The sequence below is a fragment of the Pseudomonas sp. NFPP25 genome (genome assembly GCF_900116505.1).
In the GTDB taxonomy this organism is placed as follows: Bacteria; Pseudomonadota; Gammaproteobacteria; order Pseudomonadales; family Pseudomonadaceae; genus Aquipseudomonas; species Aquipseudomonas protegens.
Genome location: NZ_FPBG01000001.1, coordinates 396,458 through 452,396 on the forward strand (window position 1 = coordinate 396,458; position 55,939 = coordinate 452,396).

Below are 55,939 nucleotides of genomic sequence, written 5' to 3' on the forward strand. Positions count from 1 at the left end.
CATCGGCCAGGGCCGGGGTCGGGTTGACCAGCACCTTGATCTGGCTCTTGTCTTGCAACAGCGCCTGGAAGCCTTGCTCCACCGCCTGTTCCAGGGCCAGGCAGCGGGTGACCGCCCGGCTCAGGTCCAGGCGCCCGCTGGCCAGCAGCTGGATCAGTTCGGGGTAGACGTGGCGGTAGCCGACGCTGCCGAGCAGGCGCAACTCGTTGTTCACCAGGTGGAAGGCATCGAACTGCACGTCGCCCATCAAGCCCACCAGCACCGCTTCGCCGCCCTTGCGCAGGCAGTGCAGGGCATGGCTCAGGGTCTGCTGGCTGCCGGCGGCCTCAAAGGCGCTGTCGATACCACCGGCGCTCAGCTGCCGCAGGCGTGCCTGCAGTTGCGGGTCGGCGCCGTCCAGGGCCTCAGAGGCGCCGAACTCCAGGGCCAGGCGCCGGCGCTCGGGGTCCAGGTCCACGGCGTAGATCCGTTCCACCCCTCGCAACCGTGCCAGTAGCACCAGCAGCAGGCCGATGGGCCCCAGGCCGAACACCGCGCAACTGTCGCCGGCCATCAGGCTGCTCTGGTTCAAGGCGTGGTAGGCCACCGCTGCCGGCTCCAGCACGGCCGCCTGCTTGAAGCTGACGCTGTCCGGCAGCAGGTGCAGCATGTAGGCCGGTACCACCGCCTGTTCGGCAAAGCCGCCGTCGCCCATCAGGCCGATAAAGCCCATGGATTCACAGAGGTTGTACTGGCCCATCTGGCAGTACGAGCACTCGCCGCAGCGGTATTCGGGTTCCACCGCCACCCGCTGGCCCAATAGCCGTGCATCCACGCCCGGGCCCAAGGCTACTACCTGGCCGCAGAACTCGTGGCCCAGGGTCAGCGGTGCCCGGCAACCGGACAGCGGGTGAGCCACCTGCTGAGGTATGGAGTGAGGGCCGTCGGCGTACTCATGCAGGTCGCTGCCGCAGATGCCGCAGTAGGCGACTTGCAGCAACACCTCGCCGGGGCCGGGCTGGCGCGGTTCCAGCTGAGTCAGGCGCAGGTCGCGGGCGGCATGCCATTGCAGTGCTTTGATCATGGGTTTCCTTCCAGGCTCGGGCTGGGTGCAGGGTTGGGGCCGGGGTGCCGGCGTTGTTGGCGGGCCAGTACCGCTGGGGCGGTTTCCTTGAGGAACAGGGCCAGCACGGCGGCCAGCAATGCGCCGCCGCAGGACATCCACATGACGATCGACAGGCCGAAGCGGTCGGCGGCGAAGCCGGCAATGGTCGGAGCGATGAAGCCGCCCACCAACTCGCCGATGCCCATGATCATGCCCAGGGCCGTGGCCATGACTTCGCGGGGCACGGTTTCCGCGGGGATGGTGGCCATGAACAGGGTGAAGCAGCCCAGGCCGGTGTAGGTCAGCAGCATCAGCACCCCGAGCATCCAGGGCGACGAGGCGTAGAGCAGGGCGATGGGACAGCAAGCGGCAATCAGCGAGAACAGCACCAGGGTCGGGCGCCGGCCGAGGCGATCGGAGATTGCCGGCACGCCGAAGCCCCAGAGCACCCAGGCGCCTCCCAGGCAGCTCATCACCGTGCCCATGCTGGCCGGGCTGTAGTCGCGAACCTTGACCAGGAAGGTCGGGGTGAAGGAAATCAGGATGATGAACCAGGTCAGGAACACGCAGCTGATGAGGGTGCAGAGCACGATGTTGCGGCTCTTGAGCAGGGCCAGGCGATGGCTGCCACCCGGGCTGGACGGGGTGTGCGCTCGCGGTTCGTGTCGCGGTGGGTCGGGCTGCACGTAGCGCCAGATCAGCAGGGCGATCAGTAGCCCGGGAATCAGCGAAATGATGAAGGCGTGGCGCCAGCCGTAGGCTTCGGCCAGGGCGATCAGCACCGGCGGGCCGATCACCGCGCCCAACAGGCCCGCCGCCGACCCTTGCAGCAGGCCCATGTTCAGGCCCCGGCGATGGGGCGAGGAGGCTTCCACCATCAGCGACTGGGAGAGCGGCAGGATCGGCCCCTCGGCCAGCCCCATGATGGCGCGGAACAGCAAAAGGCTGAGAAAGCCGGTGACCAGCCCGGACAGCGCCGAGCACAGGGAAAACAGGATCACCGCGACGATCAGCAACGGCTTGCGCACGCCCCGGCGGTCCGACCAGGCACCCACCAGGGCCCCGGACACCGCCCAGGCCAGGGCCAGGATCGACGACAGCATGCCCAGGTGGCTGTTGCTCAGTTGCAACTCGTCAGCCATGAAGGGGAACAGGAAGGACAGCGCCAGACGATCGAAAAAGACGAAACCGAAGGTCAGGAACAGCACCCCCAGCAAGGTGTTCTCGTAACCGGCCTTGTTGTTTTTATAAGCCATGGTGGTTCTCCGAAGGAGGCGTGGGCAGCGCAGGTCAGCGGAACAGGGTGTCGATATGGGCGGCGCCCAGGCCGATCTTTTCGTAGTGGGCGCGGCACATGGCGATGTAGGAGTGCACGTCGAAGTAGCCGTCGGGCTCGCCCTGTTCGTCGAGCCAGATCAGCGGGCCCTTGACGATGAAGAACACCCGCATCGGCTGCTCATGCTCATAGGCCACCAGGGTGTGGCCTTCGCCCGGGGTCTCGTAGACGAAGTCCCCGGCGGTGGCGGTCCACTCGTGCTCCAGGTAGCCCCATTTGCCGGACAGGGTGTAGGCGAAGACTTCGTGGGGGTGGTAGTGGCGGTTCACCAGCCCGGCGCTGCGGGCCAGGAGAATGTCGCACCAGCGGTTTTCGCTGGGGGAGATCCACAGTGGCCGTGAGGACACGGTCTCGGTGAAGGGCACGTACAGGCTCAGGTCGTCGCTGGCGGCGTCGGGCAGGTAGACCTCCGGCTTGGCGTCGGGCTTGAAGCAGTTGGCGATCGGTTGCAGGTCTTTCCAGAATTCACGGTGGGCGGCTTCGGGCATGGTGGGCCTCGGTTGTTGTTATGGGAGGAGCCTGGGCAGCCGGGCAGGGCGGCCATGGGGGTACGGCGCAGACTTTAGGTCGGGAGCGGGGCAAGGGTTTGCACGGATCGGACTGGTTGTTTGTCTGTTTCGGACGGCTTTTTTCCTACGGCCGATAGAGAGCCGATGACGCACTCAAAGCGACCGGGCCCCACTGCGTTTCAAGTTGACAGGCTATATAGTTCAGATGTTAATGAATGGCCGCAGCCCGCAGTGCCTGCGGCCCCAGGTGTCCGGACACTGCCTTGCCGTCCGGGGAACATCCCGCCGCCATGAGAAGAACAACAATGTCTCCATGCGCCTTGCTCGAAACCCGGCATGCCAGCACCCAGGCCGTCGACCTGGACCAACGCCTGGCCTTCTGGGAGGACTACAACGCCAGCACCCTGGTGGGGCTCAAGTGCAACTCCTACGCCGAGGGCGGTTTCGCCGCCAGCCAGGACAACCTGCAATTGAGCGCCATGCGCCTGGCCCGCATCGTCGGCAACGAACACGTGGTGGAGCGCGACACCTCGATGATCCGCGGCGTTCCCAAGGAGTCGATCTTCGTGTCCCTGGTCACCGGCAGCGGCTCGTTCTTCTACCAGGATGGCGCCTGCCAGGTGCTGGAGCCGGGGGAGCTGGTGGTCTACCGCACCGACAAGCCCTATCTGTTCGGCTTTTCCGGGGCCATGCGCCAGTTCATCTTCGACATTCCCCAGCAGCAGTTCGCCGAACGCTGCCTGAAACGCTTCGACCGGCCTTTGCGGATCAGCGTCGAAAGCGGGGTCCAGCGCCTGTTGCTGCGCACCCTGGGCGAACGTACCCGGGGCTTTTTCCAGCAACCCCTGTGCGCCGAGGCCGAGGCTTATCAGGAGCAGGCCTTCGAGCTTCTGGCCAGCATCATTGCCGGGCATGTGGGGGAACGGCCAATCAACGCCCTGAGCGCCTCCTACCTGCTGGCGGCCAAGCAATGCATCCATGAACAGCTGGCCGACCCGACCCTGAGCTGCGAGCGGGTGGCGGCCCAGACCGGCATTTCCACCCGGCACCTGGCCCGGCTGTTCGCCCTGGAAGAAACGCTACCCAGCCGCTTCATCCTGGAAAAACGCCTGCAACAGGCCCGTCAACTGCTGTGCAGCAGCCAGGGAGCGGGCCTGGATATCAGCGAGATCGCCTACCGGCACGGCTTTGCCAGCCAGGCGCATTTTGCCCGGGCCTTCAAGAGCCGCTTCCAGCAAACTCCCAGTGAGGCACGCGCCCTGGGGTTAGCCGCAACCCTGGCAAGCCCGGCAGCCGAAAGCGTCGGTCACGCCTGTGGCGACAATCTCCGGGGCCTGGAGCAAGGCAACTGACCCACCCGGGCCACACTGTTGCAGCAAGTAGCCCAGGGGAGCGGGGGAAGGATGGCCGGTTGGGCAGAGCGGCGTTCCGCTGGCTGGAGCCCGGGCTCCGGGGAACGCCGTTGGTGGATGCCGCCGCTCGGGTGGCGGGGCTTGCCCGTTCCGGCACCAGAGCGGGGGTCAGCGCCCGGCAGCCTCCATGGCTTGGGCTTGAAGGTCGAGCAACTGGCGTTGAAAGGTCACGAATGGCTCCTTGGGCTGTTGCAGGCGTACGAACTCCAGCATCGGGTCGGCGACGGCGGTGCGGATTCCCGACAGCGCCTCCAGGGTGGCCAGCCCGCAAAACGGTACGTAGGCCTCGGAGTAGCCGCCTTCATGCACCAGCACCAGGCGCCCTCGGCACAGGCGCTCGGCAGCATCCTTCAGGCACTGGGTCATCTCGCGGAACGAGTCACTGTGCAGCAGCATCCGCGCCAGGGGGTCCACGGCGTTGGCGTCATAGCCACAGGCGACAATGATCAGTTCCGGCTCGAAGCGCTCCAGGGCCGGTATCACGATGCGCTGCATGGCGTACAGGTAGGCGTCGTGGCCACTGCCCGGCAGCAGCGGGATATTGATGTTGCAGCCCAGGCCGGCGCCGCGCCCGCGGTCCTGTTCACCGCCATAGCCCGGAGGGAAGCAACCGTCCTGGTGCAGGGACAGGGTCAGCACGTCGGCCCGCTCCTCGAAGATCGACTGGGTGCCGTTGCCGTGGTGCACGTCCCAGTCGATGACCGCTACCTTGCCCAGTCCATGACGGGCCTTGGCGGCCTCGATGGCGATGGCGATGTTGGCCAGGAAACAGAAGCCCATGGCCTGGTCGCGGGTGCAGTGGTGTCCCGGTGGACGGGACAGGGAATAGGCGTTATCGGCTTCGCCGCTGAGCACGGCGTCCACGGCGGCCATGGCCAGCCCGGCGGACAGCTGGGCGATTTCATAGCTGCCCGGGCCCACCGGCGCCTCGTCGCCGAGGTGACCGCCACCAGCGTCGCTCAAGGCCTTGAAACGCTGCAGGTAGGCAGCACTGTGGACCCGCAGCAGGTCGTCTTCGGTGGCCGCTGCGGCGCTGCGCAGGTGCAACTGTCGGGTCAGGCCGGAGACATCCATCAGGCTTTTCAAACGGCGTTTGGTTTCCGGTGATTCGGCGTGCCCGGCGGCGGCTGGCGGCTGTACCCAGCCCCCCACCGGCAGGGTCAGGACGTGGGGGCCGCCGCTATGCCACAGGCTGAGTTCGTCGAAGAAAAACGCGCTTTTACAGGTCATGGTGATATCCATTTTTCAGGGTGGAATTTACAACGCGACAGCGGCTGGCCCAGGCCCTCGGTGCCAGGGGCACCAGGGCACCGAGAGCGTTAGCGTGCAGGCCGGCAACTGAGTACCAGGGCCATGGACAGCAGGGTGATTGCGGCGCCCGCCAGCAGCAGCCCGCGGAAGCCGCCGCTGCCTTCGATCAGCCGCCCGGCGATGGTCGGGCCTATGGCCAGGCCGGCGCTGATCACCAGGTTGGAGGCGTTCATCAGGCGGCCGCTGCGGTCCATTTCGGCCATGCGCGCGAGGATCAGCGGCAGGATGAAGGTCCAGGTGAACTTGAACACCAGCGCCGCCAGGGCAAAACGCGCCAGTTGCGGCTGGCCCAGAAGCAGCAGCACCGAGCCGGCCATCAGGCCGTAGCCCAGCAGGAGCAGGGCGCTACGGGGCAGGCGATCGCCGAACAGGGTGGCGCACAGGGCGCCGGCAATGCCCATCAGGGTGGCGATGGCCAGCACGTCGCCGCTGGTCTGTGCCGAAAGGCCGGACTGGCCACCGATGGCGCCGATGAAGGTCCAGACCCCGCTGAGGCTGATGTAGAAGGTCAGGATGCCGAGAATCCCCAGGGTGGCCTTGGCCCTGGAAACCGGCGGGGCCTTGGCTTCATGGCTGGCGGACTTCGCCGCGCCCGCTGGAAAGCTGCGAGCCAGGGGCAGGCACAGCAGCATCAGCAGCGCCATGATCAGGTAGCAGGCACCCAGGCCGAAGCGCTCGAAGAGCATGGGCAGCAGGCTCAGGCCGATGGCCCCCAGCACCAGCTGGCCCATCACCCAGAAGCCGTAGGCGCGACTGGGGTTGGGGCTGGCGGCGGCGCTGGCCAGGCAGATGATCATCAGCGAGCCGCCGGCCAGGGCACTGCACGAGCGTGCGATCAGCAGCAGCGAATAGTCGTTGGCGAGCATCGACAGCAGGTTGGCGAGAATGAACAGCAGGGCGCTGCACAGCGCCGCGCGGCGCCAGTCGATGTGTTTCAGCCACCAGATGGCGGGCAGGGTGGCCAGGCTCATGGCCCCCAGCTCGGCGGAAAACAGGTCGCCGATCTGGGAGGGGCTCAGTTGCCACTGGCTGGCCAGTTGCGCGGCAATGGCCGGGGCCGTCAGCAGCACCGCGGGGGTGATGGCGGCGAACAGCACGATGGCCGCCTGGAGCCCGAGGGGCTGGCGGGTGATCGGCGGGTTCTGGCTCAAGGCGGGGTTCTGGGTGTTCATGGACAGGCTCCTAAGGCAAGGGGGTCAGAACACATGGACCAGGCGCAGCAGGGCGTCGGTGCCGGCAAAGCCGTTCTGGGTGGCGACGTTCTGCGACAGGCCGAACATCAGCTGGTTCTGCTTGTCCAGCCAGTGGCCGAGCTCGAACCCGACCTGGGTGTAGCGCTTGTGGGTGTCGTCGATGCGCCGGTCGTTGATCCGCAGTTCGCCGCCATCGGCGTGGATCAGGCGCAGGGCACCATAGGTGGCGGGGGTGAAGTCGTAAGAGGCGAAGGCCTGCAGGCGGTAGAGCGGGTCCTGCTTGAGGTCGCTGCCGAAGTAGTCGTCGTTGGTGCCATAGAGCTGGGCTTCCAGGTTGGCCTCCAGCACCCACTTTTCCCCCAGGCCCTGGGTGTAGTTGTAGACAAAGGTCGCGCCCCAGCGGTTGGCCCCGGGGGAGACGTCGGGGTTGCGCCCGTGGTACTCGCCCACGGGCAGCGTGATCAGGGTCAGCAGGCCGCTGTAGGTGCGGGTTTGCGGCTGGTTGATGAAGAACAGCGTGCCGCCCACCTGGGGGTCGCCAAAGCCGCTTTCGCCGGTGTGGCGTTCGGCGCCGGGCAGGCGCGCGTCGATATCGGCGAAGGGCACGATGAACTGCGGGGTACAGAGGGTGCCGCACAGGTCGCTGAAGAACACTTGGCGGTAGGCCATGGCATTGACTCGCAGCTCGGCCTTGCCCGTGCTGTCGGCCGGGCCGTGGAAATCACCGGCGCGGGTGGCGGGCAGGTACAGCACGCCCAGGCTGGTGCCCGCTGGGGCGGCGAAGAAGTCCCGGGCATTGAGGTCGGCGGCGTTCAGTGAAAGGCTGGCCAGGGTAGCCGTCAGGGCCAGGGTGATGCGGGGCACGGGCGTGGTCATGGGCGGTGCGTCTCTTGTTGGAGTTGTTGTTCGGCGAACGGCTCGCCGGCACACGGCAGGGGCTGGAAAAAGGGCAAAGGCTGCCCGTGGCCGTCACATTCGACGGCACTGATCAAGGGTGGTCAGGGGGCGGAATCAGCCGGGAGGGGCATGCAGCAACTGGGCGATGCGGGCCTTGTCCTTGACCCCGAGCTTGCTGTAGATGGCCCGAATGTGATGGCGCACGGTGTTGGGCGACATGCCCAGGTCCCGGGCCACTTCCTTGTAGGTCTTGCCTTCGCCGAAGCACTGGGCGACGGCATTTTCCCGTGGGCTGAGCCGGGGCAGCAGGTTGCGGCTGCGGGCCGCCAGGAGGCAGAGGTCGCCTACCGCCGAGGATTCCACCTGCAGGGACTTGCCTTCGAAGCCGCCGGGGTCCAGCGCCATGGGCAGTTGCGGGCCGCTCCACTGCGGCCATTCATGCAGCAGCAGGTCGACGAAGCCGCGTTCGGCGCATTGCAGCACGCCGCGCTGGTCGCACACGGCCAGGGCCAGGTTGCGCGGGCCGGTGAGTTTCTCGCGCATGGCCACCAGGGTGCGGATCTGGTTGGCCGACACTGCGGCCACCAGGTGCAGCATCAGGTTGTTCAGCAGGTGGCAGTCGCCCTGGTTGAAGCGCGGCGCTCCCGGGGCGCGGTACAGCGCCAGGTGATTGTTCAGGTGGGTGTGGGGGTCGATGTGCACCACGCACAGCAGTTCGCCGATGTTGTACTGGCGGCCCAGCCAGTTGAGGCCGGGACCGTTGTCCGGATCGGCCATGTCGACGATCACCGCCCGGCCCGGCACCTCGTGGACCCGGCTCACCGTGACATCGATGTGGCGGATCGATTGCCAGTCCGGCAGGTAGCTCGGTGGCAGGCGGTACAGGTAGCAGCTGTGTTCATCCGGCAGGCCATCCACCAGTGCGGCACGGCCCCACCAGGCGCTGTCGAAGGGCAGGAGCCTGCTGATGCGCGCCAGTGCATGCTGGTGCAGGTTTTCGATGTCCCTGTTCTGCGCCAGTTGCTGCAGTTCAAGGGTCAGTTCGCTGAAGGCCTGCAACAGGCTGGCCGGGGCACGCTCGGGGTGGTTCATGGGTCTGTACCTCTGTGCGACGTTGTTATTGTTTTCGTCACGGAAGGGGTTTGGGACCGGTACGTCAGGGGACGTGGGCAGGGCCTGGTTCGAGTATCGATGGCTTGGAAGAGCCGCGCCATCCTACAGATGCAGGAGGTGGCCCTTGGCCCGGATGCCGGCGGGCATCCAGGCGCGGGAAATGACGGCCAGGAGGGAAGGGTTCAGGCCGCCCGGCAAGGGTGGGCCAGGCGATGGAAGCAACGGCTGAAGTACACCAGTGAGTCGCCGTGCTCCAGCACGCCGATTTCATCCAGTTCCACCAGCATTACCGAGTGCGTGCCGATTTCCTGGACCTCGGTGATGCGCCCCTGCAGGCTGGCCAGGGCGCCCTCCAGCACCGGCAGGGCCTGCAGGCCGTCGCGCCAGCGGTGCAGGCCGAAGCGCTGGTCCATGGCCACGCCGGTCATGCCGGCAAAGTGCCGGGCCACTTCTTCGTGTTCGCCGCTGAGGACGTTGACGCACAACCGCCCGTTGCCCTTGAACACCGGGTTCAGGGCGCTGTTGCGGTTGACGCAGACCATCAGGGTCGGCGGGCTGTCGGTGACCGAGCAGACCGCCGTGGCGGTGATGCCGCAGCGGCCGGCGGGGCCGTTGCTGGTGATGACGTTGACCGCTGCGGTCATGTGCGCCATGGCGTTGCGAAAGGCGAGTTGCTTGGGATCGAGTACAGACATGACGAATTCCTCGTGGACGCAGGGCATTGCGCTGCAGGAGCCGGCTTGCCGACGAAGGGGCCTGGGGCCTTGTGGCGCTCTGGCGGGCGTTTTCGCTGGCAAGCCAGCGCCTGCACAAGCCCGCTCCTGCATGTGGCGTGGGCTATTGGCGGATGCGGTCCAGCATGTTGATGTCATCCGGGTTGCTCAGGTGCGGCACGGTCCAGCCGTCGAGGTCGTAGTCCCCCAGGCACTTGTCCACCAGGTCGGTCATGGCTTTCATCGAGCCGCTGGCCTGGGCGTGGCGCAGGCACTGCATGCGGATCTCGTCCTGGCTGCCGGCGTAGTTGATCTCGTACAACTCGTGGCGGCCGCCGAATTCGGTGCCGATGGCGTCCCACAGCAGCTTGAGGATCTTGATCCGCTCCTCGTGGCCCATGCCCCCGGAGCCCCGGCAGTAGGTACCGAGGTACTGGTTGAGCACCGGGTCCTTGAGGTCGCGGGAGCCGGAGGGCAGGTAGATCAGGCCGCTGGCCACCACCTGCTCGATGATCTTCTTGATGTCGGTGTAGGCCTGGGGCGCCAGGACCCGGTAAGCCTGCAGCGCCTGGGTACTGGGCAGGTAGACGCCGTTCATCCATTCACTGGCGTTGCCATGCATGGCGTCGGTCAGGGACCAGAACAGGTTGCGCCAGGCCACCACTTCGCCGACCTGGGCCTGGACCCCTCGGAACTCCAGGGAGCCGGTGCATTTCAGGGCCTTGACCAGCAACCCGGTGATGAAGTCGAGCTTGACCGCCAGCCGGGTACAGCCCTGCATCGGGAACAGGCGGCCGAACCCGCCCTGGGGGAACCATTGGCGGCAGCGCTCGAAATCGCGGTAGATCAGCACGTTTTCCCAGGGGATGAACACCTTGTCCATGATCAGGATCGCGTCGTTCTCGTCGAAGCGGCTGGACAACGGGTAGTCGAAGGGCGAGCCGGTCATGCCGGCCTGCAGTTCATAGGAAGGGCGGCAGATCAGCTTCATGCCCCGGGTGTTCATCGGTGCGATGAACATCAGGGCGAAATCGGTGTTGTCCCCCAGCAACTGGGCCGAGCCCTGGCCGACGAAGTTGTAGTGGGTCAGGGCCGAGTTGGTGGCCACCACCTTGGCGCCGCTGACGATGATCCCGCCTTCGACTTCCTCGTCCACCGAGATGAACACGTCCTTGACCTGATCCACCGGTTTGTCGCGGTCGATGGGTGGGTTGACGATGGCGTGGTTGAGGTAGAGGCAGGCTTCCTGGATGCGCTTGTACCAGGTGCGGGCGTTGTCTGCGAAGCGCCCGTAGAACTCCGGGTTGGCCCCCAGGGCGCTGCCGAAGGCGGCCTTGTAGTCGGGGCTGCGGCCCATCCAGCCATAGGTCAGGCGCGACCAGTCGGCGATGGCATCGCGCTGCTGGCGCAGTTCATCGGGGCTTTTCGCCGAACGGAAGAACTTGTGGGTGTAGCCGCCGTTGCCGGTGTCGGTGTCCCAGCACAGTTGCTCCTTGGTGGCCGGGTCGTGCAGGGCGTCGTACAGGCGGGCCATGGAGGCCGCGGAGTTGCGGAAGGCCGGGTGGGTGGTGACGTCCTTGACTCGGTCGCCATAGATGTAGATTTCACGGTCGTCGCGCAGGCTGGCCAGGTATTCGGCACCGGTCAGCGGGCGGTCGGTTGCGGCACGAAAGTCTTCAGGTTTCATATCCAGTCTCAGCGTTGTTTTTATTGACTGGGGCCATGATGGGCAGCCGCGGGAATGGACTAAATGGCTTTTCCGGCGAATGAATTGCACTTTTCATAGGGAGGCGGGTGGCCGGAGCCAGGGTCGAAAACGGTGGCTTAGGGGCGATGCTGTAGCGCTTTATCGATTCACTTCGCGTTGTGTTGTATCAGCAGTGATACACCGGTCACATTCAGAAATATTTTTAACAATCAGCCATATGAAAGCTCAAGTTCGGCCGATATCTCTGACAGGCCCGCGGACTTCCAACAGCGCGGCGCCCCACGTCGGCACAGCCCCTGATGCGCCGACGGCTCAACGGCATGGATGCCTGTCGCCCGTTCTCCCTCGAGAGTCGTCCTATGTCCTTGCGTAACCTGAATATCGCCCCTCGTGCTTTCCTCGGTTTTGCCTTCATTGCCTTGCTGGTCGTGGTGCTGGGGGTGTTTGCGGTCAATCGCATGGCGGTGATCCGCGAAGCCTCGATGGACATGGAAAGCAACCAGCTGCCCAGTGTCGGCTTTCTCGGCAACCTCACCGAGAACGTGCTGCGCCTGCGGATTCTTTCCTTCCGTGTGCTGGTGAACCGCGAGCCGGCAGGCTTGGCAGAAGCCCAGACGCGCATCGGCGTGCTGGTGGACAACGCCAGAAAGGCCCAGGCCAGCTATGCGGCCTTGCCGGCGGGGCCGCAGGAGGCTGCGCTGTACAAGACCTTCGCTACGACCCTGGACAACTACCTGCAGGCGCAGAACGAGATGCTCGAACTGTCGCGCCAGAACAAGCTGGATGAAATGCGCAGCCTGATCAATTCGCGGATCAAGGAAGGCACAGACCAGATGGGCGAGCAGTTGAACCAACTGATCGCGATCAACGCTGCTGATGCCAGGAGCGCTTCCAAGGCTGCCGGCGAGCACTACAGCAGCGCCATCGCCGGGATTGTGGCGGTGGCTGTGCTTGCCGCGCTGCTGACCATTGTTCTGGCGCTGTTGCTCACCCGCAGCATCGTCACCCCCCTGAACAAGGCCCTGAATGCCGCGCAGGTGATCGCCGGCGGCAACCTGCGCCAGGCCATCGAGGTCGATGGCAAGGACGAGCCGGCGCGGCTGTTGCAGGCCCTGGCCGAGATGCAGGCCAGCCTGCGCCGCACCATCGAGCAGATCGCCGGCTCGGCGACCCAGCTGGCCTCGGCCTCGGAAGAACTCAGCGCGGTCACTGAAGAGGCTTCCCGCGGCTTGCAGCAGCAGAACAACGAGATCGAACAGGCGGCCACCGCGGTCAACGAAATGACCGCCGCGGTGGAGGAGGTGGCACGCAACGCGGTGTCCACTTCCGAGGCTTCCCGGCAGTCGACCCAGGCCGCTCGCGAAGGTCGCGACCGGGTGGTGGAAACCGTGGACGCGATCCAGACCATGACCCACGACGTGCAGAGCACCTCGGTGATGATCGAAGGCCTGGCGACCCAGGGCCGGGATATCGGCAAGGTGCTGGACGTGATCCGCGCCATCGCCGAGCAGACCAACCTGCTGGCCCTCAACGCGGCCATCGAAGCGGCCCGTGCCGGCGAGGCCGGGCGCGGCTTTGCGGTGGTGGCCGATGAGGTGCGGGCCCTGGCCCATCGCACCGCCCAGTCGACCCAGGAAATCGAGAAGATGGTGGCCGGCATCCAGAACGGCACGGGCGACGCCGTGGAGTCGATGCAGCAGAGCAACCAGCGTACCCAGAGCACCCTGGAACTGGCCCGTGCCGCGGGCGTGGCCCTGGAGCAGATTGCCGAATCCATCAACCAGATCAACGAGCGCAACCTGGTGATCGCCAGCGCCTCGGAAGAGCAGGCGCAGGTGTCCCGCGAGGTGGACCGCAACCTGGTGAACATCCGCGACCTGGCCACCCAGTCGGCGGCCGGGGCCAACCAGACCAGCGCCGCCAGCCATGAGTTGTCGCGCCTGGCGGTGGACCTGAACGCTCTGGTGGCGCGTTTTGTGATCTAAGCGTCCAACGGCGCTGGCGCTCGCTCGACGAGTGCCGCGCCAGCACCTAGGGTTCTGGCTGAAGCATCTTTCATGGAGAAAGCGATGCGCTATTCAGCCCTGACCCAACGGATTGCCGGAGAAGGTTCCGCCGCCTGGGATATCCATTACCGAGCTTTGGCCTTGCGCGAGCAGGGGGGCGATGTGCTGTTGCTGACCATCGGCGATCCGGATTTCGACACCCCCCGGCCTGTGGTCCAGGCGGCCATCGATAGCCTGCTGGCCGGTGACACCCACTATTCGGATGTGCGCGGCAACCTGGCGTTGCGCAGTTGCATCGCCCGTTGCCACCACCAGCGCACCGGGCAGATCGTCGATGCCGAGCACGTGGTGGTGCTGCCGGGGGCGCAGTGTGCGGTGTTCTCCGTGGCCCAGTGCCTGCTCGACCCGGGGGACGAGGTGCTGGTGGCCGAGCCCATGTACGTCACCTACGAAGGGGTGTTCGGTGCCTGTGGCGCCACCGTGGTGCCGGTGCCGGTACGGGCCGAGCAGGGCTTTCGCCTGGACCCGCAGGAAGTGGCGGCGCGCATCAGCCCGCGGACCCGGGCCATGCTCATCAACAGCCCCAACAACCCCTCCGGGGCCAGCCTGTCCCTTGATGACTGGCAGGTCCTGGCGCGGTTGTGCATGGAGCATGACCTGTGGCTGGTTTCCGACGAGGTCTACGGCGACCTGATGTACGAAGGCCAGCACCTGAGCCCGGGCGGTCTGCCGCGAATGGGTGGGCGCACCGCCACCATCAACAGCCTGTCCAAGTCCCATGCCATGAGCGGCTGGCGGGTGGGCTGGGTGATCGCTCCGCCGGTGCTGGCCGGGCACCTGAGCAATCTGGCCCTGTGCATGCTCTACGGCCTGCCGGACTTCATCCAGAATGCGGCAGTGGTGGCGCTGACCCGCGAACTGCCGGAACTGCCACGGATGCGCGAGGAGTACCGCCAGCGCCGCGACCTGGTGTGCACGCTGCTCGGGCAGTGCCCGGGCTTGCGGCCAGTGCTGCCCGATGGCGGCATGTTCGTCATGGTCGACGTACGCCGCACCGGGCTGGGCGCCCAGGCGTTCGCCGAGCGACTGCTGGAGGGTTATGGGGTTTCGGTGCTGGCGGGCGAAGCCTTCGGCCCCAGCGTGGTCGGGCACATTCGCATTGCCCTGGTGCTGGACCGCGAACGGCTGGCCGAAGCCTGCCGCCGCATCGCCCAGTGCACCGCGCAACTCCTGGCCCTGTAGGAGCCGGCTTGCCGGCGAAGAGGCCCTTGAGTCTTCCATCGCCCTTGCCGACGCCTTCGCTGGCAAGCCAGCTCCTACAGAGGTGGGGCGCTTTCGGGGGTTAGAAGCGCAGGGTCGCGCCGGTGGTCAGCCAGCGATCGCGGTCTTCGGTCAGGTGCTGGCCAACGATCAGGTCCAGGTCCAGGTGCTGGCCCAGATGCAGGCGCGGGCCGGCCTGCCAGCCCTGTTCGCCGCCGCGTTGGCCGTAGCGCTCGGCAATCAGGGTCAGGCTCTGGGCCAGGTCGTACTCCAGCCCGCTGCCCCAGGCCCAGCGGTGGCTCTGGTCGCCGTCGTCATAGGCGTGGGCCCAGCCGGCATTCAGGTTCAGGCGCAGGCTGGCAACAGGGCTGAAGGTCAGTGGCAGGGCGAGGTCGCCACCGTCGAAGCTGTGGCTGCGGTTCAGGGCCCAGTGGGCGGAGCCGGCCAGGGCCAGTTGCAGGCCCAGGTCTTCACGGTCCAGCAGGGCCAGCTTGACCTGGGGGCTGAGCTGGGTTTCGCCCTGGCCGTCGGCCTGCTGGCGCTGCATCGCGGCCCCCAGTTGCACCCAGGGCAGTTGGCTGAAGGTGCAGGCCGGGGCCACCACGCTGGTGTGGCTGGAGCCCTGGTGGCGGGTGCTCTGGTACCAGACATCGACATTGCATTCCCCGGGAGCGTTGATGGCACCGTCATCCACCACGTAGGCGCCGCCGGCGGCCTGGGCCTTGGAGCACAGGGCCAGGGTGGCGGTCGCGCTGGCGGTGAGGGCGAGGAACAGCAGGTTGCGCTTGAGCATACGGCTTTTCGCGGCAGGCAGAGGGTGGCCAAAGGCGCTGGAACGCGAGGGGCGATGTGGAGTGTGCTTGGACATGGCGGATCTCGTTCTGGGTTGGGGCACCGGTGCATCTGGCGTGCGGGCCGGTGCAGAGGGTGGCGGCTTGGGAGGCTTACTGGTCGGCCATCGACAGAACCTGGATCTGCCGGGCCCGGGCCTGGGCCAGCAGTTCTTCGGTGTCTTCCCCTCCGGGCAGGGCGAGGACGATGTCGGGGCGGCTGTCGGCCAGCATGAAGGCGTTGCGCAGGCGTTCGGCGTGCTTGCCATGGCGTTGCCAGTTGGGCGGGTAGCGGACGATGTCGGCGCCGATGTCCCGGGCCCAGTCCTCGATATGGGCGCCGAGGAACTGGCTGCCGCCATGAATCACCACGCGGGTTTCATGCAGGCGCTGAAAGGCGTCGAGGACCTGGCGGCACCGGCGGTCGTCGGCGTAGTAGCGGCCGGCGCAGATCAGGACGCGCATGGGCTGTTCTCCTTTACCGGGCTGATGCTGGTCTCGCCGGGCAGCGGTTCGTTGAGGTAAGCGTGCTCGATGTCCCGTTCACCGGCGCGCTCCAGGGCCGGGTAGGCCAGGGCGGCGATGTGGTGGTGAACCCGCCGGTAGTCGCGCAGCAAGCGCTGGAAAATGTCCCCGGATTCGGCCCAGGCGCCACGGTCTTCGCGCAACTTGCGAAAGTGCTCGCGGCTGGCGGCGGCTTCCAGGCGCCGTACGTTTTCCTTGCGCGCCACCAGTTGGTGGGCGGTGGGCAGGTCTTCGCGCAGGAACACGGTGATGGCCAGGCTCAGGCTGTCCAGCAGTTCCTGGTGCAGCGGGTACAGGGTGCTCAGCTCGAACTCGGAAAACGGCTCGCCACGGCGCAAGCGCCGCGCGGCCAGGTGCGCTAGGCTGGTGGCGAGAATGTCCCCGGCGTGTTCCAGGTTGATCACCAGCAGCAGGATTTCCTGGGAGCGGTCGGCATCCTGGTCGCTGATGCCTTCCTTGCCGATATCCGCCAGGTAGGCGCGGATCGCCGCGCTGAGCAGGTCCAGGGACTGATCGATATGGCGCACCTGATCGGCATTGGCCTGGTTGGCGGTGCGAAACAGCTGCAGCACCCGGTCGAGCATGCCCGAGAGCATGTCGGCCATGCGCAAGGCTTCGCGGGCGGCGTTGGACAGGCCGATATTGGCCACTTCCAGGCCGGCTTCGTCCAGGTACAGCGGCATGCCCGGGTCGGTCACCGCGGCCGGGGCCGGCAGCAGCCGGGTCAGCAGCTTGGCCATTGGCCCGGTGAAACCGATGAACAGCAGCGCCAGCACCAGACTGAAGGCGGTGTGCAGGGCCACCACCAGCAGTGCCGGAGGCAGTTGCTCGATGACGTGCCACTGGCCCAGGGTGGCGATCCAGGGCATCAGCAGCGCCGCTCCCGACAGGCGTACCAGCAGGTTGCCCAGGGGCAGGCGCCGGGCCACGTTGCCGCTGGCGCTGAGCAGCGAGGGCAGGGTGCTGCCGAGGTTGACCCCCAGCACCAGGGCCATGCTGGTGGCCGGCGACAGCAGCCCAGTGCCGGCCAGCGAGGCGATCAGCAGCACCACGGCAACGCTGGAGTGGCACATCCAGGTCAGCAGCAGCGCCACCAGCAGGGCCAGCAGCAGGTCGCCGTCGAGGCTGGTCATCACCAGCTGGAACACCGGGGTGCCTTCCACCGCCCCCAGGGTCGCGCCGAGCATGCCCAGGGCCAGCAGCATCAGGCCCAGGCCGATCAGTGCGCAGCCGATGCTTTCAAAGCGCGAATCGTCCCGTAGGCGAAAGCACAGGAAGCCCGCCAGCAATGCCACAGGTGCCGCCAGCGAGAGGTCGAGGCTGAGCAGCTGGACCACCAGGGTTGAGCCGATATTGGCCCCCAGCATCACCGCCAGCGCCGGGGCCAGGCCCAGGGTGCCGGCGGCGGTGAAGGAGCTGGCCATCAGGCTCACCGCAGTGCTGCTTTGCACCACGCCGGTGATGCCGACGCCGCACAGCAGCGCCAGCCAGCGGTTGTTCAGGTGTTGCCCGAGCCAGTGCCGCAGCGGGCTGCCGAAGCCCCGCAGGAGTGAGCCGCAGATCATCTGCGAGCCCCACAGCAACAGCGCGATGGCGCCGGCCAGGTTGATCAGAAGAGTAGTGCCCGACATGAGTATTCTCCCGGGACTGTGACAGGTTTCAGGCAATCGCCAGGCGCAGCGAGGCGCGGGTGATGGCGGCGCTGAACCCCAGCAGGAAACGCATTTCAACGGCGCTCAGCAGGCCCCGCACATAGAGGCGGATGCTCAGGCGGGCGAGCAGCCTGGCGCAGGCGCACAGGCCGCAGACCAGCAAGGCCTTCAGGCCGCGTTGCAACAGCGAAAAAGCTTTGAAAAACATGGCGATGCTCCTTTCGGGCGAACAGCGTCGCCGTCGACAGGGCGCTGGCCGCGCCGACGGTGGCATCGTTGGTTTGCTGTATCTGGTGCGACCGCCGTGGGGCGGTCGCACCGGGCTCAGGCCCTTAGAACCACTGCTTGAAGCGGCGGATGTACAGGGTCTTCATGGTCTGGGCGACCACGCAGTAGCTGAGCAGGGTACCCACCAGCCAAGGGAAGTATTCCCATGGCAGCGGTACCAGGCCGACCATGCTGCCCAGAGGCGAGAAGGGCACATAGATACCCAGTGCCATCACCAGGCCCGTGGCGAGCATGACCGGCAGTGCCGCGGTGCTCTGGATGAACGGGATCTTGCGGGTGCGCAGCATGTGCACCACCAGGGTCTGGGAGAGCAGGCCTTCGATGAACCAGCCGGACTGGAACAGGGCGGCCATTTCCACGCTGTTGGCGGCAAACACGTACCACATCAGGGCAAAGGTGGTGATGTCGAAGATCGACGAGGTCGGCCCGATCCACAGCATGAAGCGCCCGATGTTCTTGGCGTCCCACTTGCGTGGCTTGCTCAGGTATTCCTTGTCCATCTTGTCCCACGGCAGGGCCAGCTGGGAGAAGTCGTACATCAGGTTCTGCAGCAGCAGGTGGATCGCCAGCATCGGCAGGAACGGAATGAAGGCACTGGCCACCAGCACCGAGAACACGTTGCCGAAGTTGGAGCTGGCGGTCATGTTCAGGTACTTCATGATGTTGCCGAAGGTCTCGCGACCCTTGATCACTCCTTCCTCCAGCACCATCAGGCTCTTTTCCAGGAGGATGATGTCCGCCGATTCCTTGGCGATGTCGGTGCCGCTGTCCACCGAGATGCCGACGTCGGCATCGCGCAGCGCCGGAGCGTCGTTGATGCCGTCGCCGAGAAAGCCCACGGTGTGGCCGTTGGCCTGCAATGCCTTGAGCACCCGGGACTTCTGCAGCGGGGTGAGCTTGGCAAATACCGTGCGCTCTTCCACCAGGCGCCCCAGCACTTCGTCGTCCATGCGCTCGATGTCACGACCCAGCAGCGGCTCGCCGACTTCCAGGCCGACCTCGCGGCAGATCTTCGCGGTGACGATGGCGTTGTCACCGGTCAGTACCTTCACGGTGACCCCGTTGTCGCGCAGGGCGGCAATCGCCGGGCCGGCGGTTTCCTTCGGCGGATCGAGGAAGGTCAGGAAGCCTTCGATCACCAGCTCGCGTTCGTCGCTGGCGCTGTACTGGTTCTTGATCTGGTCCCGGGCGATGTCACGGGTGCCCACCAGCAGCACGCGGAAACCGTCGCGGTTGTAGTCTTCGGCCAGTTGCAGCAACTCGGCACGCAGGGCAGCGTCGATGGTCTGGGTGACACCGTTCTTGCGGACCCGGGTGGCGGTTTCCAGCATTTCCTCCACCGCGCCCTTGCACACCAGCAGGTGGTGGCCGCGGGCATCGGCGAGGATGACCGACAGGCGGCGCCGGACGAAGTCGAACGGTAGCTCATCCACCTTGCGCCAGGCGGCAGGAGGGGTGAAGTGCGGGTTCTCCTCGGCGAAGCTGACCACTGCGCGGTCCATCAGGTTCTTCATGCCGCTCTGGTGGTAGCTGTTGAGCCAGGCCAGTTGCAGCACTTCATCGCAGCGGCTGCCGCTGATGTCGACGTGATGTTCGAGGATGATCCGGTCCTGGGTCAGGGTGCCGGTCTTGTCGGTGCAGAGCACGTCCATGGCACCGAAGTTCTGGATCGCGTTGAGGCGCTTGACCACCACCTTGCGCTTGGCCATGGCCGAGGCGCCCTTGGCCAGGTTGGCGCTGACGATCATCGGCAGCATTTCCGGGGTCAGGCCGACGGCCACTGCCAGGGCGAACATGAAGGCTTCGGCCCAGTCGCCCTTGGCGAATCCGTTGATCAGCAGAACGATGGGCACCATCACCAGCATGAAGCGGATCAGCAGCCAGCTGACGCTGTTGACCCCGCGGTCGAAGGCGGTCTGGGTGCGGGAGCCGACGATGGAGCGGGCCAGGGAACCGAAGTAGGTGCGCGAGCCGGTGGCCACGACCACGGCGGTGGCCGTGCCGCTGACCACGTTGGTGCCCATGAAGCAGATGTTCGGCAGGTCCAGCAGGTCTTGCTGATCGGCGGCCTGGGCGGTGGCGGACTTTTCCTGGACGGCGCCCAGGGTGTCGTACTTTTCAACCGGCAAGGCTTCGCCGGTGAGCACCGCCTGGCTGATGAACAGGTCGCGGGATTCGATCAGGCGGATATCGGCAGGGATCATGTCACCGGCGGACAGCTGGATGATGTCGCCCACCACCAGGTCGCGCATCGGCACTTCACGCACCCGGGCCTGCATGCCCATCTGCTCGCGGCGCAGTACGGCGGCGGTGGTCCGTACCATGGCCTTGAGCGCTTCGGCGGCCTTGGCCGAGCGGTGTTCCTGCCAGAAACGCATCAGGCCGCTGGCCAGCACCATCACCAGGACGATGATGACCCCGGTGAGATCGGTTTCTTCGCCGGCCTGCAGCGGCAGCCAGAAGTCGGTGAAGAAACTGATACCGGTCAGGGTCATCAGCACATAGATGAAGGGGTTGTTGAAAGCCTGGAGCAACTGCACCAGAGCGTGTGGCGGACGGTCGTGGGCGACCTCGTTGTGGCCGTCCCGTTGCAGGCGGCCCTCGGCATCCAGTTCAGTGAGGCCGGCGGTGGTGGAGTTGACGTTGGCCAGGGTGACGGCCAGGCCGTTCTGGGCTTCGCGGGCGGCACGCATCGACAGCTTGTTGCTGTCACTGGTGGCGCTGGTGTTGCGGGAAGTTGGGGTTTTTACAGTCATGGTCTGTGCTCCTGCCGCCTGCTTGCGGCACGACACAGCAACACTCAACTAATTAAAGGCGAGCGAAAACATGTCGAGCCGCAGGTTAGCGATCGATTTTGATCTTGGCGTTTTTCAGGTTTTAACGTTCGCTGCCCAAACAATGAAGTTGTATGGGCAGCGAACCTACTACTGGCCTCTTCCATAACTTTCTCCAGTAACTTTATTAACTGACAGGCACTAGCACGCCGCCGAACTTCAACTTTTAAAGTTCGTTTGCAAACAACGGAAAGTTACCGCTGGTTCAGGCTGAGCTGCGTGCCCCGAGGTACAGGCCGAAGATCAGTCCGGCCTGCTGCAGGAGCAGGGCAGCGCCCCGACTCTGCGGGTCCTGGCTATCGTCGAAGCTCCAGCGTTGCTGCAACTGCCCGGTCATCGGGCAGACGCGCCAATTGGCTCGCAGGGCGGTCGAGGGGGTGGGGGCGGCACGAGAAAACGGCGAGCGCGCCAGAACCTTGGGCTCACGGCACAGCTTGACCCGCATGGTAGCGGCGAAGGCGCGAACGCCTGGCATTACAGAGGAAGTGAAGTGCATAACATTTGCCTCGCGACCGGACTGGTTCCGGGGGAGGCAAGTTACGTTGGAGCGTCAAGCCCTAGCGCAGCTTACCCGACCGCGGAGTCGAGTCCCGTCATTTTCAGGGTTAAGTGCCTGGCTCTGCGCAGCGGCAGTGACCAGACAGCGTCTAGATACTGTGTCCATTGGCTTCTTTAGTGAGTTAAACAAAGGGCCGTAATTACCGGCCCGCGCAATTTACTCAGGAGGGGTGCTGGAGTCAAGGTTAAATTGCCCTGAATCATTGGTCAGTTACGAAGTTTCAGGTGAGGTTCAGCTAAGGGGGGGAATTAGCTGATGCGAGAGGCGGATATATATAAGTTTCATATAAAGAAAGTGCCCATGACAGATGGGGATGTCATGAGCACTGAATATAGCGACGAGGATTATCAGTGCAGCAAGTGCTGGGAGATATCCTTGTAGGTCGCGCTATCGGTGGCCGCCATCAACTGCCGGCCATCCTTGAGGGTGCCGATGAAGGTCACTTCGTTTTCCGTACCCGCCATCAGGTACCCGGCCAGGGCGCCCACCGGGCCCAACAGCATGGCGCCGGCAATGCCGTAGCCCAGGGCGTCCTTGTTGGTGATGGGGCTTTCGCTGGCGATCTCCAGTGTCTTGAAGGCCGATGCCTTGACCTCGACGCCGTTGCTGTTGAATACCGTCTTGAGCCTGAAGGTGCCGTGCCGGTACTCGCCGGCGCCTTGCAGGAAATCACCTGATAAAACCTCAATCTTTGCCATGTTGAATCATCCTTATCCAAGCATAACCAGACAGGCCATTGAGCTCTCCGCCAGGGGGAGCGTCAACGGGGTTGCGATGAAGGGTGCTACCGCCAGTCAGCAGCCCTCGTTCATTCAGCCTCGGCCAGGTCACCCCGGGCCATGCTGATCCAGATCAGGGCTGTGAAGGGTTGTAGCAGCCCACGGGGCACCGGCCGTCGGCTTCCGACCAGTGGCTGGCCGGGGCCGGGCGCTCAAGGTGGTGTTAAAAAATGTTAGATTGAAAAACTTCTTCACATAATCCGTTCATTGGTGGATGATCGTTCACAGCCAAAGCTCAACCTGATAACAGCAGCAACAGGATGGCCATGATGATCGATTCGCTCCTGCCTCTCTCGGCACCTGCCCACGGTGCCATGCACCTTCCGGGCTTGCCGTCTGGCGCTGCGCCTGTTGCTGCCTGTGTTGCATTTGCCGGACCTGCAATCCGGATTTCCCTGTCCTGCCCGGTTCTTGCCCGGCGCCTGTCTGGCGCGGCACAGTCCTGGTCTCTTTCTGGAGTCCCCCATGAATAACAACAATGTCGGTGTCATCGGTCTTGGCGCCATGGGCCTGGGCATCGCCCGGTCGTTGCTGCGCAGCGGTTTCAAGGTGCATGCCTGTGACGTCCGTGCTGCGGTCACCGAGCAGTTCGCCAGCGAAGGCGGCGTGGCTTGCGCCTCGGCGGCGCAACTGGCCGGTGAATGCGATGTGATTGTCACCGTGGTGGTCAATGCCGAGCAGACCGAAAGTGTGCTGTTCGGTGAGGGCGGGGCGGCAGCGGCACTGCGTCCCGGCAGCCTGGTGATCGGCTGCGCCACCGTGGCCCCGACCTACGCCGTGGACCTGGGCCAGCGCCTGGAGGCCCTGGGCCTTTTGTACCTGGATGCACCGATCTCCGGGGGCGCGGCCAAGGCTGCCGCCGGCGAGATGACCATGATGACCTCCGGCCCGGCCACCGCTTACGCCAGGGCCGAGGCGATTCTGGGGGGCATGGCCGGCAAGGTCTATCGCCTGGGGGATGCCCATGGCCTGGGCTCCAAGGTCAAGATCATCAACCAGTTGCTGGCCGGGGTGCACATTGCCGCCTCTGCCGAAGCCATGGCCCTGGGACTGCGCGAAGGGGTGGACGCCGATGCCCTGTATGAGGTGATCACCCACAGCGCGGGCAACTCCTGGATGTTCGAGAACCGCGTTCCGCATATCCTCAAGGCCGACTACACACCGCTGTCCGCGGTGGACATTTTCGTCAAGGACCTGGGGCTGGTGCTGGATACCGCCCGGGCCAGCAAATTCCCGCTGCCGCTGTCGGCCACCGCGCACCAGATGTTCATGCAGGCCTCCAGCGCCGGTTTTGGCCGCGAGGACGACTCGGCGGTGATCAAGATCTTCCCGGGCATCGACCTGCCCGTGGCCAAGCCCGATGCCGAGTGAGGAGCCCGTGATGACGATTTCCAATCCACGCCCGTTGCTGGGCTGCATCGCCGACGATTTCACCGGGGCCACGGACCTGGCCAACATGCTGGTTCGCGGTGGCATGCGCACTGTGCAGAGCATCGGCATTCCCAGCGCTGAAGTGGCTGCCGGGCTGGACGCCGACGCCGTGGTGATCGCGCTGAAGTCGCGTACCACTGCGGCCAGCGAAGCGGTGGCCGAATCCCTGGCCGCCCTGCAATGGCTGCGGGACCAGGGCTGCGAGCAGATCTTCTTCAAATACTGCTCGACCTTCGATTCCACCGCGGCGGGCAACATCGGTCAGGTCAGCGAGGCCTTGCTCGAGGCCCTGGGCAGCGATTTCACCCTGGCCTGCCCGGCGTTCCCGGAGAACGGCCGGACCATTTTCCGTGGCCACTTGTTCGTCCAGGACCAGTTGCTCAGCGAATCGGGCATGCAGCATCACCCGCTGACGCCGATGACCGATGCCAACCTGGTGCGGGTCCTGCAATCCCAGACCCGGCTGCCGGTAGGCCTGCTGCGCTACGACAGCATCGCCCAGGGCGTGGAGGCGGTGCGCAGCAGGATCGCCGAACTGCGCGGGCAGGGTGTTGCCCTGGCGATTGCCGACGCGCTGTCCGATGCCGACCTCTATACCCTCGGCGCCGCCTGCGCCGACCTGCCGCTGCTCACTGGCGGTTCCGGGCTGGCCCTGGGCCTGCCGGAAAACTTCCGTCGCGCCGGCAAGCTGCGCGACCTCGACGCTGCAAGCCTGCCCAAGGTAGCCGGTGGCGAAGTGGTGCTGGCCGGCAGTGCCTCCCTGGCCACCAATGCCCAGGTCGATGCCTGGCTGGAAGCCGAGCGCCCGGCATGGCGCATCGACCCGCTGGCCCTGGCGGCCGGCGAGGCGGTGGTGGAACAGGCCCTGGCCTTTGCCCGGGAGCAGCAGGGCACGGTGCTGATCTACGCCACCAGCACGCCGGAAGAGGTCAAGGCGGTGCAGCGTCAGCTCGGTGCCGAACGTGCCGGAGCGCTGGTGGAGAATGCCCTGGGCGAGATCGCCCGGGGCCTGCGCGACAGCGGCGTGCGGCGCTTTGTGGTGGCTGGCGGGGAAACCTCCGGCGCCGTGGTCAAGGCCCTGGACGTGCGCCTGCTGCAGATCGGCGCGCAGATCGATCCCGGGGTCCCGGCCACCGTCAGCAGTGGCGGCGAGCCCCTGGCCCTGGCGCTGAAGTCCGGCAACTTCGGTGGTCGCGACTTTTTCAGCAAGGCCCTGGGTCAACTGGCGGGAGGTCAGGCATGAGCCGGGAAAACGCTCTGCGCGAAGAAATCTGTGATGTCGGCCGCAGCCTCTATCAGCGCGGCTACACCGTGGGCAGCGCCGGCAACATCAGTGCGCGGCTCGATGATGGCTGGCTGATCACCCCCACCGATATCTGCCTGGGCCGGCTCGACCCTGCAGCCATCGCCAAGGTCAACCTGGCGGGGGAGTGGGTGAGTGGCGACAAACCGTCCAAGACCCTGGCCCTGCATCGCCAGGTGTATGACCGCAATCCCGGGGTGGGCGGGGTGGTGCATACCCATTCCACCCACCTGGTGGCCTTGACCCTGGCCGGGGTCTGGCGCGAGGACGACATCCTGCCGCCGCTGACCCCGTACCAGGTGATGAAGGTCGGGCATATCCCGCTGATCGGCTACCAGCGCCCGGGTTCGCCCAAGGTCGCCGAGCAGGTGGCGCAACTGGCCAACCAGGTGCGTGGGGTGATGCTCGAACGCCTGGGCCCGGTGGTCTGGGAAAGCAGTGTGTCCAAGGCCAGCTACGCCCTGGAAGAGCTGGAGGAAACCGCGCGCCTGTGGCTGATGAGCCAGCCGCGCCCGGCACCTCTGGATCAGGCCGCCCTGGATGAGCTGCGGGACGCTTTCGGCGCCACCTGGTAAGCCCGCGACACTGCCAGCGTTTCATGCACGCCAGTCCACGGAAGCCTTCATGAGGCTTTCGCGGGGAGCGGCTTGCCGTTGAAAAACAATAACAACAGGATTTCCCGAGATGAATGACTGCATTTGCTTTACGGGTTCCCGCACCACCAGCACCCCCTGCCAGCCACTGGGTGGAGGGCTTGTGCAATGAGCCCGCTGATTCTGATGATCACCGCCGGGGCCGGTATCGCCCTGTTGCTGTTCCTGGTGCTCAAGTACAAGTTCCAGCCCTTTGTCGCGCTGATGCTGGTAAGCATCCTGGTGGCGCTGGTGGCCGGAGTGAAACCGGCGGAGCTGGTGGCCACCATCGAGGGCGGCATGGGCAAGACCCTCGGCCACATCGCCATCATCATCGCCCTGGGCGCGATGATCGGCCGCATCATCGAGCTTTCCGGCGGCGCCGAGGCGCTGGCCAAGACCCTGATCGAGCGCTTCGGCAACCGGCGCACGCCCCTGGCACTGACCATGGCCGGATTCATCATCGGCGTGCCGGTGTTCTTCGAGGTCGGGGTGATCATCCTCATGCCCCTGGCCTATGGCGTGGCCCGCAGTGCGCGCAAGCCGCTGCTGGTGTTCGCCTTGCCGATGTGCGCCGCGCTGCTCACCGTGCACGCCTTCCTGCCGCCGCACCCTGGAGCGGTGGCCGCGGCCAGCCAGCTGGGCGCGGACCTGGGCCGGGTGCTGATGTTCGGCCTGCCGCTGACCGCGCTGCTGTGCTACGTGGGCTACCGCGTGGCGGGGCGCATGACCCGGCGCAACTACCCGATGACCGATGACATCCGCGCCGAAGTCTACGGCCCGCACGTCACCAATGAAGACCTCGCCGCCTGGAACAACGGTTCCGAGCAGCCTGCCAGCCCCCAGGCGGTGGCCGCTGTGGCGCACATGGGCCTGGAAGAATCCACCGGCAGCCTGGCGGCGAAACTGCCGCCGGCTCCGCCACCGGGGTTCGGCCTGATCGTCAGCCTGATCCTGCTGCCCATCGTGCTGATCCTGCTGGGCACCCTGGCTACTTCCTTGCTGCCCCTGGAGTCCACCCTGCGTGGGGTGCTGACCGTACTTGGCGCGCCGCTGGTGGCGCTGCTGCTGGACACCTTGCTGTGTGCCTGGCTGCTGGGCTCGCGCCGCGGCTGGAGCCGCAGCCAGGTCTCCGACGTGATCGGCTCAGCGCTGCCCGGGGTGGCCATGGTGATCCTGATCGCCGGGGCCGGGGGGGTGTTCGGCAAGGTGCTGGTGGATACCGGGATCGGCGCGGTGGTCTCCGACCTGCTGCGCACCACCGGCCTGCCGGTGCTGGCCCTGGGTTTTCTGCTGACCATGCTGCTGCGTGCGGTGCAGGGCTCCACTACCGTGGCCCTGGTGACCACCGCCGGGATCATCGCGCCGCTGATCGCCACCCTCAACCTGAGCCCCAACCACATGGCCCTGCTGTGCCTGGCCATGGGCGGTGGCGGGCTGGCCATGTCCCATATCAATGACGCCGGGTACTGGATCTTCACCAAGCTGGCCGGCCTCAACGTCGCGGACGGCCTGCGTACCTGGACCGTGATCACCACCTTGCTCGGCACCTTGGGGTTCTGTATTACCCTGCTGATCTGGCCATTTGTCTGACCCTTTGTCCCAGGAGTTCCCATGCCTCGTTTTGCTGCCAACCTCAGCATGCTCTACCCGGAACATGACTTTCTCGAACGTTTCGCCGCCGCGGCGGCCGACGGCTTCACGGCCGTGGAATATCTGTTTCCCTACGACTACAGCCCCCAGGAGCTGAAACAGCGCCTGGACGACCACGGCCTGCAACAGGCCTTGTTCAACGCTCCGCCCGGCGACTGGGCGGCGGGGGAGCGGGGCATCGTTTCCCTGCCCGGGCGCGAGCAGGAATTCCGCCAGGGTTTCGACAAGGCCCTGGAATACGCCGCGGTGCTGGGCAACTCGCGGGTCCACGTGATGGCCGGCCTGCTGCCGTCCGAGAACGATCGCCCGCGGCACCACGGCGTCTACCTGGAGAACCTGGCCCACGCCACGGCCCAGGCGGCCAAGGTCGGGGTCACGGTGCTGCTGGAGCCGATCAACACCCGGGACATGCCGGGGTTCTTCCTCAACCGCCAGGACCAGGCCCAGGCCATCTGCAAGGAAGTCGGCGCGGCCAACCTCAAGGTGCAGTTCGACTGCTATCACTGCCAGATCGTCGAAGGCGACCTGGCGGTGAAGCTGCGTCGGGACCTGGCGGGCATCGGCCATATCCAGATCGCCGGGGTGCCGGACCGCCACGAGCCGGACCTGGGCGAACTGAACTATCCCTACCTGTTCCAGCTGATGGACGACCTTGGCTACGACGGCTGGGTCGGTTGTGAATACCGCCCGCGCGGCAACACCTCCGCCGGCCTGCAGTGGCTGCGGGACTGGCAGGCGCGCTAAGGCTCGGCGGTGTAGCCGCCACTGCAGGTTGCGAAGCAAAAGGTATCTGGGGAGCGTCGCGCAAGGCCCTGGGGGGCCTTCGCGCATCGCTTTATGTAGCCGCTGCCGCAGGCTGCGAACGAGCCGCAGGCTCGCAGCGATTCCCTGGCCGTCGAGGCCCCTGCGGTGCCTTGCGCAGCCTGCGGCAGCGGCTATAGATGATACGTAGCGATAAACACAGGAGTTTTCCCATGCAGCGTTTTGCCTGCCGGGCCGCGCTCGGCCTGATTTTGTCCCTGGGCGGTATGTCCCTGGCCGCGGCCGCGAGCTTGCCGCCGGCCACCGAGGGGGATTGGGTGGCCCCGCAATTCACCTTCCACAACGGTGAGCAGCTGGCCAACCTGAAGCTGCACTACATCACCCTGGGGGACCCCAAGCACCCGGCGATCCTCTATCTGCATGGCACCTATCGGCCGGCCAGCGACCTGTTGAGCAAGGATTTTGGCGGTGAACTGTTCGGCCCCGGGCAACCCCTGGATGCCAGCAAGTACTACATCATCGCCACCGACGGCATCGGCGTCGGCCAGTCGAGCAAGCCTTCGGACGGCCTGCGGGCGCGGTTTCCCCAGTACAACTACGAGGACATGGTCCAGGCCCAGTACCGGCTGCTGACCGAAGGGCTGGGGGTCAAGCACCTGCGGCTGATCATCGGCAATTCCATGGGCGGCATGCAGGCCTGGATCTGGGGCCAGAAGTGGCCGCAGATGATGGACGCCCTGGTGCCCATGGCCTCCCAGCCGGGGGAAATGTCTTCGCGCAACTGGATGATGCGCCGCCTGCTGGTGGAGTCGATCAAGCAGGACCCGGCCTGGGAGCAGGGCAACTACCGGCAACAGCCGCCGTCGCTGCGCCTGGCCAACGCGCTGTTCGCCACCGGCACCAGCGGCGGCACCCTGGCCTATCAGGCCCTGGCGCCGACCCGGGCCCAGGCTGACCAGCTGGTGCAGGAGCGCCTCAAGGCCAGCCAGGGCGCCGATGCCAATGATTTCATCTACCAGTGGCAGTCCTCGGCGGACTACAACGCCATGCCGGGGCTGGGCAGGATCCAGGCGCCGGTGCTGGTGATCAACGCCGCGGACGACGAGCGCAACCCGCCGGAAACCGGCACCCTGCAAGCGGCGCTTAAACAGGTGAAAAATGCCCGCCTGCTGCTGATTCCCGCCAGCGCCGAAACCCGTGGCCACGGCACCACCGGCATGGCCCGGTTCTACGCCCGCGAACTGGGGCAGTTCATGGCCGACACCGAGAAAAACCGCTAGCGGCCACTGCGCGCTCTTGGTGGCGAGGGAGCAAGCCCCGGCTGGGCGGCGCGCCGCTCCAAACTCGGACGGCGCGGTGTTTCAGGGAGTGATGGGGGCAGGGATTGCGCCTGTTGCGCAGACGAGCGGAAGCAAGCTCCCTCGCCACAGGGGGCTATAGCTGGCTCAGGATTGTGCCGGCAGCAGCAGTTCCACACCGTGCTTGCGGATCCCGTCCGCTGCCGCAGGGGCCAGTGCGGCGTCGCTGATGATGATGTCGAACTGTTCCAGCCCGGCGATCTTGTACATGCTGAAGGTGCCGTACTTGGAGCTGCTGGCCACCAGCACCACCTGGGTCGCCGACTGCATCGCCACCTGCTTGACCTCGACCTTCAGCGCCGATGGCGTGGTGATGCCCCGGCGCAGGTCCCAGGAACTGGTGGAGATAAAGGCCACGTCGGTCACCACCTGGCGCAGGGTGGCCACCGCCAGCCCGCCGACACAGGAGTGGTTGGAGTGGTCCAATTGCCCGCCGGTATGGATCACCGTCACCTGGGGCGCGTCCATCAGGGCCTGGGCCACGCCGAAATCGTTGGTCACCACGGTCATCCCCGACAGCGCCTTGATGTAGGGCACGATTTCCAGGGTGCTGGTGCCGGCGTCCAGGTACACGGTCATGTCCGCGTGCAGCAGGCTCGCCGCCAGCTTGGCCATGGCCTGCTTCTGCGGCAGCTCCACCACAGCCTTGGACTGATGGCTGGGCTCGCTGTGCAACTGGCTGGCGATGCGCACCCCGCCGGTTACCGAGTGGGCGCGGCCTTCCTGCTCCAGCAGGGCGATATCCCGGCGCACGGTCATGTGCGAGCAGTCGAACATCTCCATCAACTGATGCACGCTGAGCACCTGGTGCTTGCGCAACTGGCGCAGGATCTGCTCGCGGCGCTGCTCGGGAATCATCGGTGCGCCGCTGTCACTGGCAAGGTCCTTGGGGGTAGGCATTGAAGCTCCGGTCTGGCGGGTCGGCAAAGGCAGGAATCGGCACGCCATAGTAGCGAAAGTAGCCGCCGCGGACGAGATTTAGTGCCGTGTGCAAGTCAGGAAAGCATGGCCATCGGTCAGGGGCAGAAGGGGCAATACAGATTGTCGAGAAAGTCCTGGCTGTCGATGTTGGCGTCCAGCACCTGCACCACCACCGGGCCATGGTGCCTGCATTCCAGGATCTGCCCGGCGCCGCTGCGGTTCGGCTGTTGCTCGCTGAATTCATTGCAGCCGCACCAGGGGCATTTGCGCACGGTTGCATCGTTCTGGCCGAGTATTGCCAGGTCCCAGCCGCAGCCGGTGCAATTGAGGCGATACAAAGGGCGGGCAGGGGTAAAGGTCGGCATAGGGGAACTCCAGGTCAGGGGCCTCAGCCCGGGGTCAACAGGCGCTTGAGCGAGCGGGTCAGCGGCTGGCGTGCCTTGCGGCTCTTGAACGGCCCCGGGATGTGCCGCAGGAAACTGCGCCAGGGGTAGCCACCGGGATTGCGCTCCGCGGAACCCAGGTAATCATGCAGGGCCAGGGCCGATTCGCGGTTGAAGGCCCAGAGCATCTGGCCTTTGTAGAGTACGGAAAAATAGGCTTCGCCTGGCCAGTTCAGATGGTGGCGCGCCGCGTAGTGGCAGTGCTCGCAGCGTACCGACCCCAGGTCCAGGCCGTGATCGCGGTACCAGTAGGCTGAACGCTGCCAGTGGCTGGGGCTGTAGCCATCGGGCAACGGACCCAGGCTCTGCATCGGGTCGCCATGCAGGCCGGGAAAGTACAGGGCGTAGTGGTGATAGTGGCCGCAGTTATCCTGCTCTTTCCAGTACTCCAGCAGCGGGTGGGCCTGGAAGAACGGCACATCGGCCTTGCGTTCGATGGGCCTGGCCACGACGAAGTCGAAGCAGGCCTGGCCTGCGCACTGCGGGCAACTGAGCGCCAACTGATGGGGCATGGGGCTCCAGGGGGCAAGGCTGGTCATGGGTGAATCAATCTACCTGTGGCGTGGCCTGGTCAATATGCCAGCGTTGCTTGAGCTGCTGCAGGCTGCCATCGCGCTTCATGCCGTCCAGGGCCTGCTGCCAGCGGGCCACCTGGGCCGCATCGACCTTGGGCGAAAAGGCGATGTAGGCGTCCTGGTGCATCAGTGGCATCTGGTAGCGCAACTGGTCGAGGGCCAAGCCCTCTTCGGCGGCGAAGGTGCTTACGCTCATGGTGTCGGCCACCACGTATTGCACGCGGCCGACCTGCAGCAGGCGGATCATGATTTCCGGGCTGTCGACGCCCCACAGGTTGTCCAGCCCCTGCTGTTTGAGGTAGCTGTAGACCAGCCATTTGCGCGGCACGGCAATCTGGCCCCGGGTCTGGTGCAGGTCGGTGACCGGCGTGCTGTCGCCATTGCGGGTATAGAGGGCGGTTTCGGTGCGCATCAACGGGCCTACCCACTGGTAGCGCGACTCGCGCTCAGCGGTGCGCAGTATGGTGAACACCGCCGTGTCGTCATCGCTTCCGGCATCGCGCAGGGCCCGCAGCATCGGCCGCAGCTGCACGTTCACCGTGTCTCCGCTGCGCTGCGCCAGGGCCTGCACCACATCGACACCAAACCCCACCATCCGCTCGCCCTGCTGGAAGTGCAGCGGCGGGTGGTTGTCGGTCAGCATGCGCAACTCGCCAGCGTGGGCCGCAAGGCTCAATAGCGGCAACAGTACCTGCAGCATCCATTTCATGCAGTGCCCTTGGAGTTTGAAAACGCAGAGCTTAGTACGACTGGTTGCCGCCTGTCGCGATAAAAGCTGCCGGCTCCGTGCCAGGCTTCAGAGGGGGTTGCCCGGGGGCTTTTTTCGTCGGGATATCGCTGAAAACACTCCACTGCAGTTATTCTTGCGCCGCCTTTTCAGAATGGAATCGACCCATGTTCGCTCCCCTTGTTCGTCCCTTGCGAGCCACTGGCTTGCTGTTCGCGGTCCTGGCCTGTTCCCAGGGCGTGCAGGCCAGCAGTTTCGACTGCGCCAAGGCCGCCAGCAGCAGTGAAAAGGCCCTGTGTGCCGACCCCTATACCGCCTCGCTGGACAGCCAGCTGGGCAAGGCCTGGAAGGCGACCCTGGCCAAGGCCAAGGACCCCAAGGCGCTGCGCCTGGACCAGCGTGAATGGCTCAAGGAGCGGGATCAGTGCGCAGCCGACCTGGGTTGCCTGCGCAGCAAATACCTGAGCCGCCTGGTCGCGTTGCGTTATGTGAATGTGCCGTTCGAGTGGCAGGGAACCTGGCAGCGGGTCTCGGTCAGCCCGTTCTACACCGGTGATCTGGTGATCCGGCGCACTGGCGAGGATCGCCTGAGCTTCGATCTGTCGGCCATGGGCGGCGCCAACTCCGGCTCGCTCGCGGGCAAGGCGCAGATCAAGGGCGGTGAGGCCAGCTACAGCGTCGAGGGCTGCAACCTGCGCTTCACGCAGCGCAACGGCCTGTTGCAGGTGAGCCAGGAGGGCGACTCCTTTGCCTGCGGCGCTGGTTCAGGGGTGTATTACGACGGGCTCTATGTGGCTTCCAAGCAAGCCCTGGAGAGCCATTACGACCTGCTGTCCACGGCGCTGGTGCGCACCGAGGAAGAAGACCGGCGCGCCCGGAAACTGCTGAAGAAGGACTATCAGACCCTGCTCGACAGTGGCTCGTCGTTCTCCGCGGATACCTCGGCCGAACTCAAGGGCGCCGAGGTCACCGATATGTGGCTGCCGGGCCTGGCCACCACCAACGCGGCGATTTTCGTGCGCGGTACCCAGGGCCAGTTGTGGGTCGCGCTGTTGGTGGTGGCAGGGCCCAAGGATGAAGTACGGGTGCGTTACTACACCACCGAGCCTGAGTGGAAGCACAGCCTGCCGGATGTGGTGCAGAGCTGGTATGAAGCGCGCAGCAAGGACAAGCAGCTGCCGCTGGACATGATGCCCTGAGCCGGCGCGGCGAGCGGCCAGGGGCAGGGCGCGCAAGAGATTTCGCCGGACGGACAGGCGACAGCATCGGCGCACCTGCTAGAGTCTCGCCCCGGGCTGTGCGCAATCGCGCTTGGCGGGCGCGCAACACCACCGCCGTGCCCCCTGGAACCGGGGCCTGACGGGCAAATTCCTCAGGTTGGTGACGCGAAGCGAATATGAGCGTCTACGACTAGTGCAAGTGACACTGCCGCCGCCGTCATCGGCGCCTGGCACTTTGAAATTGGGAGAGTATGTATGGTCATCAAACCCCGCGTTCGCGGCTTTATCTGTGTGACGACCCACCCGGTCGGCTGTGAAGCCAACGTCAAGCAACAGATCGATTACGTCACCCAGCAGGGCGCCATCGACGCAGGGCCGAAGAACGTACTGGTACTCGGCGCTTCCACCGGCTACGGCCTGGCAGCGCGGATCACCGCAGCGTTCGGCTGTGGCGCCAACACCCTCGGGGTGTTCTTCGAGCGCGGCAGCGTTGACGGCAAGCTGGGCACCGCCGGCTGGTACAACACCGCGGCGTTCCACAAGTTCGCCGAAGAAAAGGGCCTGTACGCCAAGAGCATCAACGGCGATGCCTTCTCCGATGCGGTCAAGGCCGAGACCATCGAGACCATCAAGCGCGACCTGGGCAAGATCGACCTGGTGGTCTACAGCCTGGCCGCACCGCGCCGCACCCACCCCAAGACCGGTGAAGTGCTGAGCTCGACCCTCAAGCCACTGGGCAAGTCCGTGACCCTGCGCGGTGTCGACACCGACAAGGAAATCGTCAAGGAAACCACCCTGCAGCCGGCGACCCAGGAAGAGATCGACGGCACCGTGGCGGTGATGGGCGGCGAAGACTGGCAGATGTGGATCGACGCGCTGCACGAAGCCGGTGTCCTGGCCGAAGGCGCCAAGACCACCGCCTTCACCTACCTGGGCGAGAAGCTGACCCACGACATCTACTGGAACGGTTCCATTGGCGAAGCCAAGAAGGACCTGGACCAGAAAGTCATCGGCATGCGCCAGCAACTGGCCGGCCTGGGCGGCGACGCCCGGGTGTCGGTGCTCAAGGCCGTGGTGACCCAGGCCAGCTCGGCGATCCCGATCATGCCGCTGTACCTGTCGCTGCTGTTCAAGGTGATGAAGGAGCAGGGCAGCCACGAAGGTTGCATCGAACAGGTCTACGGCCTGTACAAGGACAGCCTGTACAACAGCGAGCCGGTGATCGACCAGGAAGGCCGCCTGCGTGCCGACTACAAGGAACTGCAACCGGCGGTCCAGGACCGGGTCAAGCAGCTGTGGGACCAGGTGACCAGCGAGAACCTCTACGAGATGACCGATTTCGTCGGTTACAAGCAAGAGTTCCTGCGCCTGTTCGGTTTCGAGATCGAAGGTGTCGACTACGAAGCCGACGTCGATCCGGACGTGAAGATCAGCAACCTGATCCAGTTGTAATCCGCTCGTAGCATCAGCCAGCGCCCCTCCCTCGTGAGGGGCGCTGTCGTTTGCATCCCCCTATTTCCCGTAGGAGCCAGCTTGCTGGCGAAGAGGCCCGCAGGTCTTGTGCTGGTCTTGGAGACGCCTTCGCTGGCAAGCCAGCTCCTACGAGGGCGGGGCGGGGCAATTGCGCAAGATCGTTCAAGCCAGGGGCGCCGGCAGATGGCACAGTCAGCGTCCGTTACTTGTGTGCAGGGTTTTATGTCCAGCGTTCTCCTACCCCGTGCCGCGTTCATCCGTGGCGCCATCGCCATCATGCCGCTGTCCCTGGCCACCGCGCCCTGGGGGCTGCTGGCCGGTTCCATGGCCATCGAGGCCAATCTCACGCCGCTGCAGGGCCAGGGCCTGTCGAGCATCGTTTTCGCCGGTGCCGCGCAATTGGTGGCCATCGGCATGCTCAAGGGCGGGGCGGGGATCTTCTCGATCCTGCTCACCACCTTGCTGCTCACGTCCCAGCATTTGCTCTACGGCATGAGCATGCGCTCGGTGATTTCACCCTTGCCGGGCCGCTGGCGGGTGGGCCTGGGCTTTCTGCTCACCGACGAGCTGTTCGCCTTGACCAGCGCCCACGACAAGCAGCAGTTCGACCGCTGGTACGCCCTGGGCGTCGGGCTGACTTTCTATGTGGCCTGGAACCTCTTCACCCTGCTGGGCATCGTGCTGGGCAAGAGCATTCCCGGCCTTGAGCACCTGGGCCTGGACTTCTCCATCGCCGCCACCTTCATCGCCCTGATTACGCCACTGGTGCGCAATGTGCCCACCGTGGTCTGCGTTGCCGTATCGCTGTTCTGCTCGGTGCTGTTCAGCTACTGGCACTGGGGATCGGCGCTGGTGCTGTCGGGGCTGGCGGGCATGACCGCAGGTTTTGTCTGCAACAAACTCTATCGGGGGCAAGCATGATGGTCTGGGCAGTCATCTTCGGCATGGGCCTGTTGGTCTTTCTCAATCGCTACGTGTTTCTTGAACCGCGCCTGCCGTTGCGCCTGAGCAGCAATGCCCGGCAGTTCCTCGGCTTTGCGGTGCCGGGCATGCTCACGGCGATCTGCGGCCCCATCGTGTTCATGCCCGACCACGAGCTGAACCTGCACTGGAGCAACCCCTACCTGCTCAGCTCCCTGGTGGCCATTGCGCTGGTGATCTACACCCGCAACACCCTGCTCAGCATGCTGTTGAGCATGGGGTTCTTTTTCCTCCTGCGCTGGTGGTTCTGAGGGCCGTTTGCGGTAGCCTGTGCAGCTTTCGGCACCGGCCGACCTTCAACCGCAACGGATGCATCGGATGAGCGACTTTCCCCACGATATCGACCTGGACGCGTTCTGGGACCGGACCACCAGCAGCAAGATCAACCAGCCCCCCGCCAGCCCTTCCGTCATAGCCCAGTTGCAGGCGCAACTGGGCTATCGCCTGCCGCTGTCCTACGTGGCCTTCATGAACCGCTACAACGGCGGGCGCCCGCACCTCAGCTGTTTCCCCACCGAGCAGGGCACCTCCTGGGCCGAGGACCACTGCGCGATCGACAGCTTTCTGAGCATCGGCTGCGATGGCGACTATTCCCTGGGCGGTGGCCTGGGCAGCCGTTTCATGATCGAGGAGTGGGGCTACCCGGACCTGGGGGTGTACATCTGCGATTGCCCCTCCGCCGGCCATGACATGGTTGCCCTGGACTACAGCGAGTGCGGGCCCGAGGGCGAGCCGCGGGTGGTGCATGTGGACCAGGAGGCCGACTACGCGGTGACAGTGCTGGCAGCGGATTTCGAGGCCTTTGTCCGCGGGCTGGTGTCGCCCGATGTCTACGACACCTCGGAACAGGATTACCTGGATGACCTGGACAAGGTCGCCCACGCGCCGTTCTCGCCCCTGCTGGAGGAACTGCTCGGCCATTTCAGCGCAGTCCCCGACCTGGGGCCGCTGATCCGCCAGATCGCCTTGCGCATCGTCCATGAGAAGCGCTACTTCGCCCTGCATGCCGATCCACTGTCGCAACTGCTCTATGACCTGCAGTTCTGGCTGTACCAGAATCGCTACCCGGTCCCCGACAAAGAGGCGTACCTGCAGGTCTATCAGGACATGATCGCCTTCGCCAGGGGCTTCGGCACCGGCGGCTACGCCCCGGATTTCATCCGCGACTGGTTCCGTAACCGCCTGGCAGGCGGCCAGCTGCGGCAGGCGGCGGGCGGGTTCGCCTTGGCCCCGGCCTACCAGGCGCAATTGCTGGAACAACTGGCCGGGTTTCGCCCCGCACCCCTTCACGCCCAGGAGCAGCCATGAGCGAGGAAACCATCCGCATCACCGCCGAACAGACCCTCTCCGACAACTGGTACGTGCTGAAGAAGTACAGCTTCGAGCTGCGCCGCCGCGACGGCAGCTGGCAGGCCCAGGACCGCGAGGTCTACGACCGGGGCAATGGCGCAACCATCCTGCTGTACAACCTGCAACGGCGCACGGTGCTGCTGACCCGGCAGTTCCGCATGCCGGCCTTCGTCAACGGCCACAGCGGCTACCTGATCGAGACCGCTGCCGGGCTCCTGGACAACGCCAGCCCCGAGGTGCGCATCCGCAAGGAAGCCCAGGAGGAAACCGGCTACCGGGTCGGCGAGGTGCAGAAGGTCTTCGATGCCTTCATGAGCCCGGGTTCGGTGACCGAGCGGGTGCATTTCTTCATTGGCCATTACCAGGCCGAAGACCGGATCGACGCAGGCGGCGGGCTGGAGCACGAAGGCGAGGACATCGAGGTCCTGGAACTGGATATCGACCAGGCCCTGGGCATGATCAAGAGCGGGGAGATCGCCGACGGCAAGACCATCATGCTCCTGCAATACCTGCAACTGCATGTGCTCAAGCCCCGCAGCCTGATGGTGCTGGTGGCCGGCCCTTATCGCTCTGGTACCGACGATGACCCGGCGCTGCTGGCGCGCAATGTCGAGGCCATGGAGCACTGCGCGGCGCAGGTCCTGGCGGCGGGGCACTTTCCGGTACTGGGGGAATGGGTGGCGTTGCCCATGACCCGGCTGGCGGGTTCCCGGGCGGTGGGCGACGAGATCTACAACCAGCGCTTTCATGCCTACGCCGAGCGCCTGCTGGAACGCTGCGATGCGGTGCTGCGCATCGGCGGGCCGTCGGCGGGCTGCGATGCCATGGTCGAGATCGGCCAGCGCCTGGGCCTGGCCCTCTATCACCGGGTGGAGCAACTGCCGGTGGTGCCCGGCGGCACTGGCTGACGCGCCGCTCCAGGATGCCCCGGCGCCGGCAATCGGCGCCGGGGGAATACCCGCACAGGCCCCGCCAGGGGCTTTTCTTCAGGCCCTGCGGGGAAAAACTGTCTATCGTCAATAGGCAAGCGGGAGCTTCGTCGAAGGCCGCGTGAGGCAGGGTCGCACCGGTCGGTTTGTCGTTATGGCGCCTGGAGCACTATGGAAAACTTCGGTCTTGATCCGTCTCAAGGGCGCAGCACCTCCAATCAGGCGCTGACCCGCGCCACCTTGCTGGGTTGCTCGGGGCTGCTGCTGGCGCTGTTTCTCTTCACCGGTGTGTTGCTGGTATACATCGCCCTCGACCAGAACCTCGAGGCCGAGCAGCACAACCGCCTGGACATCGACAAGGCCCTGCAATCCTTTGCCGGCAATGCCCGCACCACCCTCAAGGACTACGCCCTCTGGGGCGATGCCTACCAGCACCTGCACCTTAAGGTCGACCTGGACTGGGCCTTCAACCGGCAGAATTTCGGCCCCACGCTGTACCGCGACCTGGGCTTTGACGGGGTGTTCGTGATCAACCCGGCCGGCCACACCGTGTACTCCCTGGTGGCCGGCGACCTCAGCGAGATGGATGCCCGCGACTGGCTGGGCGAGGCGTTGCCGCCCCTGGTCAGCGCAGCGCGCGAGGCCGGCGGCAAGGTGGTGGACCGTTACCAGTCGATTGCCGGCACGCCGGCGCTGGTGCTCGCCGCTGTCATAGGCCCGGGCAACGACCCGCAAGTGCGCCCTGATGCCGGGCCGCAGTCGGTGCTGATCTTCGTCGCCCGTTTCGACCCGGCGCGGTTACTGGCCCTGGGCCAAGGCCTGGACATCGAGCATCTGCAGGTGGCCCGTGCCGCCACGGACCAGAGCTTGCCGACCCTGGACTTGCCCGACGGCGCCGGAACCCTGCAATGGCGGCCGGCGCGCCCCGGGCACCAGTTGCTGGTGCTGGTGATGCCGCTGTTGCTGCTGGCCGGCCTGCTGGTGGGCCTGATGGCGGCGTTCCTGTTGCGCCGCGCCGATGCTGCAGCGCAGGTCATGGACCGGCAGGTCCAGGCGCTGCGCGCCAACCGCTGGGCCCTGGCCGCGAGCGAGGAGCGCTTTCGCGATGTGGCTGAAGCTGCGTCCGACTGGATCTGGGAAGTCGACGGGCAGCTGTGCTTTACCTACCTGTCCGAACGTTTCGAGGCGGTTACCGGGTTGACCCGGGAGTCGACCCTGGGGCGGCCGATGACCGAGCTGCTGAGCTGCGAACAGGGTTCGCTGGGCCAGTGGCTGGCGGCCCCGGAGCGGCGTTCCCAGGCGATCCAGCAGTGCCTGTACCGGGATGGCCAGGGGCAGTCGCGAGTCTGTCGCCTGTCGGTGCGGGCCATGGCCGCCGGGGGCTTTCGCGGCACCGCCAGTGATATCACCGAGGAGGTCGCGGCTCGAAGGCGGGTCGAGTACCTGTCCCAACACGATGCCTTGACCGGCCTTGCCAACCGCACCCGCATGCAGGAGTTTCTCGAAGGCCGGCTGCAGGCCCCGCCGACCCTGCAGGAACCCCTGCTGATGCTCAGCGTCGACCTGGACCGTTTCAAACCGGTGAACGACCTGCTGGGGCACGCCGCTGGCGACCAGGTGCTGCACGAGGTGTCCCAGCGCCTGGCCCAATGCCTGCGCAGCGAGGACCTGGTGGCCCGGGTCGGCGGCGACGAGTTTGTCCTGGTGGTCACCGGCCAGGTGGCTGGCCACGAGATCGAAGGCTTGTGCCGGCGGCTGATCGAGCGGATCGAGGAACCGTTCTATATCGCCGGGCACGAGGTCTTCATCAGCGCCAGCATCGGCATTGCCCGGGCCCCGGGCGACGCCTCCCAGGCCGAAGAACTGCTGCGCTTTGCCGACATCGCCCTGTACGAGGCGAAAGCGGCGGGGCGCAGCACCTGGCGTTTCTATGCGCCCTACATGAATGTGCGGATCATCGAACGGCGGCGCCTGGAGCGTGACCTGCGCCATGCCATCGAGCAGGACCAGCTGCTCCTGCATTTCCAGCCGCGCTACCGCGTGCTCGATGGCCAGTTGATGGGCGCCGAGGCCCTGGTGCGCTGGCAGCACCCCCAGCATGGCTTGCTGGGGCCGGACGTGTTCGTGCCGATTGCCGAGGACACCGGGTTGATCCTGCCGCTGAGCAACTGGGTACTGCACGCAGCCTGTCGTGCGGCGCGAGCCTGGCCGGAAGGCCGACTGCTGGCGGTCAAGCTGTCGCCGGCGGAATTCCTACGCGGCCAGCTGGTGGCGCGGATCGCGGCGGTGCTCAAGCAGAGCGGCCTGGAGCCGTCACGCCTGGAGCTGGAAATGACCGACAAGGTGCTGCTGGACGACAGCCGCCACGTGCTCACCATCATGCAGGGGCTCAAGGCGCTGGGGGTGCAGTTGCTGATCGACGATTTCGGCACCGGCTACTCGGCGCTGCAGTACCTGCAGACCTTCCCCCTGGATGGCCTGAAGATCGACAGCAGCTTCATCGCCCGGCTCAACCACAACGATGCCGGGCGCTCCATTGTCGAGGCGATTGTCGACCTGGGGCATGCATTGTCCTTGCGGGTGGTCGCCGAGGGGGTGCAGGCCGCAGAGCAGTTCGGGGTCTTGCGCGACATTCAGTGCGATGAGGTGCAGGGCCCGCACCTGAGCCCGCCGCTGGACCAGGAGGCCCTGCTGAAGCTCTATGGCGAAGCCGCCCGGGCCTCGCGCCCGATCACCTGAGCCTGTGTTTCAGGGCAGGTGGTCGGCGGCGAAGTCGGCCTCCGAGCGCGCTTGCAGGCGGCCTTTGCGGCAGGCCTGCTGGAAGCGCTCGAAATCCCGTTCGTTCTGCGTGGCATAGGCCTGGGCGTAGTGCCACAGGGCTTCGGCCAGGGTTTCGCTCTTACCGATGTAGCCGCTGATCCGCGCGGCCTGGCCCGAAGCCTTGGCGTGGGCCCGGGCCAAGGCCCGGCCGCAGATCCTGGCATAGGCGGCGAAGGTGTCCTCGTCGAAGGTCTCAAGTTCCGCCGAGACCTTCATGTCGCGCAGTTGGCGCACATAGAAATGACGGCCGTTGGGGCCGGTGGTCCAGCCCAGGAAGAGATCGCTGGCGGACTGCATCAGGCGCTGGCCTTCCACCACCCGCTGGCCGTTGTGCCTTGGCTTTGAGCGTTCGCGCACATAGTCGGCGAGCACCGAGCGCCGGGCTTCCTTGAATTGCAGGAACAGTGGCCGCTGCTGGGCGTCGGTGAGCAGCGCCACCAGGCAGCGGGTGCCGACGCTGCCAACCCCCACCACCTTGAAGGCCAGGTCGCTGGGCTGGAACCGTGCCAGCAGGTCGCGGCGGTCGGCCTGCAGGGTGCCGCGGTAGTCGCGCATGAAGGTGTCGTACAGCGGCCGCCAGTCTTCCAGGCGCATCCAGTCATCGTCGGGGTCCAGCAGGCTGGTGGTGTTGTGCAGGTGGAAGATTTCCGGCAGGTCGTCGCGAATCAGCAGGCGGCCCCGGGCGTCGCGTTCGCTGATCTTGGGCAGGAGCTCGGCATGGGTGCGCCGGGCGGCCTTGTCGATGGCCCGTTGCACATGCTCCAGGGTGTCGCTGTTGGAGCGCGCCTGGTGCAGCAGGTCTTCGTAGGTCAGGGCGTCGTACCAGATCTCCAGGGCGCTTTGCCCGGCGCAGGTGGCCATGCTGCGCTGATAGGCGCCCACCAGTTCGCGGCACAGGGCCTCTTCGACCCCCGGGCCGTGGCGCAGGTGCCGGGCGGCAATCAGGAAACTCGCCACCAGGCGCTTGAGGTCCCACTCCCAGGGGCCGGGATGGACCTCGTCGAAGTCGTTGACGCTGAACAGCAGGTTGCGCTCGGGGGTGGCAAAGCCGCCGAAGTTCATCAGGTGGCAGTCGCCACAGATGGTCGAGCGCAGGCCCATGTCCGGGGTGCTGGCCAGGTCGTGGGCCTGGAGCAGGGCGTTGCCACGGTAGAAGGTGAAGGGCGACACCAGCATGCGCCCGTAGCGCAGTGCCACCAGGGACTGGACCCGGCCCTGGCTGGAGGCCTCGATCAACGGCAAGGGGTCGCGCTTGATCTGCCCGGGATCGGAATGGGAGCTGCGGGGGCAGTCCTTGCGGGCTTGCTTGCCGAGCTTGATCGAATCGTCGGGGCGGTTCATGGACAGCTCCTGTGCCAGGCCTTAGCGGTAGGGGGGCGGTGTGGCTAGGGTTGTGCGGGCAACTCCTGACGCGCCTGCCGGATCGGCAGTTCCACGCGAAAGGTGCTGCCGACGCCCGGCTGGCTCTGCACGCTGATCTGCCCGCCGTGCTTCTTGACGATGCCGTAGGACAGCGACAGGCCCAGGCCGGTCCCCTGGCCCACCGGCTTGGTGGTGAAGAAGGGGTCGAAGATCTTGGCCAGGTGCTCCTGGTCGATGCCGCAGCCGCTGTCGCTGACCTCCAGCCAGACCCGCTCGCCGTCCACGCCGTTGCGCAGGGTAATGGTGCCGCGCTCGGGGCCTATGGCCTGCGCCGCGTTGACCACCAGGTTCATCACCACTTGATTGAGTTGGGAGGGCAGGCATTCGATTTCCGGCAACGGCTGGTAGTCGGTGACCAGGTCGGCCTTGTACTTGAGTTCGTTGGCAACGATGTTCAGGGTCGAGTCGATGCCCTGTTGCAGGCTCGCCAGCTGCCATTGCTGGTCGCTGTCGACCCGGGAGAAGTTCTTCAGGTCCTTGACGATCTGCGCCACCCGGCCGATGCCTTCCTTGGACTCCCTGATCAGTACCGGAATGTCCTGCTGGAGGAAGTCCAGGTCGATGCTCTCGCGCAGGCTCTGCAGGTGCTTGCGCAGTTCCGGCGCGGCGATGGCTTCTTCGGCCTGGCGATAGGCGCTGAGCATCTGGTCGAGCTGCTGCAGGTAGCCTGCCAGGCTGCCGAGGTTGGAGGACACGAAACCGATGGGGTTGTTGATTTCGTGGGCGACCCCGGCGGCCAGTTGCCCGAGGGAGGCCAGTTTTTCCGATTGCACCAGCTGGTTTTCCAACTGCTTGCGTTCGTCGATCTCCAGTTGCAGCGCCGCCCCGGCCTGCCTCAGGTCTTCGGTGCGCTGCTGCACCAGGTGCTCCAGGTGATGCATTTGCAAAAGCGCGCGGGCGGTCATTTCCCACTTGCTGGTCAGGGTGTTGGCCATCTGCTGGACTTCGATGTTGTCAAAGGGCTTCTTCAGGATCAGCAGGCGGTGATGACCCTGCAGGCGCTCCAGCAGCTCTTCCCAGGAATAGTCGGAGTAGGCGGTGCACACCACCACCTGTAGCCGCGGGTCCTGTTGCCAGAGGCGCTCGATGGTCTGCGCGCCGTCCCAGCCCTGGGGCATGCGCATGTCGACAAACGCCAGGGCATAGGGACGCTGCCGCTCCTGGGCCTGGCAGACCATGGCCAGGCCTTCCTCGCCGCCGTAGGCCGAATCCAGTTCGAAAGGCTGTTGCCGGGGCTTGGCCGTGGCGCCGAACAGCTGTGCCTCCAGGTCATCCAGACCGTTGTCGTCTGCCTCGGGCGGGGTGAGGATCTTGCGAAAGTCCTCGTGGATCGACGGGGTATCGTCGATCAGCAGGATCCGGCGATTGTTCAACTGGTCCATCATGGGTCCTCTGCGCTGATCAGCGGGATGTCCAGAGTGAAGGTGGCGCCCAGGCCGGGGCCATCACTGTGCACATTCAATTGTCCACCCATCTCCATGGCCGCCAGGGCGCAGCTATGCAAGCCGAAGCCGTGGCCGTCCTTGCGGGTGGTGAAGCCGTGGGAAAAAATCCGCGTCAGGTTCTCCGCGGGGATGCCTTCGCCTTCATCCTTGACGCTGATGCTCAGGGTCTGGCCGTCCAGCACTCTGGCGCTTAGGGTCAGGGTCCGTGAATGATCATCGAGGTTGGACATGGCGTACTTGGCGTTGCTGATCAGGTTGATCAGGATCAGCAGCATGCGGTGCTTGTCGCCCATCACCGGAGGCAACGGGCCATAGTCCTTGACCACCGTGACCTGATGCCGGGCCAGGGCGCCGGAGTTCATGCGCAGGGCGTCTTCGATCAGCTCGGCGACCCGCAGGGGTTCTATCAGCCGAGAGGCTCCGGCATAGGATTGCTGGGTGGCGACGATTTCCTTGATGTGGTCGACGCTGCGGGCCAACTGAGCCAGTTCTTCGCCCATGCCCTGCTGCTCGGTGGCTATGGCTTCGACCAATTGATTGAGGTAGCCGGGGAGCAGCTTGCCTTTGTCGTCTTCGGTGAAAAAACGCCCCAGGTCATCCTGGTGCTGGTTGATCAACTGCATGGCCTTGCCCAGCCCTTGTGCCTTGCTGGAGCGCAGGGTTCGGCTGAGCACTTCGCTGCAGATATTCACGCTGTTGAGTACGTTGCCGACGTTGTGCAGGACGTTGGTCGCAATTTCCGCCATGCCAGCCTGGCGGGCGCTGTCCATGAGTTCGCTCTGGGCTTCCTTGAGCTCCCGGGTGCGTTCCTCGACCCGGTGTTCCAGGTGCTCGTTGGCGCTCTGCAGGGCTGTGTTCACCCGGCGGATGACCGCGTAGCTGCGTACCAGCCTGACGGCCAGGTAGAGAATCAGTATCACCAGCAAGGCGGCAAAGAGCAGCAGGTACTGGTGGGCCTTCTGGTCCTGCAGGTCGGCCTGCGACTGATCGGCGTTGAGCAGATGGGTGATGTCGTCCAGGCGCTGGGCGATGGGGATCGAGGTGATGCGCTCCAGCAGGTCGTTGACCACCGGCTGCTCCCGCAGAATCACCGAGACGTGGTTGCTGAGGATCTCCACCGGCTCATGCATGGGTTCGGGCAGGCGCTCCTTGTTGACCGCCAGTTTGTTCAGCCCCACCAGGATGTCTGCGGCCCGGTCGTCGCTGGAAACCTGGGCGAACTCCAGGCTGCTGAGCAGCAGGTCATAGGTATCGATGGCAATGGTCTGCTCTGACAGCCGCGCCTGGTCGTCAAGGCCGGCCAGGCGGCGCTGGATGTCGTCTTCGGCAGTGGGCAGGAAGGCCAGGGAGTTGCGCAGCACCGCGTTGTGGGTCTTGAAACGCTCCACCAGGCCGGCCTTTTCCTGGAAGGCCTCGATGAACGCCTGGTGGCCGGCCGTCCAGGCGGCCGGGTCATTGTGGTTCTGTTGTGAAAGCTGATCGAAGCGGTTCCACAGCTGGTTGATCTCTTGCACCGGCATGACCAGTGGATCGTAGTCGTGGGTGATGGCGATCCGAGCCTTGAGCACCTCGGTTTCCCATTGGGCATTCAACTGCTTGATATGGCTGATCAGGTCCCGCGCCAGTACGTAGTTCGAGGGCTGGCCGATCACCGTCTTGAAGTAGAGAAAGGCCAGCCCCAGCACCAGGCTCAGGGTCAGTAGCGACAGCAGCATGATCGGCACGCGTCGGGACAGCTTCATAAGGGCTTGCCCTGCCATTCGCCGGTCAGGGTCTTGAGAAACTTGACGATCAGGCTGATGTCCTGGGTATTGGGCGGGCGCCCCAGTTGATACTTGAACATGACTTCCACAGCCTGCTCCAGGGTCGGCGCCGAACCGTCATGGAAGTAGGGCGCAGTCACTGCGACATTGCGCAGGCTGGGCACCTTGAACACGTTGCGGTCCTGTTCGTCGCCGGTGACCAGGAAGCGCCCCAGGTCGGCGTCGGTGGGGTTGCCCCGGGCAGCGAAGTAGTCGCCCATCACGCCGAACTTCTGAAACATGTTGCCGCCGATATTGACCCCCTGGTGGCAGGCGATGCAGCCGTAATCCTTGAAGCGCTGGTAACCGTATTTTTCTTCCAGGCTGAGGATGTCGGTATTGCCTTGCAGGTACTGGTCGAACCGCGAGTTGGCGCTGAGCAAGGTCTTTTCATAGGTGGCCAGGGCATTTTGCACGTTGGCTGCGGTGATGCCGTCCGGGTACAGGGCACCGAAGGACTTCTGGTAGGCGCTGTCATCGCTCAAGGTGCGGATCAGCGCCGGCCAGGTGTTGCCCATCTCGCTGGGGCTTTGCACGACGCTGTCGATCTGCGCTTCCAGGGATTCGACGCGCCCGTCCCAGAACTGCCGGAAATTCAGCGCGGCATTGAACACGCTGGGGGTGTTGACCCGGGTAGGCTGCCCCTTGAAACCCGGCGATTTTGCCTGGGAGTCGGCCCCGCCCTGGTCCAGCCGGTGGCAGCTGGCACAGGACAGGCTGTGGTCCTGGGACAGGCGCGGTTCGTTGAACAGCTGGCGCCCGAGCTCGACCCGCTGGGGGTCGAGTGCCGGCGGTGCGGGCAACGGCTTGAGCGGTTCGTCCAGGGGCGCGGCAAAAGCGCTCGGGCTGGTGGCGCCCAGCCCTGCCCAGAGCAGCAGGAGCAGTACCCGTGCGCGGCGGCGCGGCGGCTGGCGCGGTTGGTCAGTGGTCATGGTCCGTCACCTGGAACTGCGGCCTGTGCTTGCCCAGCAGGCGAGCGAAGTCTTCGGCGGGCAGGGCCTTGCTGAAGTAGTAGCCCTGGGCTTCCTCGCAGCCTTGCTGCTGGAGAAAGGTCAGTTGCTGGTGCGTCTCCACCCCTTCGGCGATGACCTTCAGGTTCAGGCTGCGCCCCAGGTTGATGATGGCGCTGACCAGTACGGCGTCCTTGTGTTCGTGGCTCAGGCCGTGGATGAAGGATTGGTCGATCTTGAGCACATCCACGGGAAACTTGCGCAGGTAGCTCAGGCTCGAATAGCCGGTACCGAAATCATCGACGGCCAGGCGCACGCCCAGGGCCTTGATCGCCAGCAGGGTAGCCAGCGTGACCTCGACGTTCTGCAGCAGTACGCCTTCGGTGATTTCCAGTTCCAGCCAGGCTGGGTCCAGGGCGTTGTCGCTGAGCGCGTCGCGCAGTTGCTGGAGCAGTTGCGGCTGCCTGAAGTCAGCCGCCGACAGGTTGATGGACAACGGCACAGGGGGCAGGCCGGCGTTCTGCCAGGCCCGGCACTGGCGAGTGGCTTCCCCCAGGACCCATTGGCTGATGCGGGTGATCAAGCCGCTGTCTTCGGCCACTGGAATGAACAGCTCGGGGCTGATCCAGCCCTGTTGCGGGCGTTGCCAGCGAATCAGCGCTTCAGCGCCTACCACATTGCCCGAGGCCAGGTGGATTTTCGGCTGGTAATGCAGGTGGAACTCCCGGCGTTCCAGGGCCTGGAGAATCCCCGACTCCAGGTATTGCTGCTCCCGGGCCCGGTGCGTCATGTCATCGGTGAAGAAACAGTAGCTGCCCGGTGCCTGCTCCTTGCTGGTGCGCATGGCCATCTCGGCTTTCTTGATCAGCGCCAGGGCATCCTGGCCATCCTCGGGGTACAGGCTGATGCCCAGGCTGGCCGTCACCTGCAGGTCGTGCCCGGCGATGTCATCGAACTGGCTCACGGTGGCCAGCAGCTTTTGCGCAAGCGCGCGTATCTGCGCCGGATGCTGCTGGTCATGGAGCACCACCACGAACTCGTCGGAGCCGTAGCGAAACAGCGAGTCCGACTCGCGCATGCCTTGTTCCAGGCGCCGGGCGATTCTCTTGAGCAACTCGTCCCCGGCCGGGTATCCCAGGGCATGGTTGATCCGCTTGAACCGGTCCAGGCCGAGGAACATCACCGCCAGCCGCTGCTCATAACGGCGGGCCCGTGCCATGGCCTGGCCCAGGCGGTCCCCCAGCAAGGTGCTGGAGGGCAGGCCGGTGAGCACGTCGTAGTGCAGCAGGTGGGAGACCTTGAGCAGTTCGGCCACCCGTCTTTCGATGGTCTGTTGCAGGTCGTCGAGTTTCTGTCGGGCGTCCTGTGCCATCTGCCACTTCCAGGTCAGCGCGCTGGCCATCTGGCGGATTTCCAGGCTGTCGAAGGGCTTTTTCAGGATCAGCAACTGGTCGCCGAATGCCAGGCGTTGCGCCATGGCTTCCCAGGAATAGTCGGAATAGGCGGTGCACAGGGCGATCTGCAGGTCCGGGTCGGCGTTCCACAGGCGCTCGATGGTTTCCAGGCCATCCCAGCCGGGGGGCATGCGCATGTCGATGAACGCCATGGCATAGGGCAGGCCCAGGGCCAGGGACGCTTCGACCCGGGCCAGGGCCTCTTGGCCCTGGAACGCCGAGTCGAGGCAGAAGGGCGCTTGCTGCGCTGGCATCGTGGCGTGGCCGAACAACTGTTGCTCGGCCAGGCTCAGGTCCGGGGCCTGGCGCGGGGCCAGGATCTTGCGGAAATCCTCATGGATTGCCGGGCTGTCATCGACAATCAGGATCCGTCGGTTGGCCCGCCCTGGGGGCTGGTCCGAGGCTTCTTGTGCCTTTGTCTGTGCGTCACTGCCAGCGTCCATAGACCTTCCCTAGTACCCTGAGCCCGCCTTGCAACGTTGTCAGCATAGTCATTGCGCAGTGCCGCGGCTGACGAATTTATTTCGCGGGGGGCAATGGCGTGAAAATAAAAAACTCATCTAGGATTGTCTGGGAAAAACGCCGCTGCCGAGCCGTCCGTGAGCACGGAGCGGGGCAGCCTATGCCGCACAGGGAGAACCCCATGGAAGATCCGCAGCCGGTTGAGCCAGGTAGGCGTCCACGTGTGTTGCTGGTGGACGACGAGGAGTCGATTCTCAACAGTCTCAAGCGCCTGCTGCGTCCCGAGCCCTATGACGTGCTGCTGGCCAACAGCGGCGCCAGAGCGCTGGAGATCCTCGCCGAAGGCCCCGTCGACCTGGTGATGAGCGACGCGCGCATGCCCGGCATGGACGGCGCGGCCCTGCTGGCCCGGGTGCGGGAGAAGTACCCGGCGGTGCGGCGAATCCTGCTCACCGGTTATGCCGATCTGAACACCATCATCAAGGCCGTCAACGACGGGCAGATCCACCAGTACCTGAGCAAGCCCTGGAATGACGAAGAGCTGCTGCTGATCCTGCGCCAGACCCTGGAGCACCAGCTCGCCGAGCGTGAGCTCAAGCGTTTGCAGCAGTTGGTCCTGGAGCAGAACCAGCAACTCAAGGCCAGCAACGCCAGCCTGGAACGGCATGTGGCTTCGCGGACCGCGGAGCTACAGCAGACTGCCGACATGCTCGACCTGGCCTACGAAGAACTCAAGCACAGCTATGTGACCGCCACCGAGGTGTTTTCGCTGCTGGCCAACCTGCGGCTGCCCGCGGACAAGCAAACCAACCGCAAGATCATCGAACTGGTGCGTGCCTGCTGCAAAAGGTACGGCCTGGACGAGGCCAGCAGCCGCGACCTGACCATGGCGGCGGCCCTGTACAACATCGGCAAGTTGAGCTGGAGCGATGCCATGCTGCTGGCGCCGGCGGACTTGTTGCGCCATACCGATCAGGCGCGCTACCGCGCCTATCCCGAGCAGAGCGAATCGGTGCTGATGGCACTGGAACCGATGCAGGATGCCGCGCGGCTGATCCTTCATCACCAGGAGCGCTGGGACGGCAGCGGCTTTCCCCAGCGCCTCAAGGGCGAGGCGATTCCCTGGGGCTCCCGGCTGTTGAAGCTGGCGGTGGATTTCATCGAATTGCAGTGCGGGCTGATTCTGGAGCGGCACATGAACAGCGATGAAGCCCTGCTGTTCATTCGCAAGTACGCGGGCCGCCTGTACGACCCGAATCTGGTGGAAGACTTTGTCCAGGTCTGTGCCGCCTACCAGAGCGATGTCACCGTCGATGATCCGACGGTCAGGGTCCTAGGAACCCGGGAGCTGCAGGCCGGGATGGTCCTGCGGCGCAACCTGAATGCCGACAACGGCATGTTGCTGCTCAATGCCGGCAAGGTGCTCAGCGAACCGCTGGTGCAGAAACTGATCGCCTTCGAAGCCATGGAAGGGGCCCGCTACAGCATCTTCGTCAGCGTTCCCGACGCCTGAGTGGTGTGTGCGGTCCGTCGTGCTTGCCCGGTGCCGCAGTGATCCGTCATATTTTGCCCCCCCGCGTAGTGGGCGCCCTGAGGTGCTCCGGGCGATTTCGGATCGCGGCGGATGACCCTGGAGCGAACCCATGGATATACCAACCCTGCTGCTGTACATCGTCACCGTCAGCGCGGTGATGATTACCCCCGGCCCCTCGATGTTGCTGGCCTTGAACAATGGCGCGGTGCATGGCATGCGGGTGGCTGGCTGGGGCATCGCCGGCGCGGCGTTGTCCGACCTGCTGCTGATCGGCGCGGTGGGCTGCGGCCTGGGGGCGTTGCTGCAGGCCTCGCAAGAGCTGTTCGTGGTGGTCAAGAGCTGCGGCGCGGCCTATCTGCTGTATCTGGCCTGGGGCTTGTGGCGAGCGCCTACCCGTGCCCTGGCCTGTACGGTGGGCGGGGCCTCGGCCAGCGGCTGGTCGGCGTTTCGCCGGGCGTTGCTGGTGGGGCTGTCAAACCCCAAGGGCCTGCTGTTTTTCTCCGCCTTCGTGCCGCAGTTCGTGCGCCCGGAGCAGCCGGTGGCCGAGCAGTACCTGATCCTGGCCGTGGTCAGCGCCCTGGTGGACTGCCTGATGATGAGCCTCTATGCCGTGGGTGGCCGGCGGGCCATGGCGCGCTTTTCCGCCCGGGTCATGGGCTGGATCAACCGCAGTTGTGCCGGCCTGCTGGCGGTGCTGGCGCTGGGTGTCGGCCTGTATCGGCGCAGTGAGGGCGCTGCCGCCTAGGGCATTGGCGGGTATTCTCCGAGCCGCTGCCTGACCGGCTTCTGCGGGACACCGGGCAATTGCTGTCATGTTCCGGCAACGCCGGCCTGCCAGAAAGATCAGGTTGTTTTCAATCCGTTCCACCCCGATGGCGGGGCCAGGACGATGCGCTTTCCCAAGGAGAAGGTCACGATGAGAAAGTTTTTTACCCTGATGGCAGCCCTGGTGCTGACCCTGGGGATGGTGGGCATCAGCGACGCACGTCAGCCCAAGCAGCAGCGCGATTCGGTGGCGGGTACCTTCGACTACTACCTGCTGACCCTGTCCTGGTCGCCGACCTTCTGCCTGATGCACCCGGAAAACGAGCAGTGCACCGGCAAGGGCTACGGTTTTGTCCTGCACGGCCTGTGGCCGCAATACGCCAAGGGTGGCTGGCCCGAGTCCTGCCCACCCCTGACCCAGCTCAATGCCCAGGAGCGGGCCAAGGGCCTGACCCTGTTTCCCACCGCCAAGCTGATGAACCATGAATGGAGCAAGCACGGCACCTGCAGCGGCCTGGGGGCCATGGGGTACCTGGATGCCGCGGACAAGGCCCTGGCCAGGGTACAGATTCCCGAGGCGCTGCAGCCTTCGACCACGGTGCGCTATTTCGAGGCCAGCCAGATTGCCCAGCAGTTTCGCCAGAGCAACCCGGGGATCGCCGAGAACGGCATCGCCATTCTGTGCAGCGGCCCCGAGCTGTCCGAAGTTCGTGTTTGCCTGACCAAGGACCTGGAGTTCGGCGCCTGCGGCAAAGGCGTGAAGAACCAGTGCCGTGCCGGGCAGATCCGCATTCCGCCCATCCGCTGAAGGCACCTGCAAGAACCCCACCGATGTCGCATCGCTGTAGGAGCTGGCTTGCCGGCGAAAGCCTACCTGGGGCGGGTGCAAGCCGTGGCGGCTTCTTCGCCGGCAAGCCCGCTCCTACAGGGTGCGGAGCAGGGTTTGCAGGGCGGCGCTGCAATCGTGCATCGGTGCTCGCAACTGCGTTCCGATCAACCCCTGGTGGGCCAGCAGTGCCTTGACCGGCGCCGGGTTGGGCTCGGCGAACAGCGCCTTGATCAGCGGCACCAGTTGCATGAAGGTGCTCCGGGCCGCGTCCAGTTGCTGTGCCCGGACCTGTTGCAGCAAGGCGACGAACCGTTGCGGGTGGATATGCGCCGAGGCCGCAATGGCCCCATGGGCGCCCAGGCACAAGGCGTTGAACAGTTGCAGGTCCTCGCCGCACAGCACTTCGATCTGCCCGCAGGCCAGTAGCGCCAGGGTCTTTTCCAGGTTGCCGCCACAGTCCTTGACCGCCGCGATCCGTGGATGGGCCACGATGTTCAGCAAAGTAGCGGTGTCCAGGCTCACCCCGGTGCGGTAGGGAATGTCGTAGACAATCAGCGGCACGCTGGAGGCGTCGGCCACGGTGGCGAAGAAGCTCTCCAGGGCTGCTTGCGACGGCCGGATGTAGTAGGGCGCGGGTACCAGCAAGGCGGCCACCGCACGCTCGAGGATCTGTTCCTGCAGGCTCAGCAGCGACTTCAGGTTATTGCCCGCCAGCCCCATGATCACCTTCCCGGCGGGGGCTCGCTCCAGCACCGCATCGAGCACCGCCAACTGCTCGTCCTTGTCCAGGGCCGCGGCCTCGCCGGTAGTGCCGCAAACCACCAGCCCGGCTACGCCGCTTTCCAGCAGGTGAGTGGTCAAGCGCCCCAGGGCGGCGAAATCGACGGCACCGTCGATGAAAGGGGTGACGATAGGGACCCAGATACCTTGAAACGATGACATGCGTGTTCTCCTGATGGTTGACCGTCGGGTCGTCGTCAGAAGAGTAGAAGGGCGGTAAGCAGGGGGAGGGTGTCCGTAGCGCTTGAGGTCCTGTCAGCTCATCTGACGGGACACAGCGCCCCGGTCACATGAGCGACTGTTTCTTCGATTTAGAGCTGCAGGCCACGCGCGCCTCGACCTTGGCCGACAGGCCAATGGTGCGAAGGATGAAGGGCGTGGCTGGGGACATGGTCGCTGCAGGCTCAAGAATCAGGCGCCCAGTTTTAAAAGCCGGCGACCGCTTTGTCAATCCTCGAATCCGTTGAGTCCGCCGCGCAGGCTGCCAGGGTGCCTGCCCTGAGGCTTAGCCCGGGACTGGGTTGTCCGGCGCGCTGATGCGGTACAGCAGGCTCGGCGCCTGGCCGGGAAAATCATCCAGTTCGCCGTCCAGGCTCAGCCCCAGGCGCTCCAGGGCGCGCCGCGAGGGCAGGTTGTCGGGGCGCACCAGGCCGGTGACCCGCGGTGCATGCAGTTCGCTGAAGGCCAGGTGCAGGGCGGCCCGGGCCATTTCCGCGGCATAGCCCTGGCCCCAGGCCTCGGGGCGCAAGCGAAAGTACAGGTTCAGCCCCGGCTCGTGGCCGAAGAAGCCCTGCATGATCCCGCCGAAGCCGATCAGCCGTTGCGGGTCGCTGCGCAGGGCGATGGCCCAGTAGCCGAAACCGTGCTGCTGCCAGTGTTCGATCCAGCCGTGCAGCTTGTCGGCGCAGGCGGCAGCGTTGATCGGGCCGTTGGGGTTGAAGCGGTTGGTCTGCGGGTCGCCATGGATGGCACAGGCCTGGGGCAGGTCGTCCAGGGTCGGGGCGCGCAGTAGCAGGCGGGCAGTTTCTTGGCAGGAGGCAGGCATTGGCGCGGCTCTATGGCTTAGGGACCTGGAGAAGGTAGGTGATGGGCCATCGGTTCTCAACCAGGGGCGGCCGGGGCATTGCTTGCCAGGCTAAGTATTGATCCAGGTCAAGAGTGTTGAATCTAGTTCCGTTGCCAGGGAAGTTATTTCCCTGGAGGCAATAGCGCGATTAAAAGTGCTATCTAAACTCGATTCGGTCGGGCGCTGGGCAGTTGTTGTAGTGGATTGCTCATCAGGCTCGGGAAAGTTCTGCAGGTACGCAGAAGAAGTCTTCGGGTAATCGCAGGATGCGCCAGTTGCTGTTTGATCATGACGAGCAATTACCAGACTTCCTGCGAGGTTTTTCAAATGAAAAACAATCTCCCGGTGACTCAGCGTGAGCGGGTGTTTCCTGCCGAACAACGGCTTATTTCCGCCACCGATACCCATGGCAAGATCACTTACTGCAATGACGAGTTCGTTGCGGTCAGCGGTTTCAGCCGCGAACAGCTGATTGGCAGCCCGCACAACATCGTGCGCCATCCGGACATGCCCGAAGCGGTGTTCGGCCATATGTGGTCCTACCTCAAGGACGGCAAGAGCTGGATGGGCATCGTCAAGAACCGTTGCCAGAACGGTGATCATTACTGGGTCAACGCCTATGTCACACCGATATTCAGCCAGGGCGTGATTGCCGGCTACGAATCGGTGCGGGTCAAGCCCGAGCGCCAGCAGGTGGAGCGCGCCGCCGCCCTGTACTCGCACCTGCGCAGCACCCGCCTGGCCACGCCCTGGCGCCATCGGCTGCTGGGCGCCGGGGTGTTTGTGCTGCCGCCGCTGCTGGCGGTACTGGCCAGCGCCATGGCCGGCTGGCTGGCCGGGCCCTGGGCCGGGCTGGGAGTGGCGCTGCTCGGGCTCTTTGCCGTGCAGGCCCACGGCGCCTACCGCACCGGGCAGTTGCTGGGGCGCATCAGCGCGGTGTCCCTGGGCAGTTTCGACAGCGAGCTGATTGCCCGCACCTATACCGATGAGCGAGGCCCGGTGGCACGCCTGCAGATGATCCTGATCAGCGAGGCGGCGAAGATCCGTACCGCCCTCAGCCGCCTGGGGGACTACGCCAACCAGGCGGCGTCACTGGCTTCCACCAGCCAGAACCTGTCGCGCCAGGCCGAGTCGGCCCTGGGCAAGCAGCGCGACGAAGCCGACATGGCGGCCACGGCGATGAACCAGATGGCTTCGTCGATCGCCGAGGTTTCGGTGCACATCCATGACACCGCCGCCGCGGCCGACCAGGTCAACGAGCTGACCCAGGTCGGCTCCCAGGAGGCGCGCCGTTCCCGGGTGGTGATCGAGAAACTGGCGGATACGGTGGATGCGGTCAGCCAGTCGGTGGAAGGCCTGGCGCAGGAAACCCAGTCGATCCAGGTGGCGGCGAACATGATCCATTCGATCGCTGAGCAGACCAACCTGCTGGCCTTGAACGCAGCCATCGAGGCGGCGAGGGCCGGCGAGCAGGGCCGGGGGTTCGCCGTGGTCGCCGATGAGGTGCGGGCCCTGGCGTCGAAGACCCGGGAATCGACCCAGAGCATCCAGCGCATCATCCAGAGCCTGCAGCAGGTGGCGGGCCAGGCCGTGGAAGTGGCGCGCCAGGGCAGCGTGGAGGCGCGCTCCGGGGTGGCCCAGGTAGTCAGCACCCAGCAGGCGCTGGACGGCATCAACTCGGCGGTGGAGCGCATTCACCAGATGAGCCAGCAGATGGCCGCGGCGTCGGAGCAGCAGGCCCATGTGGCCGAGGAAATCTCCGAGCAGATCAGCAATATCGCCCGGGTCTCGGACCAGAATGCCGATATTGCCGTGCACTCCTGCAGCATTGGTGGCGACCTTGAGTCCACCGCCCATGAACTCAATGCACTGGTGACCCGATTCAATAGTTGATTGCCGGGCGCGATCCACAAGTTCGTCGCGGCCTGCGCGGTGTCACGACAGCCCGCCACCGGCAGGGTAGTTTTGTTCAATACCGCCTCACCACGGCCTCGTAGTCTGTGCGGCTCCAACCCACAGAGACAAAGAGGCAAGTGATGAGCGTAGTGTTTTCCATGGCGGCCTTTGCCCTGGCGGCCTCCATTACCCCGGGGCCGGTGAACATCGTCGCCCTGGGCAGCGGTGCGCGGTTCGGCTTCCGGGCCAGCCTGCGCCATGTGGCCGGGGCCACCCTGGGGTTTGTCCTGTTGCTGGTGCTGGTCGGCCTGGGGCTGCACGAACTGCTGCGCCAGTGGCCGGCCCTGACCCAGGGCATCCGCCTGTCCGGCGTGGCCTTCCTGCTGTACATGGCCTGGAAGCTGGCCCGGGACGATGGCCGGCTGGATACCGAAGGCCAGCCTCGGGCGCCGTCGGCCTGGTATGGCGCCCTGATGCAGTGGCTCAACCCCAAGGCCTGGCTGGCTTGCGTGGCCGGCATGGGAGCCTTCGCCGCCGATGGCGAGGCGCGGCTGGTGTGGCTGTTCGCGGCGGTGTACCTGGTCATCTGCTACCTGTCGGTGGCCTGCTGGGCCTATGCCGGCAGTTTTTTGCGCCATTACCTGGGCAACCCGGCGGGCATGCGCCTGTTCAACCGGGCCATGGCCGCCTTGCTGGCAGTCAGCGCGGCCTGCCTGCTGCTTTGAATGCAGCTGGGCGTCAGTGGGCCTGGGGTTCGCCGCGCCTGGCCCGTCGCGGCCCCTGGTACTGGCCCGGGGTGGCCCCCAGATGCTGCTTGAACGCACGCTGCAAGTGCGCCTGATCGGCGAAGCCCGCGGCCTGCGCCACCTCGGCGATCGGCACGCCCTGGCGTAGGCGGGCCTGGGCGAACTGCACCCGCCGGTTGACCAGGTAGGCATGGGGCGCCA

The 55,939-nt window shown here is 65.4% G+C and carries 49 protein-coding genes (2 of these 49 cut by a window edge); 21 read left to right on the plus strand and 28 right to left on the minus strand.

Translation table 11 applies throughout. The features are described 5' to 3' along the window. The 3 genes in view from BM382_RS01715 to BM382_RS01725 are tightly spaced (at most 34 nt apart) and all read right to left on the minus strand, a layout consistent with a single transcriptional unit that may run on beyond the window. On the minus strand, positions 1–1,060 hold the 5' portion of the coding sequence (locus BM382_RS01715; RefSeq protein WP_092137437.1) for a 2,3-butanediol dehydrogenase. It extends 5 nt beyond the left edge of the window; the window shows 1,060 of its 1,065 coding nt (coding positions 1–1,060); its start codon is at positions 1,058–1,060; its stop codon lies off the left edge, out of view. Beyond that, positions 1,060–2,340, minus strand: coding sequence for an MFS transporter (locus tag BM382_RS01720; RefSeq protein ID WP_011061646.1), 1,281 nt, complete (start codon positions 2,338–2,340; stop codon positions 1,060–1,062). Before BM382_RS01720 ends, BM382_RS01715 begins: the two co-directional genes overlap by 1 nt. Before the next feature lie 34 nt (positions 2,341–2,374). Then, on the minus strand, positions 2,375–2,908 hold the full coding sequence (locus BM382_RS01725; protein WP_011061645.1) for a 2,4'-dihydroxyacetophenone dioxygenase family protein: 534 nt from the start codon (positions 2,906–2,908) through the stop codon (positions 2,375–2,377). Positions 2,909–3,234: 326 nt separating this feature from the next. On the opposite strand from BM382_RS01725, the gene BM382_RS01730 reads away from it, so the two are divergent. Beyond that, positions 3,235–4,281 (plus strand): helix-turn-helix domain-containing protein, encoded by a 1,047-nt coding sequence (locus BM382_RS01730; protein WP_019095477.1) that lies wholly within the window; start codon positions 3,235–3,237, stop codon positions 4,279–4,281. 168 nt (positions 4,282–4,449) lie between these two features. Here the strand turns inward: BM382_RS01730 and BM382_RS01735 are convergent, their stop codons facing one another. The 6 genes from BM382_RS01735 to hpaB all read right to left on the minus strand — a co-directional run bounded on the left by BM382_RS01735 (position 4,450) and on the right by hpaB (position 11,255). Further along, positions 4,450–5,571, minus strand: coding sequence for a class II histone deacetylase (locus BM382_RS01735; protein ID WP_026020252.1), 1,122 nt, complete (start codon positions 5,569–5,571; stop codon positions 4,450–4,452). Between the two features lie 89 nt (positions 5,572–5,660). Beyond that, complete coding sequence (locus BM382_RS01740; RefSeq protein WP_072441609.1) at positions 5,661–6,824, minus strand: MFS transporter; 1,164 nt, start codon at positions 6,822–6,824, stop codon at positions 5,661–5,663. A gap of 24 nt (positions 6,825–6,848) precedes the next feature. Continuing rightward, on the minus strand, positions 6,849–7,721 hold the full coding sequence (locus BM382_RS01745; RefSeq protein WP_015635863.1) for a transporter: 873 nt from the start codon (positions 7,719–7,721) through the stop codon (positions 6,849–6,851). A gap of 135 nt (positions 7,722–7,856) precedes the next feature. After that, positions 7,857–8,834 (minus strand): helix-turn-helix transcriptional regulator, encoded by a 978-nt coding sequence (locus BM382_RS01750; RefSeq protein ID WP_011061640.1) that lies wholly within the window; start codon positions 8,832–8,834, stop codon positions 7,857–7,859. A 203-nt stretch (positions 8,835–9,037) separates the two neighbouring features. Then, on the minus strand, positions 9,038–9,550 hold the full coding sequence (gene hpaC / locus BM382_RS01755) for a 4-hydroxyphenylacetate 3-monooxygenase, reductase component (protein WP_072441612.1): 513 nt from the start codon (positions 9,548–9,550) through the stop codon (positions 9,038–9,040). 142 nt (positions 9,551–9,692) lie between these two features. Beyond that, the gene (gene hpaB, locus BM382_RS01760) at positions 9,693–11,255 is read right to left on the minus strand and encodes a 4-hydroxyphenylacetate 3-monooxygenase, oxygenase component (RefSeq protein ID WP_072441616.1); all 1,563 of its coding nucleotides are present in this window, start codon (positions 11,253–11,255) and stop codon (positions 9,693–9,695) included. A 380-nt stretch (positions 11,256–11,635) separates the two neighbouring features. Here hpaB and BM382_RS01765 point away from each other — a divergent pair, with 380 nt between their 5' ends. Next, positions 11,636–13,261, plus strand: a complete 1,626-nt coding sequence (locus BM382_RS01765; protein ID WP_011061637.1) for a methyl-accepting chemotaxis protein — start codon at positions 11,636–11,638, stop codon at positions 13,259–13,261. Positions 13,262–13,345: 84 nt separating this feature from the next. Continuing rightward, positions 13,346–14,524 carry a pyridoxal phosphate-dependent aminotransferase gene (locus BM382_RS01770; RefSeq protein WP_072441619.1) on the plus strand — a complete coding sequence of 393 codons (1,179 nt, stop codon included), beginning with the start codon at positions 13,346–13,348 and terminating at the stop codon, positions 14,522–14,524. A 100-nt stretch (positions 14,525–14,624) separates the two neighbouring features. Here BM382_RS01770 and BM382_RS01775 read toward each other — a convergent pair whose 3' ends face one another. From BM382_RS01775 to BM382_RS01805, 7 genes are all read right to left on the minus strand, one after another. Next, complete coding sequence (locus BM382_RS01775) at positions 14,625–15,410, minus strand: hypothetical protein (protein ID WP_053158903.1); 786 nt, start codon at positions 15,408–15,410, stop codon at positions 14,625–14,627. A 76-nt stretch (positions 15,411–15,486) separates the two neighbouring features. Then, the gene (locus tag BM382_RS01780; protein WP_041752297.1) at positions 15,487–15,837 is read right to left on the minus strand and encodes a DUF2493 domain-containing protein; all 351 of its coding nucleotides are present in this window, start codon (positions 15,835–15,837) and stop codon (positions 15,487–15,489) included. After that, on the minus strand, positions 15,825–17,528 hold the full coding sequence (locus tag BM382_RS01785; RefSeq protein ID WP_011061633.1) for a Na/Pi cotransporter family protein: 1,704 nt from the start codon (positions 17,526–17,528) through the stop codon (positions 15,825–15,827). Before BM382_RS01785 ends, BM382_RS01780 begins: the two co-directional genes overlap by 13 nt. A 28-nt stretch (positions 17,529–17,556) precedes the next feature. Continuing rightward, positions 17,557–17,757: a hypothetical protein gene (locus tag BM382_RS01790; protein ID WP_015635857.1), complete on the minus strand. Its 201-nt coding sequence runs from the start codon at positions 17,755–17,757 to the stop codon at positions 17,557–17,559. A 124-nt stretch (positions 17,758–17,881) separates the two neighbouring features. Continuing rightward, positions 17,882–20,593, minus strand: a complete 2,712-nt coding sequence (gene mgtA / locus BM382_RS01795; protein WP_047287087.1) for a magnesium-translocating P-type ATPase — start codon at positions 20,591–20,593, stop codon at positions 17,882–17,884. 283 nt (positions 20,594–20,876) lie between these two features. Next, entirely contained in the window at positions 20,877–21,167 is a 291-nt protein-coding gene (locus BM382_RS01800; protein ID WP_011061630.1) for a hypothetical protein, read from the minus strand. Positions 21,168–21,577: 410 nt separating this feature from the next. Beyond that, positions 21,578–21,928, minus strand: a complete 351-nt coding sequence (locus tag BM382_RS01805) for a hypothetical protein (RefSeq protein ID WP_011061629.1) — start codon at positions 21,926–21,928, stop codon at positions 21,578–21,580. Positions 21,929–22,474: 546 nt separating this feature from the next. Between BM382_RS01805 and ltnD the strand changes: the two genes are divergently transcribed. The 6 genes from ltnD (at position 22,475) to BM382_RS01835 (ending at position 29,070) form a co-directional block, all read left to right on the plus strand. After that, entirely contained in the window at positions 22,475–23,380 is a 906-nt protein-coding gene (ltnD, locus tag BM382_RS01810; RefSeq protein ID WP_011061628.1) for an L-threonate dehydrogenase, read from the plus strand. Positions 23,381–23,390: 10 nt separating this feature from the next. Further along, positions 23,391–24,683, plus strand: coding sequence for a 3-oxo-tetronate kinase (gene otnK / locus BM382_RS01815; protein ID WP_011061627.1), 1,293 nt, complete (start codon positions 23,391–23,393; stop codon positions 24,681–24,683). Beyond that, the gene (locus BM382_RS01820; RefSeq protein WP_011061626.1) at positions 24,680–25,318 is read left to right on the plus strand and encodes a 3-oxo-tetronate 4-phosphate decarboxylase; all 639 of its coding nucleotides are present in this window, start codon (positions 24,680–24,682) and stop codon (positions 25,316–25,318) included. Before otnK ends, BM382_RS01820 begins: the two co-directional genes overlap by 4 nt. A gap of 186 nt (positions 25,319–25,504) precedes the next feature. Then, the gene (locus tag BM382_RS01825) at positions 25,505–26,968 is read left to right on the plus strand and encodes a GntP family transporter (protein WP_011061625.1); all 1,464 of its coding nucleotides are present in this window, start codon (positions 25,505–25,507) and stop codon (positions 26,966–26,968) included. Between the two features lie 21 nt (positions 26,969–26,989). Then, complete coding sequence (gene otnI / locus BM382_RS01830) at positions 26,990–27,772, plus strand: 2-oxo-tetronate isomerase (protein ID WP_011061624.1); 783 nt, start codon at positions 26,990–26,992, stop codon at positions 27,770–27,772. 230 nt (positions 27,773–28,002) lie between these two features. Beyond that, a complete protein-coding gene (locus BM382_RS01835) occupies positions 28,003–29,070 on the plus strand; it encodes an alpha/beta fold hydrolase (protein ID WP_011061623.1) in 1,068 nt (355 codons plus the stop codon). 165 nt (positions 29,071–29,235) lie between these two features. Here BM382_RS01835 and BM382_RS01840 read toward each other — a convergent pair whose 3' ends face one another. The 4 genes from BM382_RS01840 to BM382_RS01855 form a co-directional block, all read right to left on the minus strand. Next, positions 29,236–30,048 carry a DeoR/GlpR family DNA-binding transcription regulator gene (locus BM382_RS01840; RefSeq protein WP_015635853.1) on the minus strand — a complete coding sequence of 271 codons (813 nt, stop codon included), beginning with the start codon at positions 30,046–30,048 and terminating at the stop codon, positions 29,236–29,238. Between the two features lie 116 nt (positions 30,049–30,164). Then, positions 30,165–30,434 carry a hypothetical protein gene (locus BM382_RS01845; protein ID WP_011061621.1) on the minus strand — a complete coding sequence of 90 codons (270 nt, stop codon included), beginning with the start codon at positions 30,432–30,434 and terminating at the stop codon, positions 30,165–30,167. A 23-nt stretch (positions 30,435–30,457) separates the two neighbouring features. Then, positions 30,458–31,051 (minus strand): hypothetical protein, encoded by a 594-nt coding sequence (locus BM382_RS32040; protein WP_019095487.1) that lies wholly within the window; start codon positions 31,049–31,051, stop codon positions 30,458–30,460. A 7-nt stretch (positions 31,052–31,058) separates the two neighbouring features. Then, positions 31,059–31,796 (minus strand): substrate-binding periplasmic protein, encoded by a 738-nt coding sequence (locus tag BM382_RS01855; RefSeq protein WP_072441622.1) that lies wholly within the window; start codon positions 31,794–31,796, stop codon positions 31,059–31,061. A 185-nt stretch (positions 31,797–31,981) separates the two neighbouring features. Here BM382_RS01855 and BM382_RS01860 point away from each other — a divergent pair, with 185 nt between their 5' ends. The 7 genes from BM382_RS01860 to BM382_RS01890 all read left to right on the plus strand — a co-directional run bounded on the left by BM382_RS01860 (position 31,982) and on the right by BM382_RS01890 (position 40,506). Further along, the gene (locus tag BM382_RS01860; protein ID WP_072441625.1) at positions 31,982–33,013 is read left to right on the plus strand and encodes a lysozyme inhibitor LprI family protein; all 1,032 of its coding nucleotides are present in this window, start codon (positions 31,982–31,984) and stop codon (positions 33,011–33,013) included. A 276-nt stretch (positions 33,014–33,289) separates the two neighbouring features. Next, positions 33,290–34,486 carry an enoyl-ACP reductase FabV gene (gene fabV / locus BM382_RS01865; protein WP_011061617.1) on the plus strand — a complete coding sequence of 399 codons (1,197 nt, stop codon included), beginning with the start codon at positions 33,290–33,292 and terminating at the stop codon, positions 34,484–34,486. 243 nt (positions 34,487–34,729) lie between these two features. Then, a complete protein-coding gene (locus BM382_RS01870) occupies positions 34,730–35,428 on the plus strand; it encodes an AzlC family ABC transporter permease (RefSeq protein ID WP_011061616.1) in 699 nt (232 codons plus the stop codon). Next, on the plus strand, positions 35,428–35,739 hold the full coding sequence (locus BM382_RS01875; protein WP_011061615.1) for an AzlD domain-containing protein: 312 nt from the start codon (positions 35,428–35,430) through the stop codon (positions 35,737–35,739). The genes BM382_RS01870 and BM382_RS01875 overlap by 1 nt, the downstream gene beginning before the upstream one ends. 67 nt (positions 35,740–35,806) lie before the next feature. Continuing rightward, positions 35,807–36,796: an SMI1/KNR4 family protein gene (locus BM382_RS01880; protein ID WP_072441628.1), complete on the plus strand. Its 990-nt coding sequence runs from the start codon at positions 35,807–35,809 to the stop codon at positions 36,794–36,796. Next, positions 36,793–37,746: a GDP-mannose pyrophosphatase NudK gene (gene nudK / locus BM382_RS01885; protein ID WP_072441631.1), complete on the plus strand. Its 954-nt coding sequence runs from the start codon at positions 36,793–36,795 to the stop codon at positions 37,744–37,746. The genes BM382_RS01880 and nudK overlap by 4 nt, the downstream gene beginning before the upstream one ends. A 192-nt stretch (positions 37,747–37,938) precedes the next feature. Further along, on the plus strand, positions 37,939–40,506 hold the full coding sequence (locus BM382_RS01890) for a bifunctional diguanylate cyclase/phosphodiesterase (RefSeq protein ID WP_015635843.1): 2,568 nt from the start codon (positions 37,939–37,941) through the stop codon (positions 40,504–40,506). 9 nt (positions 40,507–40,515) lie between these two features. Here the strand turns inward: BM382_RS01890 and BM382_RS01895 are convergent, their stop codons facing one another. Genes BM382_RS01895 through BM382_RS01915 form a run of 5 tightly spaced genes read right to left on the minus strand, consistent with a single transcriptional unit; the run spans position 40,516 to position 48,103 of the window. After that, complete coding sequence (locus BM382_RS01895; RefSeq protein ID WP_011061611.1) at positions 40,516–41,928, minus strand: DUF2252 domain-containing protein; 1,413 nt, start codon at positions 41,926–41,928, stop codon at positions 40,516–40,518. Positions 41,929–41,972: 44 nt separating this feature from the next. Next, a complete protein-coding gene (locus BM382_RS01900; RefSeq protein ID WP_011061610.1) occupies positions 41,973–43,391 on the minus strand; it encodes an ATP-binding protein in 1,419 nt (472 codons plus the stop codon). Then, positions 43,391–45,196, minus strand: coding sequence for a DAHL domain-containing protein (locus BM382_RS01905; protein ID WP_072441634.1), 1,806 nt, complete (start codon positions 45,194–45,196; stop codon positions 43,391–43,393). Before BM382_RS01905 ends, BM382_RS01900 begins: the two co-directional genes overlap by 1 nt. Continuing rightward, entirely contained in the window at positions 45,193–46,188 is a 996-nt protein-coding gene (locus tag BM382_RS01910; RefSeq protein WP_011061608.1) for a cytochrome-c peroxidase, read from the minus strand. The genes BM382_RS01905 and BM382_RS01910 overlap by 4 nt, the downstream gene beginning before the upstream one ends. Then, positions 46,178–48,103: a GGDEF/EAL domain-containing response regulator gene (locus BM382_RS01915; RefSeq protein ID WP_011061607.1), complete on the minus strand. Its 1,926-nt coding sequence runs from the start codon at positions 48,101–48,103 to the stop codon at positions 46,178–46,180. The genes BM382_RS01910 and BM382_RS01915 overlap by 11 nt, the downstream gene beginning before the upstream one ends. A 200-nt stretch (positions 48,104–48,303) precedes the next feature. Here BM382_RS01915 and BM382_RS01920 point away from each other — a divergent pair, with 200 nt between their 5' ends. The 3 genes from BM382_RS01920 (at position 48,304) to BM382_RS01930 (ending at position 51,229) form a co-directional block, all read left to right on the plus strand. Continuing rightward, positions 48,304–49,635 (plus strand): response regulator c-di-GMP phosphodiesterase, NosR family, encoded by a 1,332-nt coding sequence (locus tag BM382_RS01920; RefSeq protein WP_011061606.1) that lies wholly within the window; start codon positions 48,304–48,306, stop codon positions 49,633–49,635. 130 nt (positions 49,636–49,765) lie between these two features. Next, positions 49,766–50,401, plus strand: a complete 636-nt coding sequence (locus BM382_RS01925; RefSeq protein ID WP_011061605.1) for a LysE family translocator — start codon at positions 49,766–49,768, stop codon at positions 50,399–50,401. 171 nt (positions 50,402–50,572) lie between these two features. Further along, positions 50,573–51,229, plus strand: coding sequence for a ribonuclease T2 family protein (locus BM382_RS01930; protein WP_011061604.1), 657 nt, complete (start codon positions 50,573–50,575; stop codon positions 51,227–51,229). Between the two features lie 114 nt (positions 51,230–51,343). Here BM382_RS01930 and dapA read toward each other — a convergent pair whose 3' ends face one another. Beyond that, complete coding sequence (gene dapA / locus BM382_RS01935) at positions 51,344–52,192, minus strand: 4-hydroxy-tetrahydrodipicolinate synthase (RefSeq protein WP_011061603.1); 849 nt, start codon at positions 52,190–52,192, stop codon at positions 51,344–51,346. Between the two features lie 343 nt (positions 52,193–52,535). Beyond that, on the minus strand, positions 52,536–53,075 hold the full coding sequence (locus BM382_RS01940) for a GNAT family N-acetyltransferase (RefSeq protein ID WP_011061602.1): 540 nt from the start codon (positions 53,073–53,075) through the stop codon (positions 52,536–52,538). A gap of 348 nt (positions 53,076–53,423) precedes the next feature. On the opposite strand from BM382_RS01940, the gene BM382_RS01945 reads away from it, so the two are divergent. Both BM382_RS01945 and BM382_RS01950 read left to right on the plus strand, forming a co-directional pair. Further along, on the plus strand, positions 53,424–54,989 hold the full coding sequence (locus BM382_RS01945) for a methyl-accepting chemotaxis protein (RefSeq protein ID WP_072441637.1): 1,566 nt from the start codon (positions 53,424–53,426) through the stop codon (positions 54,987–54,989). A 143-nt stretch (positions 54,990–55,132) separates the two neighbouring features. Continuing rightward, positions 55,133–55,717 (plus strand): LysE family translocator, encoded by a 585-nt coding sequence (locus BM382_RS01950; protein WP_011061600.1) that lies wholly within the window; start codon positions 55,133–55,135, stop codon positions 55,715–55,717. A 13-nt stretch (positions 55,718–55,730) separates the two neighbouring features. Here BM382_RS01950 and BM382_RS01955 read toward each other — a convergent pair whose 3' ends face one another. Continuing rightward, positions 55,731–55,939, minus strand: the final stretch of a protein-coding gene (locus BM382_RS01955; protein WP_072441640.1) for an AraC family transcriptional regulator. Its footprint extends 670 nt past the window's final position; the window shows 209 of its 879 coding nt (coding positions 671–879); its start codon lies off the right edge, out of view — the gene reads right to left on this strand; it ends in the stop codon at positions 55,731–55,733.

What these genes read in the sequence shown, in the direction of transcription:
- BM382_RS01720 (WP_011061646.1), bottom strand. Translation starts at nt 2,340, where the DNA reads ATGGCTTATAAAAACAACAAGGCCGGTTACGAGAACACCTTGCTGGGG.
- BM382_RS01725 (WP_011061645.1), bottom strand. Translation starts at nt 2,908, where the DNA reads ATGCCCGAAGCCGCCCACCGTGAATTCTGGAAAGACCTGCAACCGATC.
- BM382_RS01730 (WP_019095477.1), top strand. Translation starts at nt 3,235, where the DNA reads ATGTCTCCATGCGCCTTGCTCGAAACCCGGCATGCCAGCACCCAGGCC.
- BM382_RS01735 (WP_026020252.1), bottom strand. Translation starts at nt 5,571, where the DNA reads ATGACCTGTAAAAGCGCGTTTTTCTTCGACGAACTCAGCCTGTGGCAT.
- BM382_RS01740 (WP_072441609.1), bottom strand. Translation starts at nt 6,824, where the DNA reads ATGAACACCCAGAACCCCGCCTTGAGCCAGAACCCGCCGATCACCCGC.
- BM382_RS01745 (WP_015635863.1), bottom strand. Translation starts at nt 7,721, where the DNA reads ATGACCACGCCCGTGCCCCGCATCACCCTGGCCCTGACGGCTACCCTG.
- BM382_RS01750 (WP_011061640.1), bottom strand. Translation starts at nt 8,834, where the DNA reads ATGAACCACCCCGAGCGTGCCCCGGCCAGCCTGTTGCAGGCCTTCAGC.
- hpaC (WP_072441612.1), bottom strand. Translation starts at nt 9,550, where the DNA reads ATGTCTGTACTCGATCCCAAGCAACTCGCCTTTCGCAACGCCATGGCG.
- hpaB (WP_072441616.1), bottom strand. Translation starts at nt 11,255, where the DNA reads ATGAAACCTGAAGACTTTCGTGCCGCAACCGACCGCCCGCTGACCGGT.
- BM382_RS01765 (WP_011061637.1), top strand. Translation starts at nt 11,636, where the DNA reads ATGTCCTTGCGTAACCTGAATATCGCCCCTCGTGCTTTCCTCGGTTTT.
- BM382_RS01770 (WP_072441619.1), top strand. Translation starts at nt 13,346, where the DNA reads ATGCGCTATTCAGCCCTGACCCAACGGATTGCCGGAGAAGGTTCCGCC.
- BM382_RS01775 (WP_053158903.1), bottom strand. Translation starts at nt 15,410, where the DNA reads ATGTCCAAGCACACTCCACATCGCCCCTCGCGTTCCAGCGCCTTTGGC.
- BM382_RS01780 (WP_041752297.1), bottom strand. Translation starts at nt 15,837, where the DNA reads ATGCGCGTCCTGATCTGCGCCGGCCGCTACTACGCCGACGACCGCCGG.
- BM382_RS01785 (WP_011061633.1), bottom strand. Translation starts at nt 17,528, where the DNA reads ATGTCGGGCACTACTCTTCTGATCAACCTGGCCGGCGCCATCGCGCTG.
- BM382_RS01790 (WP_015635857.1), bottom strand. Translation starts at nt 17,757, where the DNA reads ATGTTTTTCAAAGCTTTTTCGCTGTTGCAACGCGGCCTGAAGGCCTTG.
- mgtA (WP_047287087.1), bottom strand. Translation starts at nt 20,593, where the DNA reads ATGACTGTAAAAACCCCAACTTCCCGCAACACCAGCGCCACCAGTGAC.
- BM382_RS01800 (WP_011061630.1), bottom strand. Translation starts at nt 21,167, where the DNA reads ATGCACTTCACTTCCTCTGTAATGCCAGGCGTTCGCGCCTTCGCCGCT.
- BM382_RS01805 (WP_011061629.1), bottom strand. Translation starts at nt 21,928, where the DNA reads ATGGCAAAGATTGAGGTTTTATCAGGTGATTTCCTGCAAGGCGCCGGC.
- ltnD (WP_011061628.1), top strand. Translation starts at nt 22,475, where the DNA reads ATGAATAACAACAATGTCGGTGTCATCGGTCTTGGCGCCATGGGCCTG.
- otnK (WP_011061627.1), top strand. Translation starts at nt 23,391, where the DNA reads ATGACGATTTCCAATCCACGCCCGTTGCTGGGCTGCATCGCCGACGAT.
- BM382_RS01820 (WP_011061626.1), top strand. Translation starts at nt 24,680, where the DNA reads ATGAGCCGGGAAAACGCTCTGCGCGAAGAAATCTGTGATGTCGGCCGC.
- BM382_RS01825 (WP_011061625.1), top strand. Translation starts at nt 25,505, where the DNA reads ATGAGCCCGCTGATTCTGATGATCACCGCCGGGGCCGGTATCGCCCTG.
- otnI (WP_011061624.1), top strand. Translation starts at nt 26,990, where the DNA reads ATGCCTCGTTTTGCTGCCAACCTCAGCATGCTCTACCCGGAACATGAC.
- BM382_RS01835 (WP_011061623.1), top strand. Translation starts at nt 28,003, where the DNA reads ATGCAGCGTTTTGCCTGCCGGGCCGCGCTCGGCCTGATTTTGTCCCTG.
- BM382_RS01840 (WP_015635853.1), bottom strand. Translation starts at nt 30,048, where the DNA reads ATGCCTACCCCCAAGGACCTTGCCAGTGACAGCGGCGCACCGATGATT.
- BM382_RS01845 (WP_011061621.1), bottom strand. Translation starts at nt 30,434, where the DNA reads ATGCCGACCTTTACCCCTGCCCGCCCTTTGTATCGCCTCAATTGCACC.
- BM382_RS32040 (WP_019095487.1), bottom strand. Translation starts at nt 31,051, where the DNA reads ATGACCAGCCTTGCCCCCTGGAGCCCCATGCCCCATCAGTTGGCGCTC.
- BM382_RS01855 (WP_072441622.1), bottom strand. Translation starts at nt 31,796, where the DNA reads ATGAAATGGATGCTGCAGGTACTGTTGCCGCTATTGAGCCTTGCGGCC.
- BM382_RS01860 (WP_072441625.1), top strand. Translation starts at nt 31,982, where the DNA reads ATGTTCGCTCCCCTTGTTCGTCCCTTGCGAGCCACTGGCTTGCTGTTC.
- fabV (WP_011061617.1), top strand. Translation starts at nt 33,290, where the DNA reads ATGGTCATCAAACCCCGCGTTCGCGGCTTTATCTGTGTGACGACCCAC.
- BM382_RS01870 (WP_011061616.1), top strand. Translation starts at nt 34,730, where the DNA reads ATGTCCAGCGTTCTCCTACCCCGTGCCGCGTTCATCCGTGGCGCCATC.
- BM382_RS01875 (WP_011061615.1), top strand. Translation starts at nt 35,428, where the DNA reads ATGGTCTGGGCAGTCATCTTCGGCATGGGCCTGTTGGTCTTTCTCAAT.
- BM382_RS01880 (WP_072441628.1), top strand. Translation starts at nt 35,807, where the DNA reads ATGAGCGACTTTCCCCACGATATCGACCTGGACGCGTTCTGGGACCGG.
- nudK (WP_072441631.1), top strand. Translation starts at nt 36,793, where the DNA reads ATGAGCGAGGAAACCATCCGCATCACCGCCGAACAGACCCTCTCCGAC.
- BM382_RS01890 (WP_015635843.1), top strand. Translation starts at nt 37,939, where the DNA reads ATGGAAAACTTCGGTCTTGATCCGTCTCAAGGGCGCAGCACCTCCAAT.
- BM382_RS01895 (WP_011061611.1), bottom strand. Translation starts at nt 41,928, where the DNA reads ATGAACCGCCCCGACGATTCGATCAAGCTCGGCAAGCAAGCCCGCAAG.
- BM382_RS01900 (WP_011061610.1), bottom strand. Translation starts at nt 43,391, where the DNA reads ATGGACCAGTTGAACAATCGCCGGATCCTGCTGATCGACGATACCCCG.
- BM382_RS01905 (WP_072441634.1), bottom strand. Translation starts at nt 45,196, where the DNA reads ATGAAGCTGTCCCGACGCGTGCCGATCATGCTGCTGTCGCTACTGACC.
- BM382_RS01910 (WP_011061608.1), bottom strand. Translation starts at nt 46,188, where the DNA reads ATGACCACTGACCAACCGCGCCAGCCGCCGCGCCGCCGCGCACGGGTA.
- BM382_RS01915 (WP_011061607.1), bottom strand. Translation starts at nt 48,103, where the DNA reads ATGGACGCTGGCAGTGACGCACAGACAAAGGCACAAGAAGCCTCGGAC.
- BM382_RS01920 (WP_011061606.1), top strand. Translation starts at nt 48,304, where the DNA reads ATGGAAGATCCGCAGCCGGTTGAGCCAGGTAGGCGTCCACGTGTGTTG.
- BM382_RS01925 (WP_011061605.1), top strand. Translation starts at nt 49,766, where the DNA reads ATGGATATACCAACCCTGCTGCTGTACATCGTCACCGTCAGCGCGGTG.
- BM382_RS01930 (WP_011061604.1), top strand. Translation starts at nt 50,573, where the DNA reads ATGAGAAAGTTTTTTACCCTGATGGCAGCCCTGGTGCTGACCCTGGGG.
- dapA (WP_011061603.1), bottom strand. Translation starts at nt 52,192, where the DNA reads ATGTCATCGTTTCAAGGTATCTGGGTCCCTATCGTCACCCCTTTCATC.
- BM382_RS01940 (WP_011061602.1), bottom strand. Translation starts at nt 53,075, where the DNA reads ATGCCTGCCTCCTGCCAAGAAACTGCCCGCCTGCTACTGCGCGCCCCG.
- BM382_RS01945 (WP_072441637.1), top strand. Translation starts at nt 53,424, where the DNA reads ATGAAAAACAATCTCCCGGTGACTCAGCGTGAGCGGGTGTTTCCTGCC.
- BM382_RS01950 (WP_011061600.1), top strand. Translation starts at nt 55,133, where the DNA reads ATGAGCGTAGTGTTTTCCATGGCGGCCTTTGCCCTGGCGGCCTCCATT.